Origin of the sequence: Gimesia algae (assembly GCF_007746795.1) — a bacterium.
Taxonomy (GTDB): domain Bacteria; phylum Planctomycetota; class Planctomycetia; order Planctomycetales; family Planctomycetaceae; genus Gimesia; species Gimesia algae.
Window position 1 is genome coordinate 6,032,514 of the sequence record NZ_CP036343.1, and the last position, 57,671, is coordinate 6,090,184.

Genomic DNA, 57,671 nt, shown 5'->3' on the forward strand with positions numbered 1-57,671 from the left:
TTTCGATTTCGACTCCGTTGGCTATCAGGCGGGCTTCCCACTTTTCGAAGTCGTCGCGTTCGATCGCGAAGGCAAAATGTACGGGGCCATCGCCGTCGTGCGGTGGAATCACGCCCCCTTCCAGATGGGCGGCGGTGTGGGTGGCGCCCCGTTTGAAGATCAGAAATACACTACGGTCGCCGGCGTTCATGGCACAAAACCGCTGGTCTTCTGCCATGATTTCAAATTCAAACAGCCGCTGGTAAAAGTCGATGGCGATCTGCAGATCATCAACATAAATGGCTGTTTCCAGCACGCCGTGCACTTTCACGAGTCTCTCTCCTGCTCAGGCTGCCTGGCCTGTTGTTTGTTGTTCTTCTGCTGCTGCGTACTGCAGGAGATCTCCTGGCTGACAATCCAGGTACTCACAAATCTTTTCCAGCGTCGCAAAGCGAATGCCTTTGACCTTTCCCGATTTTAACAGGGACAGGTTCTGTTCGGTGATTCCCACGTGCTTCGCCAGATCGCGGGAAGTCACTTTACGCTTCGCCAGCATTACATCCAGGGTAATATAAATTTGCATGATATCTTGATTAGCTTTCCGAAGCAGTACCGTTCTCTCATTCCACTATAACTGAATGTCACAGATCAGACCAGCGGTTAAACAATCTGGGCATGTTCTTCCGCGATCAGACTGGCTCGCTTTAGCAGATTCGCCAGCAGAAAGATCAGAGCTCCGACTGCGGCCAGGACGATCTGATTCGAACTGATGTTGATCGCCAGCATTTTCTGCCCCGGTGGATTATGCATGGTCAATAAGACGCTCAGAACAGCGCCACCGACAGGAGAGAGAAAAGCGGTGCCCATCAGTCCCAGGGCAAAGCGTTTGAGCAGGCGACTGTTTTGCGATCCCAGGTAATCTTCGGCACAACAGGCTTTGAGAAAACGATGTAAGGCAAACAGCCCCCAGTAGGTAGGCGTGATCAGCAGAGCCGTGACCAGTACCATGCCCAATCTTGAGGAAACCGGCAGCGGAAAGGGAATGGCTTTCACAGGGATCATGCCGTTCTGCGCAGCGATCAGGTCGGCACAAAACCAGACCCAGAGTAAAAATGCAGGCAGCAGCCACAGTGACAGCGCACACAGATAATACAGAATGCGGCAAATGACACTGGTACGATCTTTTCGAGCCATCTCAGGAATCCTTTCCAAATGGTTTTAATGTAAGACGGCGAATTTTTATCGTTTTACGATAAACACTGCAATCCCAGTTTCGTGCGTTTTTTATAGAATTGGTTCCGTTTTTTCATCTGAGTCGAACATGCTGCAATGCGGTAGAATGGAACACACGTCGTACCTGCTGTGATTGAGCACTCTCGGGCAAGCCGACAGATGGCATCCGCATGGGAGAGAGGACCACGGAGGGAGAGTACATTGAGTTTTATTATAGTTGTGGGGTTCAATCTATGATTCGATCTATTGACTGTTGTCAGTGGTTCTGTTGCATGTTGGATTATTTTGTGGAAAGGCATGAGGAGGTCAAGGGAATGAACAATAAATTGTGGCGATCTGTCTTGATATGGGCACGATACTGGTGTGAGCAGTGGTGGTGCCATGGTGAAAGACTCCGATGTGCGGCGACCCGCAGGCATACATCGGGAACAGATGCTTTTTTGCAAACTGATTATCTGGAAAAAAGGGGCTTATTTATGGTGAAGATCAAGAACCAGTGGCCCGTGTTTCAGTGCACTGTAAACTGGTCACGCGCGCGACTCACTTTGGCGCATATCCTCGGCAGCGGCAGGCGGGTGTCAAGTCGAATCTGATCAGTGACTGAGTCGCTGATTGGGGACGGAAGTCAGAGAGACTCACAATATTTTATGGAAAGCGGAGATTTCAATTTCGATTTTAGACTTGAGTTCAAGAAATAATCTCCCATAATTTTATATGCTCACAAAATATAATCTCACATCGCTCCTGATAAAATCCATTAGAAATTAACAGCATGATCCAATTCGACTGTGAAACCTGTTTCCAGGAATATAAAGTACGTGACGACAGAGCGGGACAGACACTGAAATGCAAATCGTGTGGCAGCAGGATGCGGGTCCCAGCCGCTGGAGCGGGAGACTCAGAAGATTTCGAGGAAGAATATGTCGAGCCTGTTCGCCCCCGACGCAAAAAAAACACCGGGTCCTCGAAGCAGAAGAAGTCAAAAGGGGGTTCGAACGCCACCATCTACGCGATCGGCGCGGGAGTCGGGCTACTTGTAGTCATCGGTCTGGGGCTCCTGCTGTTCCGAGGTAAAGATCCCGGGCAGAACAATGTGGCGGGAAACGGAGGTGCTGGAAATGTCGAGGGCGGGAGCGCAGAGACCGGAACTGCAGCATCTGGTGGTTGGGTTTCGCTGGTAGACCCACCCCGCAAATCCACCAACTGGACTGCTGATCCTCAGCTTTCGATTGATCTGAAAGATCTAGATGAGAAATTCATTGTCCCTAACGTTCACACGCCCTTCATTGGATTGAAAGGCACAGGACAAAATAGCCAGATCATATCAGTCTGGAATCTGGCTACCGGAAAAGAGGTAAATGTCGTAAACCTCGAGATACCCGATAAAAAGTATTACTATGACTTGAATACGAAGATCAGTTTTGACGGAAAGTATCTGTTAACTACGGCCAAAGATCCGGAAACGAAAATTTCTAAACTGGCAGTTTTTAATGTGTCTACCGGTAAGCTGGTTTCAGAGTGGGAAGCAGGTACCGCCGGCGCTCACATTAATGGTTATAAATTCAGCGGGCCATCCACTGTATTGGCAAAAACATTAAAAAAAGAAAATAATTCCTTTACATCTATTTTAAAATCATGGGATTTTAAGTCGGGAAAACTGATTAAAGAGGTGCTGCTCAAATCAAACTCCAATGATTTCAATACTTACAACTATCAAATCACCCCCGGTGGCAAATATCTTATCTCAGTCAGTTTTCAAACGGTATCTGTCTATGATCTATCGTCACTGGAACTGGTCAAAAAGATTGAATTATTAGAGCTCCTCAAGGCAGCCGACCCTGGTAATATTGTTTCCAGGTCCCTCAGTGTGACTGAAAAAGCAATTTCAGATGATGGAAAAGAGTTGGCATTACTGATGAAGGATTTGAATGGAACGTCACTCTGGACTCTGAACCTGAAAGACGGGTCAGTCGTCAACGAGTTATATTTTCCAGGTGATCTGTACGATGCCTTCAGTGAACCTGGCTATTTAAACAGTAAGCTTACCTGGAGTCCAGAGGGCAAAGGCTGGTTACTGTATGGAGCCATCTTTGTTGACCGCCAGCGAAAACAGGTCACCTGGGCTCTCAAACCGGTTCCCAATGTCATCAGCCGTGCGAGAATTTTGCTCACCCCGGATTCCCTGGTTACACAGACAGCCAGTGCGATGAGAGACGCAGATGGTAAAACTCTATACAACAGAAAACCATTTCTGGTTACTGTTCCACTTCCCCTGGAAGAGATTCAACAGACGCTGGCTGCCTATGACAAGCGAAGTGAGGCTTATCTCGGTGCTGGTCAGCAGGTCAGCCTGGAAGTAAATGTAGGTAACATCAAATTTGGAAAACCAGATGAAGTTAAATCGATCCTCAGCGACGTCATCACACAGCGGCTGAAAACAGAGGGTTTTCTAGTCGCCAATGATCAACCCACTGTGTTCAAAATTGAATACCAGGAACAGGCGGGGAATACATTACAACTTGCCAAGAGTGTCAAACCCTCTGCAGAGAATCCGCTGGGGCGAGTCGCTACGGGAAAAACACTGGAAACCACTGCAGCCATTTTCGAACTATCGTGGATCGATCAGAAAACACAGAAAACACTCTGGTCGAAAAAAGTCGCCATCAATCCTCAAGTTCTGTATTTAAGAGAAGCCACTGCAGAGGGTGCACGTACTGAGATGTTTGAGAATCTCCAAAGTCGACTACGGGCGGAGTTCATTCCCTATTTTATTCCTAAAGACGACAAGCTGAAGATGCTGCCTTTTGAAATTACACTGCCGGAATAATCAGAAACGTTTAACTCCCCTGTTTCAACCAGCCTCCCGGTTGGGATGTTGCTGTTTTCTGAGTGTCCTGATACCAGTCCTTGAGCTCTTTCAGCATGCGGGAGGTCTGCTGCGGTTGCTGCTTGCTTAGATTATTTTTCTCTCCCGGATCCTGATCGAGTCGATACAGTTCCACTTTTTCATTTTCAAATGTACCCGGCGCCGCGCGGGGATGCAGCACGACCAGTTTCCATAGTCCCTGTCGCATGGCTTCGGAACGACTTCCGTTATTCGACAATGATGCCCAGAACAGCGGGCGTTCGGCAATACGCTTTTGTTGAAACAGAACCGGCGAGAGATCAACGCCATCCAGGGGACGATCCTTGGGCACGTCGACGTGTGCAATTCCCAGTAAGGTCGGCATCACATCCAGGCTGATCGCAGGCATATCAATCTCGGTTCCTGCCTGAATTTTTCCCGGCCACCAGGCGATGGCGGGCACCCGATGTCCGCCTTCATAGACTGAGCCTTTGGCTCCCCGCCATTTCGGACTGCCACTGGGAAAGTCACGCGAAGGACCATTGTCCGAGAAGAACAGTATGAACGTATTTTTATCCAGCCCGGACTCGATTAAAAACTCGCGGATCTGGCCAACACCTGCATCTACGGGCAGTGTCATGCCCCGAAATTTCTCGATGCGTTCGGCTTCATTGGTCGGTTTCCAGCGTTTCCAGCCTTCGGCTTCACTGCGACGGACTGGATCGCCGGGCACCTGCACGGGATTATGAATGGCCTCGTGCGCCAGATACAGACAGAACGGCTGATCTTGATTTTCTTTGATAAACTGCAGCGCATACTGATTGATCAGATGGGTTGAGTAGCCTGTCTCCTGTGTTTCTTTTCTTCCATGCCACCAGTCATGTTTGACGTGATCACCCACATGGCTGATGAAATCGATATTGCCACTGTGATAACCGACGAAGGTATCGAAGCCATGGTTGTCGGGATGGAACTCCGCGGAATTATGGGGGTAGCCCTGGTGCCATTTTCCGATCAAGCCAGTCCGGTACCCGGCCTGCTTTAAGAGTTCGGCGAACGTATTTTCACTCCTGCGCAGACCTTTGCGATGTTCGGGATGATCGCTGACAGGATGGATGACCGCTTCAATCCCCGCACGCTGCTGGTAACGGCCTGTGAGCAGACCAGCACGCGTAGGAGAACAGACGGTGCCCGAAGAATGGAAGTCGGTGAACTTCATACCTTCTGCAGCGAGGCGATCTATCTCGGGCGTTTTGAAATAGGGATTCCCAAAGCAGCTGACGCCGGCGTATCCCATATCATCGACCATGATCACAATCAGATTGGGACGATTGCCCGGCTGCCGATCAGCCGCGTCAACAAGATCTACCTGGCAGATGATGCCGAGAAGAGCCAGGACGAACATACCACTGAGCAGCTTGTCTTTGTGTTTCATCACCAGGTCCTTGAATTTCATAATCGATGATGCGGAAGTCAGGTCTACTTAAGTATGAGTATATTACAAACACGGTACAAACACACGCTGCAATGTTAGCAGACCTGCAGAACAGACTGGTGGCTGAATCCATCCCCTGCTTTATTAAAACAGTATTGAAAGAAAGAGCGTCTTCCCAGTACAATAATGGACTATACGATCCGATTGTACTTATTATTGGCGATTCCCCTCACTTTCAACTGTATTAAAAAGGCCCGAGCTATGCCCAAAACTCTCTGTTATCTGTTTGGTGGATTTTTACTGATGGTCGCAGGAATAGGTTCTGAAGAGATTCGTGTTGCGCACGCATACGCGCCCGATCAGTGTGATCAAGAAGGAGATTCGAAGGAAACAGAGGGCGAAAAACGACTCAGTCAGTTTATGCGCGAGAAGCTCACCAGTTCACAGCAGGTTCTGGAAGGGTTGATGGTGGAAGACTACGAGCTGATGCAGAAAGGTGCCAAACGGATGATCGAGATGAGCAATGCCACTGAGTGGCAGGTGATTGAAGGTCCCATCTTTGCCAGACAGAGTGAAGAATTCCGCTCCACCGCAAAAGAAGTCATCAAATTTGCCAAAGAGAAAAACCTGGATGGCGCTTCGCTCAGTTACCTGCATTTAACAATGACCTGCATCGCCTGTCATAAGAAAGTGAATAAGGTCATCATCTCCCAGCGTTAACTCTCCAGCAATCCATAGCTATAATACAAACAGGGGAGTGCGAAACGAAATCGCATTCCCCTGTTCTTTATACTCAGCCTGACTCGGTTACTTTTCAGTAGCAGTAGTCGAAGCCGTCTTTTCTGCGGGCTTTGCAGGTAAAACACGAATCACGCGCCCGCTCTGGTGCTGGTCGCCATCCATTTCCACCGTTCTAATCCGGATCAGATGTGTTCCCGGTTTTAAGCCGGCAGGCAACTTCGTCCGCCAGAGGTGCGTTGATTTTTTAGCTTTGGGCAGATTACGATATTTCTTACCTTCGACCGCATTTTCTGCTTCAGACAGTTTCTTGAAGCTGGGGTCGATTTCATCAATATGTTCCATCGACTTCCAGCTGCCGGACTCCCCGATCAGCATTTCGACTTTGGAGCGTTCTGAACCATTGAAGATATTGGCAAAGATCTCAGTCGCTGCTGTCTGATCTGCAGTGACCTCTTCGGGAGCCAGAATATTCATCTGATAACTGGCTGCACGACCGGCGGCCCGAAAATCCAGATCGTATTCGGTACCGTCAAACGAGATAATCGAATACCCGTTGGGCGCGCCGTCCGCCATCATCGTATGGGGGATGCCGCGCTCATCCGGCGAACCCGACCACCAACTGCCACTCACTGTAACATTGATAATATGATGATGCGGTTTCGGACCACGCCAGCCATCTTCTTTTGTAATAAAACGATGCTCATGATGATGTGTGTGTCCGGAGATCGACATGCAGAACGGTCGTTTTTCAATTAAACGATACAGGTCCTGGCGATCTTCCACATCCACCAGTGGAATATGCATCATCAATACCACCAGCTGATCTGCGGGAATCTGCTGCAGGTCATTTTTGACAAACTCAATCTGCTGTTTTCCGAGTCCGCCCTGATAATGACCTTTCTTTTTCATCTCTTTGGTTTTATTTTCTTCTGGAACGATCCATTCGATATCGTCCAGCACAATAAAATGAACCTGTCCATAATCGAACGAATAATAAGCGGGACCAAAAGCGCGCTCAAACGTCTCATCACTCAGTTTATCATTCGGTGCATCATAGTTGATGTCATGATTTCCGATCACGTTGTACCAGGGAATCCCCAGTAATGCGATCCCTCGGGCCTGCGATTCAAACAGCGAAAGATCGTCGAATAAAATATCTCCCAAAGTCACACCAAACGAAGCATCTGTGCCCACCAGTTCCTCAACGACATCATGCGCAATATAATCTATTTCCTTCTGGTCGCGTGGTTGGGGATCGCCAAAAAAGATCGCCCGAAACTGTTCCGGCTCTTTTTGGGGGTACAGGGGAAAATCTACTGAAGCTGGCAGAGGTCCTGTCGGTTTGACACCCGGGTAATTGGATTTCGGGGATCCCGCCGGCTTATGAATGTAGTAAAACTCGGGAGTCAGATTTTTGCTGTGAGGCGTTCGCCAGCCTTGAGGTTTGATGACAAATAAAATGGTATCATCATTCACAGGCAGCTCATATTTACCAGACTGATCGGTACAGACGACTTCACGGCCATTAGATACACGCACGCAGGCCAGCCCCTGCTCACCAGGATCTCGTTTCCGGTTATGGTTGTTATCCTGAAAAACATAACCCGTTGCGGTCTGCTCAGTTTTTAATTCAGCCTCGACTGTTCCACTTAAGGAACCAATCAGCAGGCCTCCCAGCACGATTCCTGTTAGAAACGATCGACTCATTGATTTTCCTTTAAAATACAAAATCATAATATTACTTAATCTGGTTTATTAATATGGTACGAACTCATAGCAGCTGACTAAACCCACAATAGAATATTTTCCTGACTTGAATTGAATCACTGTACGGGTGGCAAGAACAATTTTTAACGACAGGTCAGGCAGCGCTGATTTCGTCCGTGAAAGAAAACAACCGGAGAGTGGCGATCAATCCCTTCTCCGGTTGTGGTAGCCAATGGTCACATTCATACTTTTAAGATGGATTAAAAGTTATCAATGACTTCACGCCCCGACCGGGTACCTAAAGCCTGTAATATCGTCTGACTGATATTTTCTGAAATGAAGCGGCAGGAGCCATCCACCAGACAGACCTGAACTCCGCCATCATGCAGACTCCGCAAAGCAGCAATTTGAGTTCCATCGTTGGCCTCAGTACAAGGCATTTCTGTTGTACTGCTGCATTTACTCAGAATATCGGCAGTCCGGCTGTTAGGAGTGCGACCTGTACTGAAGGCAGAGCCTCCCATTCCGGAATAGACCCAGGCGCCACGTGCATCTGAAGTCACATCATTCAGATAGGTTAATTCACCCACCAGAAACGTATTGGTTGTTCCATCTTTGATATCCCGGATATTCACCGAAGAATTAATCGTGAATACTCCCCCGGTGGTATTATTATAAGAAGCCGTCAGGTCGCCTGAACCATAGTTTGCGCCATAGTTTCCACGAGACATGTGCTCAATCGACCGGAAAGCGACATTGCTGCGCCGATCCCAGGGGTGGCTGGGACAACGATAAGCAACCGGAGAAAAATGCCCGAAAATGTTGTTCATATAATCCAGAGGATCTCGCCCATTAAGAATGGGGGCAGCTTTTTCCCACAGAGCGCTTTGTTCCATCTGAGGCAAAATGAAGACCAGCCAGTTTCCACCCAGGCTTTGTCCACTGCCACATTCCTGGAGTCCTGTCAGATTGGTCGGGGGGGAACCGCCACAAGGACCGATTACCCCCCCCGGAGGAAACACGTTGTGCGTATCATGGTAGTTTTGCAGAGCAAGGCCCAGCTGCTTGAGATTGTTTTTACAGCTGCTGCGACGGGCCGCTTCCCGAGCCTGTTGCACAGCCGGTAATAGAAGTGCGATCAAAATAGCTATAATGGCAATGACGACCAGCAGCTCAATTAAGGTAAAGCCACGACGTTTTCTGGTAGTCTGATTCACGGGCTTAACTAACGACAGTAAGCGTTGCATCATTCTCTCCTTCATAAATACAAAAAATGACATAGAACATTAAAATTTCTCAAAACGATTCCGATTATTTAAATCACAAGAGCCTGGCCTGATGACTCAGACACAATGCAGGACTACCTGCTCAGGTAACTGCTCCCGCATAGAGTGGAAAATGAGTTGAGAGATCAGAATCACTGACAGTCTGCTGTACTGCCAGTGAAACGAATTCAATACTTCTTGATAGTAGCATGAGCAAACTGGACCTGGCCCCAAAACACTGGCTTGGGGCTTAGGGATCGGTGTACTCGGGAGTCGGAGTCGAGTCGCCGATCACGCCTTCCTCTGGCTCTCCTGAGCAACCTGAAGTTGCCAGCGCCAGACAGGTCAAGCAAAACATGCATAACAATAATTTCTTCATCACTTATCTCTCCAATCATTAAAAAAAAATACAGATAATAATACAGATATAGTCGAGGAATGAATTTTCAGGTCATTCCTCGACTCAAGCTTGCATGTCTTTCAGGAAAAGTCCTGAGAGATCATTCGGCCTTCCGGTATGCTTCGGTCTCTTGAAAGAGACATTTTTGAATATCACGCCGCGGAAGGCTGATCTTGATAATAGATCGTGTTTAGAAGTTATCGATCACTTCACGACCGGCACGCGTTCCCAGTGCATTCCAGATTGTCTGGCTGATGTTTTCCGAAATGAATCGGCCGGAACCATCAACGAAACAGACCTGCACACCACCATCATGCATACTGCGGGCAGCGGCAATCTGGGTTCCATCATTCCCTTCAGTACAGGGATGCTCTGTCGATGAACTGCAGCTGGCCAGAATGTCAGCAAGCGTACTGTTCGGACCACGGCCGGCACTGAAAGCGGATCCGCCCATACCAGAATAAACCCAGGCACCACGGGCATCGGCGGTCACATCGTTGGCATAGACCAGTTCGCTGACCAGCAGAGTGTTGGTGGTACCATCTTTGATGTCACGAATACTTACGGAAGAGTTGGCTGTGAAAACGCCACCGGTAGTATTGGCATAAGAAGCGGTCAGATCATCTGCACCATAATTGGCACCATAGTTGGCCCGCGACATGTGTTCCAGAGCCCGGAAAGCCACATTGCTGCGACGGTCCCAGGGATGACTGGGGCAACGGTAGGCAGCAGGTGAAAAATGTCCAAAGACGTTATTCATGCTGTCCAGCGGATTATTGGTATTCAAAATGGGAGCCGCCTTTTCCCACAAAGCACTTTGCTCCATTTGAGGCAGAATAAAGACCATCCAGTTCCCGCCGAGACTCTGTCCACTACATTCCTGGCTGCCGGAAAGATTGGTGGGAGGTGTACCGGCACAGGTACCAATGACGCCACCGGGAGGAAAAACACCATGTGTGTCGTGATAATTTTGTAATGCAATCCCCAACTGTTTGAGATTGTTTTTGCAGCTGCTGCGACGGGCGGCTTCACGTGCCTGCTGCACAGCGGGTAACAGTAACGCAATCAGAATTGCGATGATGGCAATCACCACCAGTAGTTCAATCAAAGTAAATCCACGACGTGGTGCTGAATTCACAGCACGCGCACCGGCAAGGCGCGAAAAACGAAGAAGCATCAAGCATCCCCTCAAAAGTGAAGAAAAGAAATATTAAGCGTTTCAGCGTTTCAAGGCACTTTGATGCCGGTGTTGGTCTTGACTGACCAAAGCTCGGGGGAAGGTAGACTTCGTTCTCCGAATTTTTCAGAATCTTACCGGTGGATTATTAAGATTACATGTCCATAAAATGAAATCTTCTTCGTGATCGCTGCCGAACCATTCCGAAACAGAGTTTCAACGACTCTCGAACTTAGAGAATTTTTTAGAAAAGAAACTGCGTTTCTCAACTGAGTTCATTCGATTTGAAACTGTCAATGCAGAGGGAATTCACTGATGTGCAACCTGTCCATCACCCGAAATCCCTGATCAGAATTTCTTTGATACCATTTTTGACGTGATGATTTTTCAGAAATCAACATCTTGTTTTACATGCAGGGAAACTAGGCTGCAGTAATGATAGACGGCGAAGTATTTTTCAAAACTCGAACATTTATCAGAAATAGTCTGTAACGCTTCAGGAATATCTCCCGATTTGCATCAGGTTTGAATGGAATCGATCTCTACCTTGGGAGATCGGCAAATGATGAGCGGGGATTGACGACAGCCGGAGGTTTTCTCATAGTAAAAGAAAGTTACTTACCGCTCCGACTTCTCGGGAGTGAGCCGATGTCCCACTGTATTCCTGGAGGAACCAGCCTGTATGCAGAAAACACCTGAGATTAAGCAAATATTTCTGTCAACCACAGCCTGTTGTATCTCCCTGGTTCTCGGGTTGAATCTGTCAGGATCTGAAACAGCGGCAGCAGAACAGACTGAGACACTGCGGGTTCTGTGCTACAACATCCATTATGGACAGGGAACGGACGGGAACTATGATGTAGCCCGGTTGGCAAAAGTCATCGAACGAATCAAACCCGATTTAGTCGCACTGCAGGAAGTAGACGTAGGCGTCAAACGTTCCGGACGTGTACATGAAGCGCAACGCCTGGCAGAACTCACGGGCCTGGCTGTCCGCTTCGGGCCGACACAGCATTATGAGGGCGGGTTGTTCGGAAATGCTATCCTGACGCGACTGCCGATTCTCGATGTCATGATTCAACCCCTGCCTTACACGGAAAGTACCCCCCAACTGGTGACCTATCCACGCGGTGCCATTATTGTGACTGTCCGTGGCCAGAATGGTAAACCGCTGCGATTCATCAGCACACATTTTCAACATAACCTGCCGGCAGACCGCATCGAAGAAGCCAAAGCGATCAACCAGCAATTCACATTAGATTCCAACATCCCCACCATCCTGGCAGGGGACATGAATGCCACCCCCGACGCGGAACCGATTCAGATTCTCCTGAAACAATGGACCAACGCCATCGATGAAAAAGCCACACCGACGGCTCCCTCCACCAAACCCCGGTCGCGCATCGATTACATTTTTTATCGACCCGCTGCTGATTTTGAAGTGATCGAAACCCGAGTCATTGACGAGTCGCTGGCCTCGGATCATCGACCGGTCTTTGCCATTCTGAAATGGAAACAGAAATAAGTTCCGGGAAAACTTTGATCTTACATAAAACAAGACGAAGGAAGAATTATGCATCGTCTGGTAGATACCTGCTTTCCTCTGATATTTTTCATACCAGCTCTATTGAACGCAGCTGAACCACAGGCAACTCCTGTCAGCTCAATTCGTGTTCAGCCCGGTTTTCAGGTCGAGTTGCTCCGTTCTGCTCAGAAAGATGAAAGTTCCTGGATCAGCATGACCTTTGATGATCGGGGCAGAATCATCCTGGGGCTCGACGATGTGGGCCTGGGTCGGGTCACATTAAATGACGATCCAGCAAAAACCAGCTTCGAAAAAATCAACACCACATTCAAACATCCCCGCGGCGTGCTGTATGCTCACGACAGCCTGTATGTGAGTGAGACAAATGGAGAAGGACTGCATCGTCTGAAAGACACCACGGGTGACGATCAGTTTGATCAGAGGCAGCTCCTGAAAAAACTGGACTACCGCAGTCGCTTCGGGCATGGACATAATCAGATCGTGCTCGGCCCGGATCAGAACATTTATCTGGTCGTCGGCAATGATGTCTCTTTTCCGAAAGGTGTCTCTCCCGATTCACCCTACCGCAATCCCCAGAACGATCATCTGCTGCCCAACCCGCATGATGTCGGTCAGGATCACCGCGTGGGTTACATCCTGAAAACCGATCCGGACGGGAAGACCTGGGAAATTGTCGCGGGCGGTTTTCGCAATCAGGTCGACATAGCATTTAGCCCGGCAGGGGAGATGTTTACCTACGACGCAGATATGGAATGGGATATCGGCCAACCCTGGTACCGCCCAACCCGCATCAACCATATTATTCCCGGCGGAGAATATGGCTGGCGCTGGGGAACCGGCAAATGGCCTGAATACTACGCTGACAGTTTGCCATCCACATTGAATACCGGTCTGGGTTCTCCCACAGGCATGGTCTTCGGAACCGACAGCAGTTTCCCCACGCGCTTCCAACAGGCAATGTACATCGCCGACTGGCAGAACGGGCGGATCCTGCTGGTCGATCTGATTCCCCAGGGAGCCACTTATACCTGCCAGTACGAAGTCTTTCTGGAAGGCGGTCCGCTGAATGTCTGTGATATGCAGTTTGGGCCGGACGGCGCGCTGTACTTCATCACCGGCGGTCGCGGTTCACAATCCGGTCTGTACCGTGTGACGTCGCTGCCAGATCAGAAAACAAAATCAAAGCCACCCGAGATCAGCGAACAGGTAATCAAGCAGGCCGCGCATTCTCGACAGCTCAGAAGAGACCTGGAACCATATCTCACCAAACCGGTCCCCGAGATCGACACGCTCTGGAAACATTTCAGCAGCGAGGATCGCTGGCTCCGTTTTACCGCACGACGTGCTATTGAAAACCAGGATGTGTCCCGCTGGCGAGCCCGGGCCACTTCAGAAACCAATCCCACTGCCGCCATCGCGGGTCTGATCGCCTTAAGCCACCAGGGAACCGCTGAAGACCGGGATGCTGTCCTGGCGGCATTGAATCGAATTCAATTGAGTTCGCTCGACCAGCAACAACTGCTGTCCCTGCTCAGGGCTTACCAGCTCTGCTTCATCAGACTCGGTGCTCCCACAGATGCCCAGTCAGTGGAACTAAAAAAACGACTGAGCCCGCTTTATCCACATGCGAGCAGCAGTGAAAATCACCTGCTGGGTGAGCTGCTGGTTTACTTAAATGAAAGTGACGTCGTCCCGCAAACATTAACGCTACTCACAGACACCTCAACCCAGGAAGAACAGATTCGGGCAGCACGAACATTGACGTTTGCAAAACCGGGTTGGTCCCCAAAACAGCAGCGGCAGTTTCTCAGTTGGCTGGCCCAGGCCCGCACTTTTACCGGCGGTAAACAGCTGACCGAGCGACTGCGCGACATTCGCGAAGATTTCCTGAAAACACTCTCCGATCAGCAGCGCCAGCAGTTCAGTAAAGAGATCGCTGCACTGGATAAACCACTGGCTGAAGAAGAACTGGTTCCCGCCCGTCCGGTCGTTAAGGAATGGACTGTGAGCGAACTGGAACCACATCTGGCTGCTGTTTCAGCAAAGCGGTCCTTCAAAAGCGCACGGCAGGCTCTGCTGGCTGCGAACTGTCTGAAATGCCATCGCATCGGTTCGACCGGCGCGCAAGTTGGTCCTGATCTGACAACGGTCGGCAAACGGTTCGACAGTCGCGCCATACTGGAATCGATTATCACTCCTTCCAAAGTCATGGACGAAAAATATCTCTATACCGTGTATGTGCTCACTAACGGAAAAATTGTGACCGGGCGTCCTGTTGGGGTCAGCAAGACCAGCATCACTGTGGAAACCGATCCGATTCGCCAGACCACGGTCCCTGTTGTCCGAGAAGAAATTGAAGAATCCATCCTTTCCAAAACATCGCCGATGCCTGCGAATCTGATCGATGTGCTCACGCAGGAAGAAATCCTGGATCTGCTGGCTTATCTCAAAGCGGGCGGAGATCCACAGGCAACCGCGTTTCAAAACTAATCCACACAGGATCGGATCTGAACATGCCAGTCAATCAATGGATGAAACTGTTCGTGCTGTTTTTGACGCTGCACAACGTCACCAGTCGACTTTATGCTTCAGAACCGGTCAACATCCATAGCCAGCCCAACGACCTGCAGGTTCCCGGCGTTCTAAAAATAAAACCACTACCCGGTAAACGGGTCTGGCAGCAGAACCCGGGGTTCGAGCAGACCGAAATCGCTCATGCGCTCTATCTCCCTCCCGACTGGAAACCAGAAAATAAATATCCGGTAATCATGGAGTACCCGGGGAACGGCGGATTTTCCAATGCATTGAATGATGTCAGCACAGGCAGAGTCCAGGACTGCAAACTGGGATATGGTCTGTCCGCCGGCAAAGGGATGATCTGGGTCAGCCTGCCTTTCGTCGATCCCAATACTGGCAAGCATGCCCTTAAATGGTGGGGCGATCCTGCTGCGACTGCAGACTACTGTAAACAGACCGTCGCCCGGATCTGCAGGGAGTTCGGAGGCGATCCCGAGAATGTGTTTCTGACCGGTTTCTCCCGCGGCGCGATCGCCTGCAATTATATCGGTTTGCGTGATGACGAAATCGCAGCACTCTGGAAAGGCATGCTGCCTCACAGCCATTATGATGGCGTGCGAAAGTGGAATTACCCTGACAGTGATGCCGCTTCCGCCCGCAAACGTCTGGCACGCCTGGGCAGGCGTCCTCAATTCATTACACAGGAAAAAACGACACGCGCCACAGAAGATTACCTTAAGAATTCCGAATCCCAGGGTCAGTTCACATTCATGGCGATCCCCTACCCCAATCATTCCGATGAATGGGTTCTGAAAGACTTCCCCGAACGAGCCAGGGCCCGCCAATGGCTGGCTGATTGTCTCAAAAACTGATCTCAAGTTACTCTGATTTCGCATCGTGATAGATTAAAATCTGATCTGCAACCAACCCAGAGGAAACAATCCTATGTCAAGTCGACTGCCAAACCCCCTGATCTCTTTGCTGGTCATCATTGTATGGGCACTTTCACCTTTGCCATCTACGCTTGCCCAGGTTGAAAAACGACCGCATATTCAAATCCGTGGCATTTATGGTGGCGCGCCGACACAGTTGCTGAAACAGAATAAACAACTGCCCGAACTGGGTGTGAACGCGATCTTCATGGGTTCGGGAAGTTTAACCGAAGAGCGCATCGCGCAATTGAAAAAACAGGGCGCACAGGTCTTTGCCGAATTCAATACAATGCACGTTGCCAACTATCTCAAAGACCATCCCGATGCTGCCCCGATAGGAGTGGACGGAAATATCTGTCCCGCTCCGCAGGGCTGGCAGGGCATCTGCCCGACCCATCCCGACTATCGTAAATATCGAATGGACGAATTCCGCAGAGTTCTCAAGGAACATAAGATCGACGGTATCTGGCTTGATTATCATCACAGTCACGCCAGTTGGGAACGTGCGATTCCCGACATGCCCGACACCTGTTTTTGTGAACGCTGCCTGAAGCAATTTCAGAAGGATGCCAATGTGTCTCTGCCTCGTGCCCCCACTTCGAAACTTTCACAGCTCCTGTTGGGAAAACAGAAAGCAGCCTGGGTACAGTGGCGCTGCGATGTCTTTACCGACTGGGTCCGCGAATTCCGTTCGATTATTGACGAAACACGTCCCGAGGCGTTACTGGGAACCTTTCACTGCCCCTGGTCCAACACGGATTTCAACGGGGCACTTAAAAACAAACTCGCCATCGACCTCAAAGCACAGGCAAACTATATCGATGTCTTCAGCATTATGCCTTATCACGCCCGCTTCAATCATCCGCAAGACCCTGCCTGGATCTCGCGTCAAACCGCCTGGCTGGGAAATCATCTGGACATCAAAGGCGCACCGGGAGAACGGCTCAAAATCTGGCCGATCGTCCAACTTTCGGACTGGGGCGAAACGGTACCCGTCGAACAGGTGCATTCTGTTCTGGATCACGGCACTCGTCTGCCCGCGACCGGGGTGATGGTCTTTCGCTGGGGTTCACTCCATCCACAAACGGATAAAGTGGCCGCGATGATTGATTACTATCGCAAGATCAAACCGTAAACGCCTGATTTTGTTTTCGTTGACAATCTGGCAGACGCGATCTATAACCGAAGCGAATCCCCCTCACAACGCTTGAAGGATATATCGCGACCATGCTGACTGTTCTCTCCCCTGCCAAATCACTGAATCTGGAACCGCAAAAACAGACATCTAAATTCTCGACCCCGGAATTTCTCGATGAAGCAGAAACACTCATTAAAAAACTGCGACGGATGTCGAAGAAATCGTTGCGGGAACTGATGGGCATCAGTGAGGACCTGGCCGCGCTGAATCACGAACGGTTTAACCAGTGGTCGCGCCCCTTCTCAACAGAAAACGCTAAACAGGCAGCCCTGATGTTTAACGGTGACGTTTACCAGGGTTTACAGGCCGATCAGTTCAAAGCCCGCGATCTCGCTTTCGCCCAGGATCACCTGCGAATACTTTCGGGACTCTATGGCGTACTGCGACCATTGGACTTGATGCAAGCCTATCGTCTGGAAATGGGAACCAGCCTCTCCACCCGTAGCGGGAATTCCCTGTATGACTTCTGGGGCGACAAGATCACACGCTCCCTCAATCGAGAACTGGAAACACACAAACATCAGGAACTGATCAACCTGGCATCGAATGAATATTTCAGGTCGGTGAAACCCCGGCTGCTGGCAGGTTCGGTGATCACACCTGTATTCAAAGAAATCAAAGATGGCAAATCGAGAACGATTGCCTTATTCGCGAAACAGGCCCGCGGTCGGATGGCCGCCTGGATCATTCAAAACCGAATTGACCAGCCCAACCAATTGAGCGATTTCAATCTGGACGGCTATGAATTTCAAGCGGATGACTCGACGTCCGCCAAATTGACTTTCTCCCGCCCACAGCCGCCACCGGTCGGAAAAAAATAACCTCACTTTTTAAAGATAAAACCAATGAAAGAAATTGCACTCCCGCAACAACTCGACCAGATGATTACCGGCTACTGGGTCTCCCAAAGTATTTATGCCGCCGCGAAACTGGGAATTGCCGATCTGCTGGTTGCCGGCCCTCAAACAGCCGAACTACTGGCTCAAGCCACTAATACGAACAGCAGCGCTTTGTATCGTCTGTTACGGGCCCTGGCGAGTGTCGGTATTTTTGCTGAGAACGAACAACGTGAATTCGCATTGACCCCCATGGCTGAATTTCTGCGAAGTGACATTCCCGGTTCTAAACGCGCACTGGCTTTGATGAGTGGTGATGAACAGTTTCGGGCCTGGAGCGAGATCCTGTACAGCATCCAGACCGGAAAAACGTCATTCGATAAAGTTTTTGAAAAACCCATCTTCGAATACCTGGCAGACAATCCGGATAAAGGACAGATTTTTGACCAGGCAATGACGGGCATTCATGGCAGGGAAACCGGCGATATCATGAACGCCTATGATTTTTCCGGAATAAACACCCTGATGGATGTCGGCGGGGGAAACGGCTCTAACATTATCAATCTTCTGCAGAACTACCCGGAGATGAAAGGCATCCTGTTCGACTTACCGCAGGTCGTTGAACGGGCAGAACCATATATCGAACAGGCAGGTTTGACAGACCGCTGCCAGTTAATCGGAGGCAGCTTCTTTGAATCCGTCCCCGCAGGCGCTGATGCCATTTTCCTGCGACACATCATCCATGACTGGGATGATGAGAAATCGCTTACAATCCTGCGACATTGCCATGCCGTGATGTCAGAGAACAGCAGACTGCTGGTTGTGGAAAGCGTGATCCCCCCGGGGAACGATCCTTTTCCCGGCAAGTTCCTGGACCTGGTAATGCTGATGATTCCCGGCGGCAAGGAACGCACGGCTGAAGAATATGAAGCACTTTTCGAACAGGCGGGCTTCAAACTGACACGCATTATCTCCACAGAATCCGAACTCAGTATTATCGAAGGGATTAAACTGACCGGGAGTAACCGGGGCTAATGGCTAATTACGAATTGACTTGCAGTCAACTACAAGGTGTCACAGGGAATTTTGCTGAGAAACGAAGCTGCAGAATCACCAACAAACGCTTAAATCAATACAACTTGCCCCTGAATCACTGAAGTCTTCACTCAGGAAAGGGAACCGACGTGCCCGAGAAAACAACGCATCAGCAAGTAGAGGAATTGATTACCGGCTACTGGAAATCGCAGAGTATTTATGCCGCTGCGAAACTGGGCATTGCCGACCTGCTGGTCGACGGAGACCAGACTCCTGAGCAACTGGCAGCTGCTACAAATACAGACTCCAATGCCCTCTATCGCCTGTTACGCGCCCTGGCCAGTATCGGAATCTTCAAAGAAAATGAAGCGGGAGAGTTCTCATTAACTCCTCTCGCGGAACCATTGCGCAGTAGTGATCCCCAATCAAAACATGCGTTAGCCATCATGAATGGGGAAGATCAGTTTCGCCCCTGGTGTGAAATCATCTATAGTCTCCAGACTGGAAAGCCGGCGTATGACAACATCTGGGGAAAGTCGATTTTTGAATTTCTTTCAGAACATCCCGACAAGGCACGCATCTTTGATCAGGCCATGATCGGCATTCATGGCCGCGGAACCGATGCCGCGATCAAAGCGTATGATTTTTCTGATATCCGGGTACTGGCGGATCTCGGGGGCGGCAATGGTTTGAATCTGATCAGCATCCTCCAGGCCTTTCCGGACCTGAAAGGAATCCTCTTTGATCTGCCTCATGTCGTTGATAATGCCCAGGAGCAATTCGACCGGGCAGGTCTGACTGGTCGCTGTGATCTCGTCGGTGGTGACTTCTTTCAGTCTGTGCCAGCCGGAGCAGACGCGTATCTCCTGCGACATATCATCCACGACTGGAACGATGAAAAATCACTCCAGATTCTCAAGAACTGTCACGCAACCATGCCGGAAAAGGGAAAACTGCTGGTGATGGAAAGTGTGATCGATCCGGGGAACGCCCCGTTCTCAGGTAAGTTTGTCGATCTGGTGATGCTGCTGGTGACAGGTGGTAAGGAACGCACGGCTGAAGAATTTCAGCTACTCTACGATCAGGCGGGCTTCGAACTGACACGCATTCTACCGACCCAATCGGAACTGAGTATCATTGAAGGAATCAAACGCTGAATGCCCTGTCGTCTTTTCAGGGAAAACGAATTGAGCAGCCCGCGCCGACAAAGTATGCATCTGCTGCGTCATTCAAACCTACGCCCGCACTCATGTCGAGCTGCAGGTTGTTGGTGATCAGGTACGTGAGGCCGGCATCAAAATAGTGTTCGGTGCGCGCCGTTCGGGCACCGCTGGGAATCAATACAAACCATTCGGTAAAGGCTCCCAGTTTCTCAGTCAGGGTATAACCCACCGAACAGGATTGTGCGATTTCAAGAAAGGATTCGCCGGAATCATCGATATCGCCATAACCCTGTGTAGAGGCCGCGACGTTCACAAAATCATTGAGGGTCCAGGCATAGACCAGATCAATGCCCGCTTCCACCTGATTCGCAGTAAACGCAGTACTTCCTGTCGGTACGCTCATCGAAGTAATCAAAGCCATTTCAGGCAGAACTCCCTGCTGGGGAGTCAGGGCAAATTGCAGCGCCAGCCCCAGATCCTGACTGCCGAAAGTCGTATTCTGATAGAATCCCGCATCGGTACTCTGTTCCAGAGGAGCAAACGACAACCGAAATTCCATCCAGTCTGCCACAATCCCACGGCGATACAGGAATTCACCGAATGACTGATATTTGACATCCGCCCCCAGTTGCTCGCTGTCCAGATAAGTATAACCAAACTCAAGCTGAGTAACGCCTTTACCGACTGTCACAGATGTCGACGTGAAGTTCGGCCGGTCCGTCTGCAAAGGCTGATCGAGCTGCGGTCCTCCGTTACATCCAGTGCTGCCTCGCCATTGAAACAGGGTGCCACATTCCAGTGAAAAATTGAGAAGCTGATTGCGAGGGGCCTCATACTCCACCTCGGGTGTTTCGACGAATTCTGATGCGAGCAGACTATGATTAAAGAGAGTTTCGCTGGTTTCGGCAAAGGTTCTCCCTGCGCAGCAGAACAACGTGATGTTGACGAGCAGACCAAGCCAGGCTCGCCAACAAAAGTTACGCATGAGATCTACTCTGAAATCGATTCCGGGGCATTTTCAAATTATCGGAATTCCGCTCATTTTCCGTTAATCCAAATAGAAAGTCCGATTGCAAGTATCTCACCAGTAACATCAAGCTAAGACACTGTTATCATAAGAGATACAACGTATAACCTGTACTCGGTCGTACTTCGGCTCCCAACAATCCGGTCATGTCGAAGATAGAAATGATCCAGTCATTCAGGTACGCTTAACTTTTCAAAATGCTTTCAAAATCCCGGGATGCTTAATTATGTACCAACACCAGATCCTGCTGACGATCATCTGTTCCTTGATTCTTCCTACTGCTGATGTTCTCGCAACGGAACCTGGAGCCCCCCTGATCGTCGCACACCGCGGCTTACTCAAAGTGGCGCCGGAAAATACGCTGGCTAATTTCCGAGCCTGCCTGGAACTGCGGTTGGGATTTGAATTCGATGTACAACGCAGTAAAGACGGACACCTGGTCTGTATTCATGACAACACACTCGATCGAACGACCAATGGCTCAGGGAAAGTCGCCGACCTGACACTGGCGGAAATTAAACAGTTGGATGCCGGCGACTGGTTCGCCCCTTGTTTTAAAGGAGAACGGGTTCCCACCGTCGAAGAAGTGTTACAACTTGCTGCTCAATATCGACAGCATGAGATTCTTATTGCTGTCGACTTCAAAGACTCAGACGTCGAACAGGAGGTCGTCGAACTCGCGAAAAAACAGGGAATTCTCAAACGACTTCTTTTTATCGGGCGAACGATTCAGGAACCACAGGTCAGAAAAAATATCAAAGCCGCCTCCCTGACAGCGGAAACGGCGGCGGTCGCTAACAACATGGCTGAATTTTCCGCAGCGCTGTCAGAACCAGATGCAGACTGGGTTTATGTGCGGTACCTGCCCACCCGGTCAGAAATGCAACAGGTACATGCTGCCGGTAAGAAGTCGTTCATCGCCGGTTCCTCCGTGAGTGGAAAGGTTCCGCAAAACTGGCAGCAGGCGACAGCCGCCGGCATTGATGCCATTCTGACTGACTATCCACTCGCTTTACGCGCCCTGCAACAACAGAGTAAATTGAAATCTGACGATTGAATTAACGACTGGTTGAAAAACAATATTATGTATGCATAATATCTCCCAGGGGTCGCCCGCGCTTTGTTTATCCACCTGTTACTTACATCGAGAATCTTATGTCACCTCTCAGTCTTGAGGATCAGGTTATCGTCGCATTGCGACGGATCACACGCGCGATTGATTTACACTCCCGGGGGCTGATGCAGGAAATCGGCCTGACTGCGCCACAACTAGCTTCGCTCCAGACGATTGCGCGAATGCAACCTATTACAGTAGGTGCTCTGGCGAAATCGATTCATCTCAGTCAGGCAACACTTACCGGGATCTTGAGCCGACTGGAATCCCGAAATCTGGTCTCTCGGAGTCGCAGGGGACAGGATAAACGGACCGTCGTCGTCGAATTGACCGAAGAAGGTCAGGCAATGATCATCAATGCCCCCTCGTTGTTACAGGACCGCTTTCACCGCGAACTCCTGATGCTGCAGGAATGGGAACAGACACAAATGCTTTCCACTCTGCAACGCATCGCATCTATGATGGACGCCGAAGATATCGATGCTTCTCCTGTCCTCTCTGCAGGAGAAGTCTCGACCCCTGCAGAACATGATTCTCGTTTCCTGAATGAGTAAAATCGCTTCTTCGCCTGCGCCTCTATCAGAAATTGAGAAAAAAGTGGTAAAATAATCGAAAATACCGCAATACATACGAACAGATTCGATATCTCCTTGAAATCACAACTGGAGTAATGGCATATCAACCTGTATATGTAACCTGATTCCCCTCTGCAGTCTGATGGATAGCCGAATCGCAATCACCGGATCCCCCTCAACCTCACGCTGTATTCATCTGCAATTAAAAATCAGAGGGTTGACACTCAATATTCCATTGTGTACAAAGCATTGCATACTAAATATTATTGAGCTACAAACTCGGTACAGATAGTGAAACGCAATAACAAAAGCTTCTTGTCTGTATCAACATAACACTGCTAAAACAGTTATGTTGCACGAATAACTGCTTTGAGAACGAATCAAATTCTTGGCATCTTCGGAATGCGACTTTATTTTGTAGTCTAATCTTTTTCATACTCTAGAGCTGATTGCTCAGAAGCCCGTAAAACACAGCCAAATGGATAAGGCCACACAACTGATATTTCGCGAGCCCACTCTGGAAGATGGTCTCGCTATTACAAACCTGGTGAAGAACTGCCCTCCCCTGGACGTGAATTCCCATTACGTCTCTTTGCTGCTTTGCCGCGATTTCTACGATACGTGCGTTCTGGCCGAACATGATTCCCGTATTGTAGGTTTTCTCTCGGCTTATTGCCCCCCTCATCGAGAAAACACCATCTTCATCTGGCAGGCAGCCGTCGACAGCAGCATGCGTGGCTGCGGAGTTGCTTCCCGTATGCTGGATGCCCTGCTTTCACGTGAAAGTCTGTCAAACATCAACTACCTGGAAACGACGATTACACCTTCCAACAAATCGTCTCAAAAGCTGTTTCGCTCGCTGGCGAAGCGGCTCAACACTGAGTGCCGAACGTGCTGTGGATTTCCTTCGGATCTGTTTGGTGAAGCTGAAGAACACGAAGCCGAAGAACTGCACCAGCTAGGCCCATTCACACTCACACCTTCTTATGGAGAGAAATCACAAGTATCATGAATATATTCAACCGACTCGAATCTAATGTCCGGGGATACTGCCGCTCGTTCCCGACAACCTTCACAAAAGCCCAGAATGCGACTTTGACTGATGAAGCAGGAAACGAATATATCGACTTCCTTGCCGGCGCCGGTACTTTAAACTACGGCCATAATAATCCGATCTTCAAAGCGAAACTGCTTGAATTCCTCGAACGGGACGGCCTGCTGCATGGTCTCGATATGCACACCGATGCCAAACAACACTTTCTGGAAGTATTTGAAAAACACATCCTTTCTCCACTCGAGTTCGATTACAAAGTCCAGTTTACAGGCCCCACCGGGACCAATGCCGTCGAAGCCGCACTCAAGCTGGCTCGCAAAGTCACCGGACGAACCAACGTCGTTTCCTTCACCAATGGATTTCATGGGGTCAGCCTCGGTTCAGTCGCTGCGACAGGTAACAGTCATTTTCGCGATGCCGCTGGCACTCCTTTAAACAATGTCACTTTTATGCCTTATTATGGGTACCTGGGTGACAACATCGACACGCTGGAATACTTCGAAGCGCTGCTGAAAGACAATAGCAGTGGTCTAGATTTGCCGGCTGCCGTGATTGTGGAAACGGTTCAGGGTGAAGGGGGCGTCAATGTTGCCAGCGCAGAATGGCTGCAACAGCTCGAGACTCTTTGCCAGGAACATGGCATGCTGCTGATCATTGACGATATCCAGGTTGGCTGCGGCCGTACCGGCAGTTTCTTCAGTTTTGAAGAAGCGGGAATCGTCCCTGATATCGTTACGCTCTCAAAATCATTGAGCGGTTATGGCTTACCCATGTCGCTGGTATTGATGCGATCGGAACTCGACCAGTGGGAACCGGGTGAGCACAACGGTACATTCCGCGGAAACAACCTGGCGTTTGTTTCTGCAGCTGCTGCCATCGAAACATACTGGAGCGATTACCGACTGACGCGCGAAGTCAAACGTAAAGGTACCTTGATTGAAAGCCGTCTCCAGGCGATTGCTGATACGACTACCGAACTGGATATGGAAGTACGTGGCCGCGGCATGATGTGGGGTCTTGCCTGTTCGGAATACCCTCAACTGCCAGACATGATCAGTGCCGAAGCATTTAAACGTGGCTTGATTATTGAAACCAGCGGGACGGACAGCCATGTCCTGAAAATCCTGGCACCACTGACAATTGAAGACGACCAGCTGCTGGAAGGCCTGGAGATTGTTGCCGACTGTTTCAAAACCGTTCTTAATGACGAAAAAGTAATTAAAGAACTGGGACTGATCACGAATTAAGGCCCTTTTCAGATTACCGAGTCGATACAAACAGCACCAGTTTATATATTTTTGACAGAAGAATGAGATCATGATTGTAACACAACTGGAGGACATTCTAGGAACAGAACGGGATGTCCATGCAGAAACCTGGAACAGTCGCCGTTTATTACTGGCGGGTCAGAAAATGGGCTTTTCACTGCACGACACTTTGATTCATCCCGAAACAGAAACCGAAATCTGGTATCAGAATCACCTGGAAGCCGTGTACTGCATTGAGGGCGAGGGGGAAATCGAATTGATCCCCGATGGCCCGACCTATCCCATCCAACCCGGAATGATGTACGCCCTGAATGAAAATGACCGACACCTGCTGCGTGCAAAAACACAGTTGCGAATGATCTGTGTTTTTAATCCGCCGGTGACGGGTCAGGAAGTGCATGATGAAAACGGGGTTTATCCGGCTGCCGCTGGTACCGACGCCTGACCTTGATTTTATCATTTTATCAAACTCGTAAAGCGAAAGGCTTCAGATACTACCTGTAGCGGCAACATCCACAGAAAGCGCCTCTGATGACTGCCAACACAACAACTGATTCTACTACCCGCGTAGAGGATCTTTATCCATCCCGCATCACCCAGCAGCCCGAGTTCCTCGAACGCCGTGATCCGGTCGTGTATGGAGATGCTCAAAATGGACCGTTGAACGCGGAACAACTGGAGCAATTTGACCGGGATGGTTTCCTCCTGCTACCTGGATTTTATAACGATCAACAGGTGGCTCTATGCCATCAGGAACTCGACAGGCTGCGTGACTCTGCAGAAACCAGACAGCGTCCTGAAGCAATCGTTGAACCGAACGGCTCCGCGTTACGCTCGCTGTTTGCAGTACATCGACCGGAAATCAGCACTCGATTTTCTCAAGTCGCGTCGGATAAAAGAATTCTGGAAATGGTGATGCAGGTTCTGGGCAGCGAGGTTTATATGCATCAGTCGCGGGTGAACCTGAAACCGGGATTTGCCGGCAAGGAATTTTTCTGGCATTCCGATTTTGAAACCTGGCATGTCGAAGATGGTCTGCCTCGGATGCGCACTGTCAGTTGCTCTCTCCTGCTGGATCATAATTATGAGTTTAATGCCCCGTTAATGTTACTCCCGGGTTCGCATCGTAAATTCGTCACCTGCATCGGACAGGCACCCGAAAAGCATTATCAAACTTCACTGAAACAGCAAAAATATGGGGTACCCGATCCGGAATCACTCACTCAGCTGGTGAAGGAACATGGGATTACACAGGCGACAGGGCCCGCTGGATCGTTACTGTTGTTTGACTGTAACGCCCTGCATGGTTCTAATGGGAATATTACACCGTTTCCGCGGTCTAACCTTTTTTTCGTCTATAACAGTATCTGGAACCAGCTCGCGAAACCTTTCTGCAATCATCAGCCACGACCTGAATTTATCGCCTCACGTGAATTCAGCAACACAATGAAACCCAGAGAATTCATCTGATGTCCTCAAAACAATTCCGCATTCCCAGGCGACCTGCAGGCGACTGCATTGATCGTTTTATGAACCTCAGAAAGAGACGCTGATGAACCGCCTCTTTCAGATGATTCAGAAAATCGAAGCTTTCCTGCTGGCCTGGTCGATCATTGCGATTGCCGCGTTATCCATCGGAAATGTGTTCTGCCGGGCCGTGCTCGGCTTCAGTGTCTCCTTTACCGGGGAACTGTCCCAGTTCCTGATCATCATTGTGACCTTTGTAGGTTTGAGCTACGCTGCCAGCCGCGGACGCCACATTCGCATGACGGCATTCTACGATCAGCTCAACCAGCGCTGGCGTAAGATCCTGATGATTGCCATCAGCGGGTTAACCTCACTTCTCATGTTAATCCTTGCCTGGTACGCGTTCGAATATATTTCCACGGTCCGCTTTTTAGAGACCGTCTCTCCCGTCTTGCAGGTTCCCCTGTATTTGGTCTATCTGTTTGTGCCACTCGGCCTGCTGCTGACAGCCATTCAGTATGGCTTAACGGTTCTGAAGAATCTGACTTCCCCCGATGTGTATATCTCGTATAGCCAGAAGGACGAATATGAAACCACAGTGGTAGGGGAACTCTGAAATGACCAAGTCAGTGGGGAGATAGCCGCGTGGAAGCATTACTCATTCTGGGAATCATGCTGGTGCTGTTGATGCTGGGCTTTCCCATGAAAGTCCCCCTCATCACGGCAGCATTGGCGGTTCTGCTGGTGTTTCATCCGGATGTAACCCCCGCGGTTTTGATTCAGCAGATGATCGGCGGTATTAAACCGGCAGCGCTGATTGCTGTCCCGATGTTTATTTTTGCTGCGGATATCATGACACGCGGGAATTCAGCCAATCGATTACTCGACCTGGTGACCGCGTTTGTAGGGCACCTGCGCGGCGGCCTGCCCATCGCCAGCGCCATCAGCTGTACGCTGTTTGGGGCCATGTCCGGTTCGACACAGGCAACCGTTGTCGCAATAGGCGGTCCCCTGCGTCCGCAATTACTCAGAGCCGGTTATTCCGATTCTTTCACCACCGCTCTGATTATCAATGCCAGTGATATCGCTCTCTTGATTCCACCCAGTATCGGCATGATTGTGTATGGCGTTGTTTCGGGAACTTCCATCGGCGAGATGTTCATCGCCGGTATTGGTCCTGGTCTGCTGGTACTGCTGATGTTCTGCATCTACTGCTGGATTGCTTCTATTCGGATGCAGATTCCCCGACAACCCAAAGCGGATCACGCGACGCGCCGCACCGCAATTCAACGTGCATTGCTGCCTTTGGGCTTTCCACTGATTATCATCGGAGGCATCTATTCCGGTATTTTCAGCCCGACGGAAGCCGCCGCTGTTTCTGTCCTTTATGCTGGCATATTAGAAATCGTCTGTTTTCGGGATCTCTCGCTGAAAGACATTCCTGATATTGCACTGTCGACGGGGCTTGTGACTGCGGTCGTTTTTATCCTCGTAGGTGCTGGTGCGGGATTCAGCTGGGTGATTTCGTTTGCCCAACTTCCCGACGCACTCATCAATAACTGGCTGGGGCTGACTCCCGATTCTGGCTACTGGACCATTATGCTGACGATTGCCATCGCCTATTTTATCGGCTGCATGTTCGTTGATCCGATTGTGGTGATCCTGATCCTGACCCCCATTTTCCATCCCGTCGCAGCGGCAGCCGGCATTGATCCAGTGCTGGTTGGAATCGTCGTGACTCTGCAGGTCGCGATCGGCTCGGCCACGCCGCCGTTCGGTTGTGATATTTTTACGGCGATCGCGGTCTTCCGCCGCCCTTATCTGGAAGTCATTCGAGGCACGCCTCCCTTTATTGCCATCCTGCTGCTCGCAGGTGTCTTACTGATCGCCTTCCCCAGTATTTCCCTTTTCCTACGCGATCTGGCTTTTAACTGATCAGACAGGTGTCGATGATGAACAGCGCATTCTATCTCAAATTGATTCAGTTATCGGGGCTGCTGATCTGCCTCATTCTACCTTCTGCCTGTGAGTCAGAGGGGACCGCTTCGACTGAAGAACCGGTAGTGCAGTGGCGATTTGCCATTGAAGAAACGATCGGCAGTGTGCAGCATCAATACGCGATCAAGTTCAAGGAACTGATTGAAACGCGGTCTGCAGGCAAAATCGAAGTCACGATTTATCCCTATGGCACCCTGGGGACTTCGGACCAGATCACCGAACTCGTCGATATGGAAGTCATCCAGTTTGCGATGGCTTCGCCGGGACATCTGGGAAAACTGATACCGGAGGTCCAGGTCTTCCTGCTCCACTTTCTGTTTTCCGATGACGACGAAATCAATAACAAGGTCCTCAACGAAGACCCTAAACTGCAGGAAACATTCGATGAACTTTATGCCCGCAAAGATCTGAAGCTGCTTTCGATTTTTTCCGAAGGCTGGCAAGTCTGGACGACGAAGAAAGACATCCAGACTCCCGATGATTTCCAGGGAGTGAAAATGCGGGTCATGACGACGCCACTGTTACTGGCCGCGTACGAAGCCTATGGTGCCAGCCCGACCCCCCTACCTTACTCCGAAGTATACTCGGCTCTGCAGCTCAATATGATCGACGGTCAGGAGAACCCGGTCTTCGCGATTCAGGAAATGAATTTCTATGAAGTCACCGACTGGATGATTTTTGCGCGACATGCCCCCTTCATCACAACCGCAGTCACCAATCGTAAGTTTTTTAACTCACTCTCCCCGGAAAGGCAGAAACTGGTACTGGGCGTCGTTTCCGATTTGAACGGTTACATTCTGGACGTACAGAAGCAGTTCAACCGGGAGCGATTGAATCTGATTCGTAAAAACAGACCCAAGCTGAAAATCGTCGACGAACTTACCCCCGAAGCCCGCGCCGCATTTCGCGAAGCCAGTCAGCCCGTCCGCGAGCAGTTCATCGAGATGACGGGTGAGGATGGCCGCAAACTGCTCGAAGAAATCAAAGCGACGATTAAAAATTATGAAGACAGGCAGACTCAATAAATTTGATCTGGCTTTCACTCTTCTGCGTGCCAGCCAGGCATTTCTCAAAGAGCTTGCTGCATCTTTGTATTTACATTGCTGACGATACAGCAACCGTCGACTGTCATTCTTTGAACTACGATCCGGATTCAGAAGATTTCCGCTAGCCCGCAGCAGGGCAGCCCACTTCTCCTGCGTCCGCGCGATCTGATAGTCCAGAAAAAAATAGCGCTGAAATCAATCCCCACATCACTCTGGAAAACCAGTGTTTGACAGTCCCCTCGTAAACGGGAAAAACCAGATGTTTATATCTTCTTAAGATTTACAGCTGAGAATTCAGCCACGAGCTTTCATCAAATAGAAGCTCCTCCCATTATCCGCCTCTTTGTTCAAAAAACATATCATCAATTCAGCAAATATTTTCCAACATTCGTGTAAGAAATATCTGCGATTTACATCAACTATACTTACCTAGTAATATATAATTAACTTCCTTTATATTTACTTGGCTTATTTAGTCATCCTTCCTAAATCCCTACCTGAGGAGCGAATACCATGATTTACCAAGATAAAACCCGCAAGGGATTTACGCTGATTGAGCTATTGGTCGTGATCGCGATTATTGCCATTCTGATCGCATTGCTTTTACCAGCAGTCCAGCAGGCGCGTGAAGCGGCCCGTCGTTCTGACTGCCGTAACAAAATGAAACAGCTGGGATTGGCCTTACACAACTACCTGGAAACACACTCTGTCCTGCCTCCCAGTGCCGTAGCCAAAGGACTCTGTTCGACCGGGGTTGCCGCCAGCAATACCTTGAATGGTAACGGGCTGGTTCTGCTGCTCCCCTATCTGGATCAAAGTGCCCTGTATAATCAGCTCAATTTCAGTCTGGCCTTCGATGATTACGGTGCGGGAAGTGCGCCACTCCCCAGTGGCGGCGCAACTTCGAACGCAGATCTGGTGAACCGGAGAATGACGATCTTTAACTGCCCCTCCGATCCCGGTCCCCAGGGAATCCCGTCCAGCAGCAGTTACATGCTTCCCGGCGGTTCGAATGAACATCGTACTAACTACGATTTCATTGTCTATCGACTAACCTACAACAACTGTCATGGCTGGACCTCCCGGGCAGCGAGCCAGCGCACCATGTTTGAAGATGGCAGCAAATGCCGTCCCCGAGATGTCACTGACGGAATGTCGAATACCGCCATGATGGCAGAGACGCGCCAGGCCTGTTGCGGTAACGGCGCCAACGCCAACTGGGGTGGCAGAGGTTATACACAAATTGGTCTGAGTCTGAGCGGCGTCACGCCGAATCGAACCACGCGTAACAGTTCCAGCTATCCGGGTGGTGTTAAGGATTTTGCTCCCTGGCTGGGTGACTGGAATACAACAGGCAGTCTGCACGTTGGTGGACTTCATGTTCTGCTGGGTGATGGCGCAGTACGATTCATGGGCGACAATACAGACTACTCAATTCGATTGAATCTGGATCGCATTGCAGATGGTAATGTGATTGGAGAATGGTGATCTGAAATCGAATACACCTGTTTGAGCAACAATCCTTCATGAACTCAGATCATTTAACTGAAAGAATCAATATGCGACGCATCCTTCGTATTTCCCTGTTTTGTTTACTGGCGCCTGTCGTATTTAATATTTCGGGATGTGGATCTTCCTCTACAGAACCGGAATTTGTATCCAAACTGGTTCCGGTGACTGGCAAAGTCACCTTAGACGGGAACCCCTTGACTGGTGTGATGATTAATTATCTTCCCGCGGAAGGCCAGCCGGGGGGAGAGATTGCCTTCGGTCTGACCGACGAAACAGGCACATACACTCTGCAGACTCAACTGGCAGGTCAATCACCGGAAGATTCACAGGGAGCCCTTCCCGGTAATTACAGTATCTATATTCATAAGCTGGTTCTGCCGGACGGATCAGCAGTACCGGAAGGACTATCCGATGCAGAAGCTGAAGAAAAAGGGGCAAAACAACTACTGCCCGCACAATATTCCAGCCCCACAGCGAGCAAACTGACCGCCGTTGTTAATTCAGAGGCCACGACGAACGACTTCACCTTGAAGAAATAAGTACTTCAGACTGTGTCCAGTTTTACTGTAGCGTCTCCAGGGCCATTTGAACCGAGTATAATGGATTGAGAGATGCTATGATTAAATGTGATCCGTTCTAGAAGCAACAACTGAATTCAGTATTACCTTAGTCCCTCTGTCCCGGTTTCCGGCAGGGGGATTTTTTCATATAACACTGGAAAGTACTGAACCTTTCCTGTAAAAAGGTCCTCACTAAGGTACAGATAAGGCAGCTCGCTCTCAATATTTTGCGTGAGGTTAATTTGATGACAATATCGGTGCAGTGTGAGGAATGTTTTCAAAGTTATAAGGTCAAAGATGAACGCGCAGGACAGACCCTGAAGTGCAAATCGTGTGGCAGCAAAATTCGCGTTCCCGCTGTGGAAGAAGAATTCGAAGACCTGTCCGCCGATTATGGGGAGCCGATTGCCCAGCCTCGCAAGAAAAAAGCGGTCAAAGCAAAAAAGAAAAAGTCATCCTCCAGAAAATCGCTCAACATCTCGGCAGGAGGCATCGTCAAAAAAACCTTTGGCGTACTGTCGATGGCGTTAGGCGTAGCGATGCTGGGTGGAGCGATCTATATGTTTTTCGCCGGAGATGAACCCAACGGGAAGAGATCCCGACCTGTCGCAGGACTGCTCATGGCATCGGTCTTTATGGGTGTCGGAAAAAAATGGATGTTCGATGAATAAGACAGGCAGTCAACGCTCCCTGGCATCCACTCCAAATTCTTCGACGCGACCATTCACAAAGGCAGCCAGGTTCTCGGCATCATCGGTGCCGATGCGTAAAGTGCCGCGTTTCATCTGAATGGCCACACAGTCGCGGCCCCAGAGATTCCAGACCCAGCCTCCGCGCGGGCTCAGATGAATTCCCCAGCCTTCCATGAAAGTGGTCCGATCCACGTCGGCACGGAGGATCTCCTCATACAATACACTGCGCTGAAACAGGGGGAGCGGGCCGAACGAAATCCGCAGGCGATCGATTTCATCAGCCACCGTCAGATGATGAAAGCCTGTCGCTACAATTAACATCACCAGCCCCACCATCACGAAGATCAGACTCAGAGTTGATTGTGGCGGTATTGTCCGCACAAACCAGGCAATCACAAAAAACGCAATCGCCAGCCCGTACAAAATCAAACAGAGCGGTCCCCGTTGGCGATGATAATACAATGAAAGGCTGGTCATGTCTGATTCTCAATCTCGTGGAATAACTGAATGATAGCATTATATTCATTTCCACTGAATTTCGATATCCCCCACAACATGATCGGAACCACCAGCGTCAGCAAGGGAATCGCCCAATGCCCGCGAACCGTGCTTGAATCTTCTGATTATATAGAAATTATACTTTCAATCTGAGATCAGTTTTAAACCAGCCTCAGGGAAACTCAATATACTCGACGGGTACGCTGTCTGTCAGCCAGACCTGGTTCGGCGTCACAAAAAACTCCCAGCCTGCCTGATGCATTTCCAGTGCCCGGACCTGCAGTAACACCGGTCTGCCGCGTCTGCGACCGACGGCGATGCTGGTCTGCTCGTCCACGTGCAGATGCACATGATGCCGATTCATTTTTTTGAGCCCTTCCTGCGAAATGGGTTCGATGAATTTGTCGGGGGTGCCATGAAACAGGATTTCAGGGGGAACGGCTGTAGTATATCCCAGGTCGACGGAAATCGAATGCCCCTGGTTGGCACGAATGCGAGTTCCTTCTGCGTTGAAGGAAAACCGCTGTTTGTCATTGGACTGCACGACGGTGTCGAGTGTCGCGCGCGACATCCCCTTCCCCTGCTGAGACATCGCTGCCAGTAATACTTCGACATCGACCCAGCCTGAATCGTCCAGTGTGATCCCGACGGTTTCCGGCTGGTGCCTGAGAATCAGACTCAGGAATTTGCTTTTCTTTTTTAATTCTTTTTCGTTCATTTTTTCTTTTTTGTTCTTCGGATTTCAGATCCGATATTTTCATTTGATTTATTCAATAATTTTTACGCCTGCGTGCTGCATTTCCTGGTAAGCGCGATGCACGTCCCCCGGACTGAGATCAACGCCTCGACATCCCCGCTCGATCAAGCGGGTCTGGAATCCCAGTTTCACAGCATCCAGCGCCGTCCATTTCACACAATAATCAGCAGCCAGTCCCAGTACCGTAACGGACTGCACCCCCTGCTCTTGCAGATATTCACCCAGGCCGGTCGACTTCTGATGGCCGTTATCATAGAAGCCACTGTAACTGTCAATCAGCCGGTCTGTTCCCTTGGGAAAGATCCTATCAATCTGGCCCTGTTTCAAATCCGCATGAAATTCCGCGCCCCGCGTATCTTGCACACAATGATCGGGCCAGAGAATCTGTTCCAGGCCCGCCAGGTCAATCTGCTCTCCGATCTCTCGATCGGGATGCTGACTGGCAAAACTCAAATGATCGGCGGGATGCCAGTCCTGGGTCGCTACGACCAGATCGAACTCCGATATCAACTCATTGGCGACCGGAACCACCTGATCCCCCTCGGGAACCGCCAGCGAACCGCCGGGCATAAAGTCATATTGCAGGTCCACCAGAATTAATGCATTCATTGTCTCTCTTTCCTAAATCTCAAAATGAAAGCCCTGTTTTGTCAGGCGTTTGTATTTGCGATGATCGAATTTGTAGAGTCGGGCGGCTCGATGTGCCACATCCGTCTCCACTTCATCCAGTTCGATCAGAATTCCCATGCTGAGAATCTTTTTCCGGAAATTGCGCTTGTCAAGCTGACGATCCAGGATGACTTCATACAGATGTTGTATCTGACGCAGTGTAAACTTGGGTGGCAGCAGTTCGAAACCAATCGGCTGGTAGCGGACTTTGCCCCGCAGGCGTTCGTGCGCCGTTTCTAAAATCATCGGGTGGTCAAAGGCGAGTGTGGGCACATCATCCACGGCGAACCAGGCGGCGTTGCGAGCATCTGTAGCTGCCTGGACGCGGTGATCGGAAAGATTCACCAGCGCATAATAGGCAACCGTAACGACCCGTTCACGCGGATCACGGTCCACATCCCCGATCGTATAAAGCTGCTCTAGAAAAACGTTTTCGATTCCCGTCTCTTCCTGCAGTTCCCGGCGGGCGGCCTCTTCCAGCGATTCTTCCAACCGAACAAAGCCTCCCGGCAAGGCCCAGTCTCCTTCAAAGGGAGGCAGGTCACGCTGAATCAACAGCACCTGCAGATCGTCTTCGTCCAGGCCGAACACGACACAGTCGACGGTTAAAGCGGCCCGGGGATATTCATAACTAAATTTCATTGCCTGTCCTTCAGTTTAAACTTTCTTCGTCAACAAACTCGCGCAGTTCTTCCAGTTCCCGCTGATAGCTGCCTGAGAGAATCGGAAAACGACACCAGGTTTTGGGGTCCAGATTTTCATCGTCCAGATGAAATGAGGGTGCATAGCGTTCGCGCTTCCATTGATTGCGTGACCAGAGTTGAAAGAAGCGAGTGATCCAGGCAGACAGCTGCGCTGGCTGATAGTCCGAAAACTGAGTTCGCGCCAGCCGATACAGATCAACGGGACCATGTTTATCCCTGATGGCGGCCCGTTCGATCCAGTCCAGCAGCTCATAAGGCATGAGATCGGTTTCATCCGTCTGGTGGGATGCTTCAGGACGCAGTTCAGCAGTCGGCTCCTGTTGGTTGACCAGTTTCAGAATTGGCAGATTCTCTGCTCCTGCTGGTCCTGAATTTTCCATCCAGAGCAACCAGTGTCTTAAGAATGCTTTATCAATTCCGGAAATGGGGGAAAGTCCGCCACAGGTATCTCCGTCCATTGTCGTATAGCCGACCGCGGCTTCAGAACGGTTGCTGGTCGCCAGCAGAAGCGCATTCCGTAAATTGGCGATCATCCAGACCCCTGGTGCACGCACCCGCGCCTGTATGTTCTGCAGCGCAATATCGTCTGAATCCCAGTTCAATTCGCGGTCCAGCGCATTGGAGACAAGACCGACATAATCCTGTACGATTGAATCGACATCCAGTTTGAGATAGTCAGCCCCTATGGCTTCGGCAAGTTTTGCTGCCGCCTGTTTAGTGGTTTCAGAACTGTTACGAGTTGACTGATACACGCACGTCAGTAACCGGGACACCAGGTCCTGTACTGCCTTTGCCTGGGTGAGATCAGAAACGTGAGATAACTTCGACTGGAAGGCTTGAAGCCCCAGTTCAGCCACTCCCAGTTTCACCAGCAACCAGACCAGTGTCGCCACGGCAGAAGAATCGGCTCCCCCACTCAGAGAAACCACAAAGCCCTGAGAGCGACTTTTACGTAGATAATCAAACAAGCCCAGGGCGACTGCCCGGGAAAACTCTTCTGCTTTCACCGCTGGAGAAGTTTCCCAGCCTTCTGCTGACTGTGACAAAGGTTTTGGATCAATCTCCGGGAAATGAAACGATGCGACGACCCGGCTTTCGCTCTGCCCGAGTTGATCTGGTTGAAAACTCATCAGGCGGGCACGGTTCATACGGTTCAGATCAATGTCAATCACAGTGGACGTGACGACCACATCTTGAAATGAGAGCCTGGGACCTTCAGCCAGCAAAGCGCCATTACTGGCGATTAAAGCCGCTCCATCATAAATGATGCGTCCGGCTTCGTTGCCCAGTAAATTGGAATAGATGTAGCTGACACCATAGGCACGTGAGCTTTCCAGTACGAGACGACGCCGTATTTCCTGCTTTCCAAAAGCAAAGTGGCTGGCGCTGGGATTCAAAATCAGATCGACGGCCGCCTGTGATAAGGCATGTCCCGGCCGACGGGCGGCCCAGGCATCTTCACAGATTTCAAATCCGATTCGGATTCCGCCACATTCAAAAATCAGATTTCCGATTGGATATAATTGGCCTTCAATTTCAATCTGGCTCACATGCGTTGAATTCCAGGCCTTGAACCAGCGTGGTTCGTAATGGATTCCGTCTCCTGCCAGATGATTCTTAGCCACAAAACCTAATATCTGTTGATTCGCAATCAGGCAGGCACAGTTATAGAGCCCGCCCCCATGCAGCAGCGGAAGTCCCACAGAAACTGCAATTCCTTCCGTAAACGGCAGCAGTTCCTGCAGCGCGCGGATTGCCCTCTGTTGAATATCCGGTGAAAAGAAAGCATCTTCACAACCATAGCCGGTGATACATAATTCCGGCAGACAGATCAGGCTCGCCCCCTGTTCGCGCGCTGTGGAGATGGCCGCCTGAATGTTCTGCATGTTGCCTGCCCACTCCAGCGGCGTCTGGTTAAGTGCAACGGCGGCGACCTGAATCAGTTGCATGACCGTTTACCTCCCTTTATTCTTTTGGCGATTTTTGGTTTACAATTCTGTTACATCGGATGCGGATGCCGGGCTCTGAGTATTTCCGCTGTTTTAAATTCATGCAGTTCCTGTTCAAGTCCCACGGGGTATTCATGTGGAGTCGTATGACGGCGAACACTCGTATGGAACTGTGACAGTTGCTGTTGCACACGCTGCCGAATCTGAGTCAGTGTTTCACATTCCTTCACAATCTGTCCCGCTCTGACAACCGGTATCAGCAGGTCTTTTGCCTCGAGATCCCGACTGAGCAGACGACGCCGCGTCGGATCCAGAGGGTCTACCACAATATCACTGACAGGCTGTGGATTTAACTCATCATAGATCATATCTGCCATCGCACCTTCCGAATTGAAGAAGCGGCGTACCTGCAGGATGCCCGGAGTGGATGTTTTAATGGCCTGTTCAGACAATTTGAGTTTACGTTCCCAATGACCGGTTTCATTCTGAATCGCCCCGAGCTTGTAAACTCCCCCCAGTGCCGGTTGGTCGTAGGCGGTCACCAGTTTTGTTCCCACGCCCCAGACAGCAATGGTTGCTCCCTGTGTTTTGAGACTGGTGATGATCCCTTCATCCAGATCATTGCTGGCGACGATAGCGACGTTTGTTAATCCGGCTTCATCCAGCAACTGCCGCGCTTCTATACTCAGATAGGCCAAATCCCCGGAATCCAGTCGAATTCCTACCATTTCATGTCCCGATTTTCGCAACTGGAGCCCGACTTGAATCGCATTGCGAACGCCATCCAAAGTGTCATAGGTGTCTACCAGAAAGACACAGTTATTCGGCATGGCATCGGCATATTCTTCAAACGCAGCCAGCTCATCGTCGAACGACATGACCCAGCTGTGAGCGTGTGTGCCTTTCACAGGAATCTGAAACAGCTTTCCTGCCAGCACATTTGACGTCGCGGCACAACCTCCCAGATAAGCGGCGCGGCTGGCAGCCAGACCGCCATCGATGCCCTGCGCACGTCTCAGGCCGAACTCCAGTACCGGGTCAGATCCAGCTGCTGCACAGATCCGGGCTGATTTAGTGGCAATCAGGGACTGATAATTGACCAGATTCAGTAGCGCCGTTTCCAGTAACTGACACTGCAGAATGGGCCCTCTCACCCGGACCAGTGGTTCATGGGGAAAGACGACTGTCCCTTCGGGCACGGCATCGAGATCGCAGCGGAGTTCGAGCCGGGTCAGATATGACAAAAATTCAGCAGAAAAGAGGGACGCGCCATCATTCCCCTCCAGGCTGGCAAGATAATCAACATCACAGTCCGTGAATCGAAACTGTTTCAGGTAATCGAGCACATACTCCAGCCCGGCTGCAATCGTGAATCCTCCCTGAAAGGGATTTTTACGAAAGAACAGATGAAACACCGCTTCCTGTTCTGAACGACCCGATTTCCAGTACCCCTGCGCCATTGTCAGCTGATACAGATCGGTCAGCAGGGCCAAAGGCGTCTGATAGATTTGTGATAATTTTGACATAACTCTTCTCCTTGTTAGTGTATTATCGACACTATCTTTCGTAAAGTCAAGCGGCGTTTTATAGTTTCTTCCCTTTTGTTAGACAGTGTCCGGTTTCACTGTAGCGTCTCCAGGGCCATTTGGAGCGAGTATCATAGATTGAGAGACGCTATGGTTAAATGTGATGCGCTCTAGCTAGTGTCTGACCCGAAAGCGTTTTGGTTCGTAAATAATAGCGTGAAATTGTGAGAACGCTCCTCGAAGATGAGGCATTGATCCGTATTACTTGTTGAAAAGACAGTTAAAACGGAATCAACACGTTCAATCTTCGAGGAGCCAATGATGCGAAAATCATACTCGAATCAGCTGCGACTGGACAGCGTTCCGATCGAACAGGTGGAGTTAAATCTGGAATCGCGGGATCGCATCGTTCCCATTCTTCGCGCTCTGCAGTTCCTGTATTCGGACCGCAGGCTTGTCGATGACATTCTGCAGTGGATCGCCGCCGACGTTAACGGTGACAGTCGCACCGACACAGGTCGAACGGGGATGGAATACTGGCATATCTGTGTGCTGGCAGCCGTGCGACTGGGTTGCAACTTCACCTACGATCAATTGCAGGACCTTGCTGAAAATCACCGCAAGCTGCGCGCCGTCATGGGAGTCGGCGACTGCGATGACAGGCCCTTCAAATGGCGAACCATCCGCAACAACATTCGACTCCTGCGACCGGAAACCATCGCACGCATCAACCAGGCCATCGTCAGTGCAGGACACTCGTTTGATCCCACTGCGATCGAAAAGGTCCGCGCCGATTCGTTCGTGATGGAAACGAACATTCATTATCCCACGGAAAGCAGTTTGCTGTACGACGGGCTGCGGAAAATCATTCCTCAGTGCGTGAGGCTGGCCGAAGCACATGGCGTGAACGGATGGCGTGAACGGATGGCGTCAGTATGCTCACCTCTTGAAAAAAATCAAACAACTCAATCGAGACATCAATCGCATCGCGACAAAGAAAGGCCCCCGCTACAAAAAGCGGCTCCAGCCGCTTTACCGCGAACTCCTGCAGAAAGCGGACATCTTGACGCAGCGTGCGCGCGACCTCTGCCTGGTCACGGGCCAGCGATTACCGGAGATCGCCGACCTGTTCGGGCCGAACACGCTGCAGGCGTTGATCCTACGCACAGAACGCGTCGCGGACACGACCCGGCGACGTATCATCCACGGCGAAGCAGTTGCCAACAGCGACAAGCTCTTCAGTATTTTCGAGCCGCACACTCAGCTTTACAAACGTGGCAAAGCCGGTCAGCCGATGCAGTTTGGTCGACAGGTTCTGGTATTCGAAGATGCGGCTGGCTTCATTGTGCGCGCCGTTTTGATGAAACGCGATGAAGGCGACAAACAAGTGGCAGTCCGTGAAACGAAGTCTTTGCAAAATGACTTTCAAAACGGTGTGAAGCGTCTGTCGTTCGACCGTGGATTTCATTCGCCCGACAACCAGAGAGAATTGTCTGAGCTTGTCGATCATCTGTGTCTTCCCAGAACCGGCGTCAAGCAGTCGGCGGTTCAACTGGTCCAGGCCGATGACGAGTTTCGATCGGCTCAGCAGAATCATTCGGGAGTGGAATCAATGATCGGAGCGTTGCAGAGCGGGAACGCGATGAAGCGATGTCGCGACCGTTCGGAGATCGGTTTTGAACGCTACATGCAACTGGGTATTCTGGGGCGAAACCTGCACACGCTCGGTCGGATGCTCATCGCCCGGGAGAACCAAAACGCGGCCGCCGCTCACAGTCGCCGCAAAGCGGCCTGAGACAGTCGCGATCCATACGAGAGAGCAAAGCCAGGGAAGAGCGTACGCGCTGTAGTGCCAGATAAAATCGAAATCCCGGCCAAAATCACCCGAACGCAGCCAGCGGAGACCCGATATCAACAATCTCCACGATCCACTACCATCGCGTTAACACATAAAATTCAGCACGAACCCACTTTCGGGACACCCACTAGCTAACCGTCGACGTTCAGCTAAATTCATTCACTTAAGCCGCAGCGCGCATTCAGAGCAGCGGATAACTGGATTGATGGTACCAAGCCCGAGATATAATGTTGCGTTATTTTCTCTGATTCCGCTATACTCCCTCACCGGCTGTTCTTCACCATGACCTAATGATCCATGGTGGTAATCAACACTATTTCCTTGAGATCAGCACTACTTATTGATTGTGGAGCCTCAGTAGTGATTAAAGGGCCTCTTCAATCATACTGGAGCGAATTGAATGAGCCCGCATACTCAAATCATCTGTCGAAATCTGGAACGATCTATCGCAGCCAAAAAAACGCTGTTGGAGAGCCCTGATATCCAGGCTGCCTTCTCGCAAGCTGTTGATGTCGTGCTGAAAAGTTACCAGGAGGGTGGCCGACTTTACATCGCCGGGAATGGTGGTTCAGCCGCGGATGCACAACATCTGTCTGCAGAATTTGTCAGTCGACTGGCTCGAGATCGGGCACCTCTGCCTGCGGAAGCCCTGACCACCGACTCTTCAATCATTACGGCGATTGGAAATGATTATGGCTACGACCAGATATTTTCTCGACAGATTGCCGGGAAAATGCTGCCGGGGGATATATTCCTGGGAATCACCACCTCCGGAAATTCTCCTAATATCGTCAAGGCGTTACAAATGTGTCGGGAGAAAGGTTTTACGAGCATTGTCTTTACAGGGCATGATGGAGGCGAAGTCAGTCAATGCAGTGATATTTGCGTCATTGCTCCCGGTGAACTGACGAGTCAGATCCAGGAAGTCCACCTGGTACTGGAACACACTTTGTGTGAATGCGTGGAAGCAGCGCTGTTTGGCTTTGAGTTATAAAATCCGACCTTGGCTCCCTCACGACCGTTATTGTGTCAGGGCCGTCGCGCCACTACCGACAAGAGATGGAGAACATCCATGGGATGATCGCTCATAAGCTTGTCGGAATTGATCGAGTCTACTTGAAGACACCCCAATATGCGGTGGTAGCACCACCTGAATTAACAAAGTCAATTTCGGTGTCGACAGACTGTTCAATGTATGCCTTGTCCTGCTCGTTCTCCAGGTCATAATTATCAATATAGGCCAGATTGTATAATCTCCAGAGAAAGCTATCGAAGGCCATAGAATCTGTTTCCTGAAATTCGTTTCTGAAGATTGGCAAGATATCCTGACTTCGGATGCCTTCAAACGTTGCCAGAGAGCAATCATTATTAGGCAAACACTGATCAACACGAGATAACACGCCAGGGTTTCGATTCAGTCTGTACTTCTTAGGAAGGCTCGTAAAATGCGAGTTTGCCACTTCCAATGCGTCTTCATACAGCCGCGTACCATTGCGACCGACATATTCTCCGATACTCCAGAACTCGCCCCCTTCTACTAACGCAGTTTTAATCGAACTGGCAATATGCTCGAGTTCAACGACATGATGCAAGGCGGAAACACATAGTATTACATCGTAGTGATTTTCTTTGAGTTTAATCTGATTGATATTTTGAACTGAAGGAAGAATTGAAATCTTACTATCAAATTTTTCTTTCGCTTCCGCAATCAACTGAGGATTAATATCGACGAGTGTCAGCTCGATTCGACTCATATCCAGACCGGCAATCAGCTGGCGTTCGATGCGAGCAGCTCCACTGGCCAGAGACAGTATCCGGACTGTCCGTTCGGGATCTTTTTCCATAATTGACACCAATCGATCATGAAAATCAATTTCCCTCAGTCCCATTTTTGTTTTTAACCGATCGGTGTAGTAACTATATGCACTCATCTGATGACCTTTTCGAGATTAGCAGTTATGGCGAATTCTAATTTTTGTAAATCAGCATAAATCCAGAATAATAGAACTTTAAAAGCCAGTCAGATGACTTTTCTCACAACGACCATTGTATTATTTAGATGCGAGCTTTCGGCTCAGTTTTCCAATTCCCCTTCTCATTAAAGAGACGAATCTGGCAGGAATCTTATAGAGAGGAGTGGCCCCTTCATCATCCTGGTACATACTATGACTATACACAATGGAAAAATGTGCTAATTCATTCCGCTCACGGATCTGTTGAAAAGATCGCGCCCGATTCAAATTAAATTCTGCAGCAGGGCTGATCACAAATTCGTAAACAGCAAGCCAGTCCGCTGTAGGATCATTTTGTGGACCAGGGGAACAGGAGATTTCAAAGTGGCCTGATTTTCCAGCTAGCGCACTCAGATCATATTTGTGTTCACGCCATTGATCGTTTTGTTCAAATGCTAGAATCCTGTCCTGAAAAACCAGATGCGTTTCCTGTGTCTGGTCTTCTATAAATATCAGACTGAGTATCAAACCATCGGAACTGATCTTCTGAAGCCCCGCCCCATAGGTGATCAAGCCCACGGTGCTCTCCTGAATCGTGATTGGCTCAAAATTCATGGACGCGCCTGCAAGGATCACAAACCCCGGACGTCCCGAAGGTGAAGTATGAGTTGATTCCTGAAAAAACACATATTTCTTTTTTTCTGCAGACTTTAAGCTTTTGTGATGTCCGGTCAGACTGACATCAAATGAAACCGGTTCTCGAAAAGTGAAGGCTTCAGAAGTCATAATCAATTCCAGATAAAGGGTTCAACAGGAAAAACGATGGTTATCGTTGCTGACAAATCAGCACCATCTAAAATACTCCCGTGTAAAAAACACAGTGATCCTAATAACTTTCATCAATCTGTCAATCTGAATCATGGGCAAGGTGATTTTGACATCACCTGACACCCAGACATTCAGTTGAGCGGCATTCGCAAATCGTTAATCCTGGTACTCATCAGACTGATAGAGTTCAAGGATTTCTCCCACCTCTCCCATTGCAAACACAGTTCCATTTTTCAGCAGTAACGCTTTATTGCAAAATTCTTTGATCACATCATCTGAATGCGAAGCAATGACCATGATTTTAGCCTTGTTCATAAACTCATTCAGACGTGCTTCTGCCTTATGGATAAAACGGGCGTCTCCTGTCCCAATCACTTCATCCATCAGTAAAATATCTGATTCCAGTGAAGTCATAATGGCAAAAGCCAGTCGCATGAGCATACCTGAAGAGTAGACTCTGACAGGCAGTTCCAGATATCTTCCCAACTCAGTGAATTCAGCGATCTCATCGATTTTCAGCTTAATCTCAGCTGAACTCAAACCCAGCAATCGTCCACGCAAAATGATATTTTCAAAGCCGGTCGCTTCCATCTCGAAACCCAGAGTAATATTCAGTGTTGATAACACCTTGCCTTGAACCTCAACGTGTCCCTGAGTCGGCGTGTAAATTCCTGCGATGACTTTTAATAACGTCGATTTTCCAGCTCCATTGTGACCGATCAATCCCAGACGATCCCCATCTCGGAGCTGAAAATTCACGTGTTCCAGCCCTGTGACCAGAATCGTTCCACTGCCACCAGATATTTTCCCTCCGGTGGCGATGCTCAGCAGTGTATTTTTTACGGACCGGTCACCTGCTCCGATAATCGGAAAATGTAATGTGACATCGTCTACATCGATACTCGCCATTTCAAATCCAGTATACGATTCGATCGCGCTTGTATGCATAGAGCAGAAGTGAGACAGTAAAACCAACCAGAGCTAATGCCAGTGCGATCAACCATGAACTCGATGCAGGACCATCATTCATAATGGGAGAACGCGTCAGATCCAGAAAATATGTAATCGGATTTAATTTGAGGACCCAGCTGTCGGCCCCCACCAGTTTGGGTAACCAGGTAATAGGCGAAACGAAAAATAAAACCTGGACCAGACTTTGGATGATGGGCTCCAGATCACGAAAACGGGCCCCCAGAATCCCCAGGAGCAGCATAATCCAGAACAAATTCATCAACACAATAATTAAACCCGGTATCAGTGCCAACATCTGCCAATGAGGCCAGATATGATAGTAAAGACACACCCCTACAATAAAAACGGCATTGTGCAGCAGGATGATAAAATTCCTGGTCAGAGCACGTACTACCAGTACCAGGAGATTGACCTTCATATCTTTGATGTAGGAATTGTTTGTAATAAATATTGTCGGTGATTCGCCCAACGTAGTGGCGATCATGGTCCAGAACAGATAGCCAATCGCCAGATTGGGGAGATATTCTCCGGCAGGTACTTTAAACAGCTTGGAGTACACGACCCCGAGTGCAATGATAAAGATGGCCATACTGATCGTAATCCAGAATGGCCCCAGCTTCGACCGGCGATAACGAATGCGAATATCAAACCAGGCCAGAAAGAGACATAGCTGGCTGGATTTGAACACATCGACAATATCATTCAAGGCAAGATTGACTCGGTTTCTCATCAGCAGGTCATTTTATTGAATTTAAAAATTCAACAATCCTTTTACTTGCCAGGCCATCGCCATAGGGATTATGTGCTTGTGACATTGATTGATAATAGGAATCGGAATCAAGCAGTTCAGTCACTTCTGCAACAATTCGTTCATAGTTGGTTCCGACCAGTTTCACCGTTCCCGCCTCAAGTGCTTCCGGTCTTTCCGTTGTGTCACGCATTACCAATACAGGTTTTCCCAGCGAGGGGGCTTCTTCCTGAATCCCACCGGAGTCTGTCACGATCAGATAAGACTGGTTCATCAGATACACAAAGGGTAGATAATCTAAAGGCTTGATGAGAGAAATATTATCGCAATTCTGAAGTAACCGGTTCACAGGCTCCTGCACATTGGGATTTAAATGCACAGGATAGATGATTTGCACATCGGGGTAATCAGATGCTAATTTTGCCAGGGCTCTGCAGATCTGTTCGAAGCCATCACCAAAGTTTTCCCGCCGATGCCCGGTCACCAGTACCAGCCGTTTCGAAGGATCGTATTCCGGAATCAGGCTTCTGATCTGTTCCGCCAGACTGGTATCCGTTTTTAATTTTTCCAGCACATAAAACAGTGCCTCGATCACCGTATTCCCGGTGACATGGATTTTCTCCACCGGTACATTTTCTCTAAGCAGATTTTCTTTGGCTGTTTCTGTCGGCGCAAAATGATAGTCTGTCAGAACGCTTGTCAGTTTTCGATTCGCTTCTTCCGGCCAGGGTGAATAGATATCGTTGGTTCTCAACCCAGCCTCAACGTGCCCTAAGCGGATCTGCTGGTAATAGGCCGCCAGACTGGCCGCAAACGTGGTACTGGTATCCCCGTGCACGAGCAGGGTATCCGGCTGAAACTCTTTCAGAACAGGTTCCAGCCCCGTGAGAATGCGGGAGGTGATGGTAGTCAGCGACTGATTGGGCGACATAATATCCAGATCATAGTCTGGAGTGATCTCAAACAGATCCAGAACCTGATCCAGCATTTCCCGATGCTGCGCTGTGACACACACCCGTGCGTCCAGTTCAGGATGGTCTACCAGTTCCTTCACCAGTGAGGCCATTTTGATCGCCTCTGGTCTAGTCCCAAAAACTACAAGGATTTTCATACTGGTGCGTGTACATCCTGTTAAATGGTTAAGCGTAATACATCAGAATTACGCATTCAATCTGTCTATTTCAGCTGCTCTAAGTTCAATCGTGCCGGAAGTATAGTTGAATCAGAGAAAATGACGCAACCTTAATTCCTGCTGTCGGATCATCATACAATCCCAGGAAAAAGCACTTGAAAACTCATGCAAAATGAATGCTATTAGTGATATTTCCCATGAATATTGTGATTTTGAGGGACAGAGTTTTAAGTAACAGGCTAGTGGAGTGTCATTTTTAAAATTTGGGTTGATAGATATCACGAGAGTGCGACAACGGAGCACGTAAACAACACCTCCCAACCCTCAATTTGTAGCTTGACAAAGCACTAGACTGTGTCCAGTTTTACTGTAGCATCTCCAAGGCCATTTAGGCCGAGTATAATTGATTGAGAGACGCTATGGTTAAATGTGTTGCACTCTAGCCAGTGGATTGGGTTCCTGCTCCTTCGCTGACTGACTTCGAGAATTTTCTCCAGCAAAACAGATATTTTCGTTGTGGAGTTCTCTAAAAAACGCTTATGAGATTTTTCTCCTGAAAGAATTCGATGAAGAGAGCGTCGTTTGTCGCATTTCTAATTTCGTTCGGATCTGGTCTAAACCTGAGGACTTTTACAAGCATTCTCAGATGTCAGGCTGGAACTGGTTCATCTCCCAGGAGCTTGTACAGCATAAATATATTACTGGAAGTATCCTGTATTCAATGATGCAAATGTTCCAACCAAATCATATCATTGAAATCGGCAGTGAGGATTCGACAATGATGGGTCTCGAAGCAATGAATCATTAATAATCACGGTGACTATACCTGCATCGAGCCTGATCGACAGTCCGATTCAATTCTTCGACCTGCACACCGTTGGTAAACTCTCTTCTGGCAACATACTGTTTATTGACTCCACGACCCCGGAAGCGGAGAAATTGTATTGACTGTTGTCATGTAGACTCAATGTGACAACAGTAGAAGAGATTCAGGTCGGGAACCGGAGCCATAAGTGGGTACCAGCTTTCGGTCACGTTTTCAAAATGATGTCGTATAAATACAACCAGATTATTGATTGCATTGACGTGTTCCGCCGCCATGAGGTAATCGTAGTTTAGTCCTCGTTTGAGTGCATTTCGACGCGGGCCCAGATTTCTACCGAAACGCCATAACAACCCTGGATCACAGGGCAGAACAATCGAAATAATTCCACCGGGTCTGACAACCCGATTCCATTCACGTAAAACATCGACAGGGTTAAGGAGGTGTTCCAGAACATGTGTTGCAATTAATCGATCAACACTGTCATCAGGATAATCGATCGCAGTCGCATTTTGTTCTTCAATTTGCACAAGACCAGAATCAATCTCAGCCGCATACTTTTCCCTGGCGGCATCCAACATCACCGTGCTTCCATCGGACATAATGTATTTAGAGAAGCCTTTCTTCACGTGTGGAAAATGATGTCCCGTCCCTGCGCCTACTTCCAGAATGGTGTCAATGCCTTTTAAATCTGGAACATTCTTTTCCAGAACAGCGTGAGACTTCTTAAGGAAATATCCCCCTAAAGTCTTATCCGAATTATTTTTATCATAGGTTTGAATGTAGTCTAATTCTTCTGTTGGAACTTCTCGCATCATAAATCCTTTCGCTGAATTGCAGCTCCGGTGTATATTTTTAATAAAAAACAGGAGACTCGAACTATTATTCAGGAAGTTTTCCCGGAATTTCTTGCTCTGTTTCTGCTTCTGCTTCTCTCAAGTTCAATATTTTTCACATCCAGGATGAGATAAAGAAATCATCACCATCCAGATCGTCTGATAATTCGCTCCTGTTCAATTCTCTTTTTCATCCACGACGAAGTTCCAGCCATTTAACTTTCGGTAAATAACCTGGTTGGGAACCCGTGAGATATCATACCCTAAAAATGCCAGCAGGAACTGTAATCCCATCAGAATTGGTAATGCCGCTAGCATTACAGTACCAGCGGAAGTCGTTACCCCCTGAGCGATATTTTCAATCCATGTATAAGCTCCAAAACAGAGCCCAAAAGTAAAAAGAAGCAACCCAAATATCAATTCAAATGAAGCCAGAGATAAATCTCTCAAATAGTAATTATAGAAAATCCGTTTAATAATATTTCTCAAATGCTTGTAGAAAAACTCCGTGACCACCGTCGATACTTTTAAATTACTGACTTCATCTTCGTAGCGGGCATGCATGGGCACATCGACGACAACAGCGCGCGATGTATTCAACCGAAACAGCATGTCTGTTTCAAAGAAATATCGTTTACTGATTTTCCTGAATGGCAGATACCGGGCCACATCTGCATGTATTGCTGTATAACCATTGGTAGGATCAAAGAGATTCCAGTAACCGGTTGAGACCTTCGACATAAATGATAGAACCGAATTCCCGAACAATCGAATTCGTGGCATCGCTCTGATTTCTTCCAGCAAATAAAACCGATTCCCTTTAGTATAATCCGCTTCCCCTTTTAAAATGGGTTCAACGAAAGAGGGAATGAGACGAGGATCCATTTGTCCGTCGCCATCTACTTTGACGATCACATCTGCCCCATTGGCAATTGCGGCACGATATCCAGAGATAACCGCCCCTCCGACACCCTGATTTTCTGTATGATAAACGACTTTGACACGTTTATCTGTCACGGTCGTCTCTACCAGCTTCCCACTTCCTTCGGGGCAACAGTCATCAACAATATATATTTGTGAACACTCTTCACCAATCCCTGCAATTACACTTAGTATATGTTGATGAACTTTGTAACAAGGAATCACAACCGCGATAACCATATTTTCAGCCCTCATATTTGAGCCTCTTGTATTTTGTCCTGGCATATTCATTCTTTGAAGGAATTCTTTTTGAATTGGATTTTTTTGTTGGAATGACCAGTACAGTACACGATAGCGGAGTACGCATTGGGAGGAGAATTTACTCTCATAGAGTAAGAATTCCAGCTCTCTGAGCACTGAATGGGCCTGAGGTCAGTGTCGATGAATCTGCCCTGAGTATCCAACCAGTTTATTTGCATGCGAGCCTGTCCGTGATGCGCATCAGATCTAGCCGTAATCATATTCTGATAACGCTTATTTGGTTTTACCGGGATCACCTGATACACCGGAGACTGAACATCCACAGAAACCAATCTCTCTGCATCATCAAAATCAGCATTCTCATGCAAAGTCCATCCCTCAATCTTATTGAATTCTGAAGATTGTAATAATTCATGAGTGAATTGATATTTCTCGCTTAATCTACGAACGCTGATTTCATCGATTTCAGCAATGACATCTGTCACTTTTTGAATTTGCTTAATTACCTGTGGATCTTTCCAGGATGAATCCAAAATCATGTAATCGACCCCTTCATTCTTAAGCGCAGTAATGATGGACTCTTCAGTTTGGGCGTTGGTGATTAAGCCTTGAAAGCGCGAATTATACCATGAACAATGCAGGGCATCGGAAGTGAGACCGGCGACATAGGGAGCAGCAAATATTGCTACAGGACTACGACTCATATTAATTTCATTTACGAGTTTTACAGCAGACCGAACCGGACTTCTCTCACTTAAATAGGTCTGTCGATGCGTATGACTTAACAAAGACTTAATCTGAAAATCACCATAAAAAGCTGCCGAATTAAGAAACACCACATTCAAAACCACAGTCATACATCCTGCGGATATAAAATAATTGTGAAGTCTGGTTTTTCTCATCATTGGACTGAATATCAGACAACCAGCCATCGTGGTTAACATCAACCACTCAGGAAATGTGTATCGAATATAACTGACTGATCGAAATGAGAGGTACAATGAAAGTGCTGCAACCATAAAAAGTGCCAGGGCTTTTTTATTTTTTGTGATTACAAGTGCACCCAGAGCCGGGATAAATAATAATAACCACTGAAATCCTGATCCACCGACATAGCTTTCAAGAAACTCCCCTGTATGGAACACGACGCGATAGAGAAAGTCCCAATGCAAGCCCTTCCCAAAAATGGAGGCGTTATCAAAATTTTTAATTGCGAAGTATTCTGATTTGAATATTTGATTGAAAAATGGAAATACCGGATTACCGGTTTTAACAAGAGCTGTCAGGTAGGGGATTGATCCCGGCAGAGCAAATAAGAAGAGCCCTGAACCTACTGTGGTAATCCAAGTCAACTGGCACCAGTATTTCCAGCGATAAAGCAGGATTAAAAATATGCCTGGAATAATCAACAATGTCACCGCTTTTGTCGCAAGCGCGAAACCTAATAGCAAACCTGCCAGTAAGATTCGACTTTTGAGCGGCTCCGGATCTTCCCAGAAACGAAATACTATAATGGCGCCAGCTATAATATAAGCAGTCCAGATAGATTCAATAAATAAACTACTGCCTACAGCAAAGGTCAAAGGCGTCGACAAAAAGATGAGATTCGTCCAGCGGACGGTCGTTTCATCTCCATCAAGCCATAACACAAACTCTTTGATTAACCCTGTCAGTAATAATATAAAGCAAACATTAATCAGACGGACTGCAGTCTCCCCTCCCAGCATATAACAGATTGAATAAATCCAATCCCCCAGCAATGGCATCACAGCCCAGACATAAATAGATGCATCAAAGCCCCATTGATGCTGTGCTGCCATATGCACCGGAATAAATAAATGCATGGCCAATGCATCGTGGCCCACCTCCGGCATTAAAGCTACGACGAAATAAATCAGAGCTAAAGTTGTAAGCAGACAGTCCAACAGATTGAACCGGTACGGGTCTTCGTTATTTCCGAGGATCCAGTTTTTAAACTGAATGAGATAATCCCTGGCCAGTTTTTGATCAAACAGAACAGGCAGCAGCAGCCCGATTCCATAAAATACAGGATAGTTAATCGGCACATGTGCAGACAAAGAGACTAAACTGGCATAAAGTCCGGCCCCTGTTAGAAACTTCATGAGAAATGAACTGTCTTGTTCTGTGATTTTCAGAAAAGCAAGAATACGATGCCCTACTAAAATCGAAGCAAAAACAAACCAGAGTGTGGCAATCACGGGCCACACAGCGCCCGCCAGCAGCGCTAAAACCAGCGCGATCATCAAACCAATTGATCCAGGTGACCTTTGAAAGTATCTGCTACCCCATACAATCCCCGCCAGGCAGAGACTGCTAAATAAGACAAAACTTTTTCTACCCGAATGTGACCAGCCGATGGAGTGCGAAAGGTGAGCCAACCCGAAAAGCGTGAGCCCGAAGCCACATACCAGCAAAACACTGAGAAAAATAAGCTTGTTTCTACTCATACAAAATCATCCCTGAACCTGTTATATTCTATTTCTCTGATCCTTCAGTGAAATCTGTCTGGTCGTAGCAAAAACCTTTTCATCCTGCTGAATGACTGCCGAAGGTTAATAAATAAATCAGTTTTGCTTTAACTGATCAGGTGCAGTACTTTCTGTTCTTCTGTTCCCATTAAGAACGTTTCAGACGAACAATCCAATTACATTTCTCGAAGTGCAATGACACAGAATATTATTTTCTATTCTGGTCTCCCGCAATATCAAACACTGCCGATGCACCCTTTCACAAACAGGGAGGCCTGATTTCACAGAGAAGCATTCAGAGTGAGCCTCTGTGAAATACCATTTCGGTAGTTCGTGTTTCATTAAAGAACAGAATCGCTGCGATCAACGATAAACGTGGGGAGTCCACGTACCCCATTTTTCTTCGAAGATCTGTTTATTCTTATCGAAAAGCTGCTGTCTCTGCTCTGCTTTCAACTTGTTAAATGATGCTGAAAGATGGTGGTGAATAAACACATCCTCGGTAATGGCTATTTTGTATCCGGCATTTCTGGCACGAATACAATAATCATCGTCTTCAAAGAATCCGCAGCCAAATACTTCGTCAAGTACTCCGACTTCATTGATGACCTGCCTGCTGATCATGGCACAGAAAAAGGCGACCGTATTCATATTGAATAAATCACGGGTATGTTCCGAAGTATATTTACGGGCTTTGATCGACATTTCTTCCATTCCCTCGTAAGAAATGTCAATTTTCGCTTCGTTACCAATATTATTGGTAACAGGCCCCAGAAGACCCAGGCGATTATCCTGTAGAAAATAGCGTACCATCCCCCACAGCCAGCCTTTGGTAACATAAGTGTCATTATTCAGCAGAACGACATACTCACCTCGGGACTTTTCAATCCCCACGTTATTTCCTGCAGCGAAGCCGACATTTTCTTCGTTCAGAATCACTTTCACATTCTCATATTTCTCAGAAAAGTCTTGCAAGTAGGTCTGCGTACCATCACTGGATGCATTATCAACGACGATCAGTTCCCAGTCTGGATAGTGCGTCAACTCCATCAGGCTTTCCAGGCATTTGTGGGTTAGCTCCAGATTATTATAGGTGAGTACAATCACGCTCACCGCAGGCGCTGTCGATTGAATTACCTGTTCCAACTGATCCACTCGATTGGACCATTTGTTTTCAAATGCAAAACTTTTTCTGGCTTCAATTTCCTGAATTTCATCTTTTGTTTCGTATGCTTCCCTGATCTTGGTGACAAAGGAGTCTGCATCATGCGCGATCGATACCACATGATCAACAAGTAAAAGTTCCGGCATCGCGGTCGCAACAACAGGTTTTCCCGAGGCAAGATATTCATAAAGTTTCACAGGATTTGTGTGCTGAATAAGCTCGGTCAGTTTGAAGGGAATCAGACAGACATCAAATGCATAAAGATACTCTTTTAAATTGCGATAGGGCACTTCACCTATGAAATGAATATTGCTTACCGTTTCTGCAGTTTTGGTATTACATTGATAAGTATTACCGATTAATACAAAATCATATTCGGGACACTCTCTGGCAGCTTTAATCACAAGTTCGATATCAAACCAGTCACTGATGGCGCCAAAGTATCCCACTACAGGGCGGTTTTTCTGGTAGGCAATTTGATCTGGTGGCTGAGCAAACCACTCTGCATCAGCCGCATTTCGGATGAGAGTATTATTTCGTTCTCGACCGATTTTTTCGGATAACGAAGCCGAGGATGTAACTACCCGATCAGCATTCTGGATCAGATATGTTTCTGCCTGGAGAATCTGTTCGGCGGTATTTTGGAATCCACTGTGGTCATCCATACAATCGTAAACGACCAGTGAATCAGCAACTGCCAATGCGACGGGCGCCCAGAAGGGGTGATCAACAATGGTCACACTGTTTTTGATTCCCGCATCTTTCACAAACTGATCCAAAGCCTTGTTTATGTACGCTCTTTGCTTTTTAGTCATTCCCTGTTCGTAGATGGAGCTATGCTGAAACGCGGGGAATTGGAATTGACAGATAAATACCCGCTCATCCAATTGCTCCGTAATCAATACGTCCGGTTCACCACTCGCAAACGTAGTGCTGAAATAGAAGACACGATGACCTTTGCCTGCCAGACCAGAAGCGATGTGCTGCGGGCGTTGAAACCTGAAATGCCAGTCGATTACAGGAAAGACAAGCACATCATAACTGTCATTGTCACAATTGTTAATTTCATTGAGCATTTTGAGTTTTTTTTGTGCTGCAGCTCTTTTTGATCGCCTTAAAATATCAATAAATTCATTAATGATTGGCTTTAATCGTCGATACACTTTTCTAATCACGGTTTGCATACCCATTGGCAATTTGTGAAAGACTGAAATAGCGCGTCTTCGCAATTTTCGCACAATTGGCTTGATAACGGTCAGTCGTTCAAACTCCAGACTCTGCTTCGCTTCAGAGTACAGGCTCAAGAGTTCATTGATTTTCTGAGAATAATTTTCATTCTGTTCCTCAAGGTTCTTGACCCGGGACTGAAGTGGATTAGTGAGTTGGCCATCCGATTTCATGTCGGTCACTTCTCTATTTTCAAATGAATTTTGAGTTCCCGCTGCTGGCTCAGAATTCTGCAACTGAGCTGCAAGTACTTTCGATTGAACGCAGATTTCCAGTAATTCATTCTGTGCTGCAATCAATTCCTCTCGAAGCATTTCTTCTAATTCAGTTCCAGGATGGAACTGTTTTTGAATCTTTATCAATTCATGTAACAGTTTTTTTTTATGTTCCTGTTGGAACATCAGCTCATCATGTTTCGTCATTAATTGAGTGACAATCGCGCAGGAAACCTCGTCTCTTTGAGTTTCATTCTCAAACTGGACGCGGCAATCTTTAGAAGAACTTATGTAACCATTTTGCTTTAACAGATCTGACTTGTTCTGAACCTGTTCCTGTTCAATTTCCTCTGGAAAAAAATCGTTCACGTAAGTTCCAATCTCTTATTTTGAGGCAGTTGATATTCGATAATAAAATGGTAGATAGAGTTAATTCTCTGCAGTCATTTTTTTGTCAGCAGAGTGGAATTTTCGAATGCTGACATAGATGTTTCCAGCAATTCCTGCATTCAGCAGTCGAATTATTCTTTAGACATGAGCCAGACTGTCTTCTAAAGATCCGGTAATCCCATGAATGATTTGAATCTCACTTTCTGACAATATTCCGACATATCTTCCTACGGAGCTTGTAGAAATTGCCTTACCGGGATCGGTGCCACCAATCGCTTTACCATCGGGGCCAATCTCACTGTGCTTTATCTTATGGTGATTCAAAAGTGAGTCTTCGAATTCAATATTCAGAAATTCGACAATCCGAGTGATCTCAGTGCGGGGAGATGACACCAGTGTCTCATATTTCAGCGAAAGGAGCTTTAAGCCGGCTTGTTGATACTCGAACAATGCATCATTTTTAAATTTCCAGTACAATGCGCCGACAGCAGCTTCATTGTATTCTGTTTCTTCAACCTGCTTTATTTCAGTTTTATACTTATTGCAAAATGATTCGTCGTTCATTTTGAATTTCAGGGTTTCGAGACCGTATTTCTGTAACCAGCTCAATCCGTCATCAAAGGTTAGAGTTTTCATTGAAGAGACGACATCCAGAACGTCTCGCGTAATAAAAATGACTTCATCATCATCCTTATTGAAAAATTGTGGCACATGCGGATAGTCGGTATCGCTGACGACTTCTAACAGTAACTGTTCGGCAAACCTTGGAATTTTGTATCCAATAAGATGATCTTCCAGAATTAACTCTTCCGGTGTTTGCAGCCCCAGAAATGTTTCATACGAGACCGCTTCATCAAAACATGTAATCTGGCTGTGAGAATTCAAGATCAGACGCAATAAAGTTGTTCCAGAACGTTGGCATCCTGCCACATAAAAACTCATTTTTTTCCTCCACAAAAAAGTTGAAACAAGCCTGTATCAATTTCTGAATTGAGAATTTCACATGGTTTCAGGCCTACTCTTACCACATCTGAGGTGATTATGGCTGTCACTTTCGACTAAGCATTTGATTGAGAATTGGTTCCCCAAATCATCAAGGTCGGCGTATCTTAGTTATATCTCAATGTGTGTCTACTTGAATTTGTAAAAACTACAGTCTTCGGGTATCAGGGCAATTTTTGAACGGCATTAGATCTTTCAAAATGAGTGTTTCTTCCCTGCTGACAGTATTTCGAATCCGCTTTTGAACCCGCTAGCTCGGATATGGGAGAAGTACACAACAAGACCCTGAGGCACAGTATACACTTAGCCACTTTCAGGAGAAATCGCGTAAAACTCTGTCTCAAAATTGATGTTCTGGCGGTCCCGTCATTTTGCTAGACTGCTCTCGCTTCATGACTTTCACTGAGCCAGACTCTCATTACGGCTGCTCATGAATATTTTGTGTGGGGTATTAGTATTAAAAATCAAGGTTTGTGCTGTTCACTCCTCGTCGCAATTGCGCACTTGACTATTTTGAATCGAGATATTGACTGATGGATATGGTCTATTTTTCGCCTGTCCTGTGGGACAGTTACACACAACGGCCTCATGAATTTGTCAAATACATGGCAGAATCAACTGCGATCCGTCGAATTCTGTGGGTCAACCCGTTTGCAACACGTCTACCCAAGTGGAATGATATTTTCCATCGCCCCAGTCTGACCAACAGCAGATCCAAAACAGATTTTCCAGCAGTGAGTGTCCTCGATGTTCCCTCTGTCCCCGTCGAACCTTTACCCCTTTTCCGTTATGCCAATGACCTCATTTGGAAAAATGTAAAACAGGAGATCCGGGAATTCTGTTCCTCTCAAGACGATCTGGTTATCGCCTGCGGAAAACCCAGCCGGCTGGCTTTATGGGCTCTGGAAAACCTGCAGGCCAGAACAACCATTTACGACCGCATGGACGACTTTTCTCAGTTCTATACAAGTTTCTCAAAAGCAGCGATGCAGTCCTGGGAAAATCAAATCGTAAAACAGGTCCAACATGTTGTTGTTTCCGCCAAACATCTGGCATCACATATCTCACATCTGAACTCTGATATTACTGTCATCGAAAATGGGTACGACATGTCGTCACTCCCCGTGCCCAAGCAGCCTGTCAAAGACACTTCGCAGGCAGCTCTGGTTCTAGGTTATGTGGGATCAATCGCTGAGTGGTTCGACTGGGATTTAACAATTGCTCTGGCCAGAGCGAATCCGGACTGCCTCATCAGGCTCATCGGGCCCTGCTTTGTCACACCTCCGCCACTTCCTGCCAATATCGAACTCTGCCCGGCCTTACCTCGTGAAGAACTGGTCGAGCAAATTAAACTGTTTTCGGTCGGCATCATCCCCTTTAAGAAAAATGAGCTCTCACAGGGAGTCGACCCCATCAAATTCTATGAATATCGCGGACTGGGCAAACCAGTTTTATCGACTCAGTTTGGTACGATGCCGGAACATGCCAGACAGGGCGGAATCCTTTTCTTTGAGGAAACCGATTTGAATCAATGTGTTGAACAAAGCCTGCAGATGGTTCCCACCACGATAGAAATTGAGTCTTTCCGAAAAACGAGTGACTGGTCTACTCGCTTCAGTACTATTCAATCCTGGGTCGCATAAAACAACTCATGCCTTTAGAACAATGCTCAACGATTATTGTCAATTATAATTCGCACATCCATGTCACGGAATGTGTGCGATCTGTACTGACGAATGCCCCTCAGGCAGAAGTCATTGTGGTTGATAACGCATCCACCGACGACAGTCTCACAATTCTCGAAGTAACATTTCCTGATCATCCGCGGCTGCAGATTGTTCGTAACCCGGTCAATGCAGGTTTTGCAGTCGCCTGTAATCTGGGAACCTGTCAGGCCAGCAAAGATTATTTCTTTTACCTTAACCCGGACTGCATGATTTCTCAGGAAACCATCCCACAGCTTATTTCCAGCCTGAAACAGAATCCCCAAGCGGGAATGGCGGGGGGGCGGTTGCTCAATTCAGATGGTAGCGAGCAGCGAGGAGGACGGCGTAAAATCCCGACCCCGTGGAGCACTTTTGTAAAAGTCTTCAAGCTATCTGCATTATCCCGTTTTTTCCCGAGGATCTTCGCTGATTTCAACCTGCATGAGCAGGGTGTGCCTGACAAACCAATCGAAGTCGAAGCGATTTCGGGTGCCTGCATGATGATTCCCAGGCAGGCGCATGAAGAAGTAGGCGGGTTGGATGAAGATTATTTTCTGCACTGTGAAGATCTGGACTGGTGCCTGCGATTCACACTCCAGGGATGGAAAATAGTTTATGTTCCCGACGCGGTTTTGACACACTTCCAGGGTGCCTGCAGCAAATCGACGCCCATCATCGTTGAGTGGTATAAACACAAAGGCATGGTTCACTTTTATCGGAA

Annotated in this window: 48 protein-coding genes and 1 pseudogene (2 of these 49 cut by a window edge); 25 read left to right on the top strand and 24 right to left on the bottom strand. The window is 48.4% G+C overall.

Going from position 1 to position 57,671, the window contains the following annotated elements:
* From Pan161_RS22465 to Pan161_RS22475, 3 genes are all read right to left on the bottom strand, one after another.
* A protein-coding gene (locus Pan161_RS22465; protein ID WP_145230999.1) for a VOC family protein crosses the window boundary here: on the bottom strand, positions 1 to 310 show its 5' portion. Its footprint begins 101 nt before the window's first position; the window shows 310 of its 411 coding nt (coding positions 1-310); it begins with the start codon at positions 308 to 310; the stop codon falls past the left edge of the window.
* 15 nt (positions 311 to 325) lie between these two features.
* Positions 326 to 562 (bottom strand): helix-turn-helix domain-containing protein, encoded by a 237-nt coding sequence (locus tag Pan161_RS22470; protein ID WP_145231000.1) that lies wholly within the window; start codon positions 560 to 562, stop codon positions 326 to 328.
* 77 nt (positions 563 to 639) lie between these two features.
* A complete protein-coding gene (locus Pan161_RS22475) occupies positions 640 to 1,173 on the bottom strand; it encodes a DUF2975 domain-containing protein (RefSeq protein ID WP_145231001.1) in 534 nt (177 codons plus the stop codon).
* Between the two features lie 811 nt (positions 1,174 to 1,984).
* Here Pan161_RS22475 and Pan161_RS22480 point away from each other — a divergent pair.
* Positions 1,985 to 4,039: a WD40 repeat domain-containing protein gene (locus Pan161_RS22480; RefSeq protein ID WP_145231002.1), complete on the top strand. Its 2,055-nt coding sequence runs from the start codon at positions 1,985 to 1,987 to the stop codon at positions 4,037 to 4,039.
* Positions 4,040 to 4,049: 10 nt separating this feature from the next.
* Here the strand turns inward: Pan161_RS22480 and Pan161_RS22485 are convergent, their stop codons facing one another.
* Positions 4,050 to 5,492 (bottom strand): sulfatase-like hydrolase/transferase, encoded by a 1,443-nt coding sequence (locus Pan161_RS22485; protein WP_232103416.1) that lies wholly within the window; start codon positions 5,490 to 5,492, stop codon positions 4,050 to 4,052.
* Between the two features lie 261 nt (positions 5,493 to 5,753).
* Between Pan161_RS22485 and Pan161_RS22490 the strand changes: the two genes are divergently transcribed.
* Positions 5,754 to 6,212 carry a hypothetical protein gene (locus tag Pan161_RS22490; RefSeq protein WP_145231003.1) on the top strand — a complete coding sequence of 153 codons (459 nt, stop codon included), beginning with the start codon at positions 5,754 to 5,756 and terminating at the stop codon, positions 6,210 to 6,212.
* An 87-nt stretch (positions 6,213 to 6,299) separates the two neighbouring features.
* Here the strand turns inward: Pan161_RS22490 and Pan161_RS22495 are convergent, their stop codons facing one another.
* The 3 genes from Pan161_RS22495 to Pan161_RS22505 form a co-directional block, all read right to left on the bottom strand.
* Positions 6,300 to 7,940 carry a calcineurin-like phosphoesterase C-terminal domain-containing protein gene (locus tag Pan161_RS22495; protein ID WP_145231004.1) on the bottom strand — a complete coding sequence of 547 codons (1,641 nt, stop codon included), beginning with the start codon at positions 7,938 to 7,940 and terminating at the stop codon, positions 6,300 to 6,302.
* A 260-nt stretch (positions 7,941 to 8,200) separates the two neighbouring features.
* Complete coding sequence (locus Pan161_RS22500; RefSeq protein ID WP_145232836.1) at positions 8,201 to 9,187, bottom strand: DUF1559 domain-containing protein; 987 nt, start codon at positions 9,185 to 9,187, stop codon at positions 8,201 to 8,203.
* Positions 9,188 to 9,795: 608 nt separating this feature from the next.
* The gene (locus Pan161_RS22505; RefSeq protein ID WP_145231005.1) at positions 9,796 to 10,782 is read right to left on the bottom strand and encodes a DUF1559 domain-containing protein; all 987 of its coding nucleotides are present in this window, start codon (positions 10,780 to 10,782) and stop codon (positions 9,796 to 9,798) included.
* A gap of 682 nt (positions 10,783 to 11,464) precedes the next feature.
* Here Pan161_RS22505 and Pan161_RS22510 point away from each other — a divergent pair.
* The 7 genes from Pan161_RS22510 to Pan161_RS22540 all read left to right on the top strand — a co-directional run bounded on the left by Pan161_RS22510 (position 11,465) and on the right by Pan161_RS22540 (position 20,003).
* On the top strand, positions 11,465 to 12,307 hold the full coding sequence (locus tag Pan161_RS22510) for an endonuclease/exonuclease/phosphatase family protein (protein WP_145231006.1): 843 nt from the start codon (positions 11,465 to 11,467) through the stop codon (positions 12,305 to 12,307).
* Between the two features lie 48 nt (positions 12,308 to 12,355).
* On the top strand, positions 12,356 to 14,818 hold the full coding sequence (locus Pan161_RS22515; RefSeq protein WP_145231007.1) for a c-type cytochrome: 2,463 nt from the start codon (positions 12,356 to 12,358) through the stop codon (positions 14,816 to 14,818).
* Positions 14,819 to 14,841: 23 nt separating this feature from the next.
* A complete protein-coding gene (locus Pan161_RS22520) occupies positions 14,842 to 15,717 on the top strand; it encodes a hypothetical protein (protein ID WP_145231008.1) in 876 nt (291 codons plus the stop codon).
* A gap of 73 nt (positions 15,718 to 15,790) precedes the next feature.
* Positions 15,791 to 16,912, top strand: coding sequence for a glycoside hydrolase family 10 protein (locus Pan161_RS22525; protein WP_232103420.1), 1,122 nt, complete (start codon positions 15,791 to 15,793; stop codon positions 16,910 to 16,912).
* 92 nt (positions 16,913 to 17,004) lie between these two features.
* On the top strand, positions 17,005 to 17,796 hold the full coding sequence (yaaA, locus tag Pan161_RS22530; protein WP_145231009.1) for a peroxide stress protein YaaA: 792 nt from the start codon (positions 17,005 to 17,007) through the stop codon (positions 17,794 to 17,796).
* A 24-nt stretch (positions 17,797 to 17,820) separates the two neighbouring features.
* Positions 17,821 to 18,846, top strand: a complete 1,026-nt coding sequence (locus Pan161_RS22535; RefSeq protein ID WP_145231010.1) for a methyltransferase — start codon at positions 17,821 to 17,823, stop codon at positions 18,844 to 18,846.
* 149 nt (positions 18,847 to 18,995) lie between these two features.
* On the top strand, positions 18,996 to 20,003 hold the full coding sequence (locus Pan161_RS22540; protein WP_145231011.1) for a methyltransferase: 1,008 nt from the start codon (positions 18,996 to 18,998) through the stop codon (positions 20,001 to 20,003).
* 16 nt (positions 20,004 to 20,019) lie between these two features.
* Here the strand turns inward: Pan161_RS22540 and Pan161_RS22545 are convergent, their stop codons facing one another.
* Positions 20,020 to 20,994, bottom strand: coding sequence for a transporter (locus tag Pan161_RS22545; RefSeq protein WP_145231012.1), 975 nt, complete (start codon positions 20,992 to 20,994; stop codon positions 20,020 to 20,022).
* 268 nt (positions 20,995 to 21,262) lie between these two features.
* Between Pan161_RS22545 and Pan161_RS22550 the strand changes: the two genes are divergently transcribed.
* The 12 genes from Pan161_RS22550 to Pan161_RS22605 all read left to right on the top strand — a co-directional run bounded on the left by Pan161_RS22550 (position 21,263) and on the right by Pan161_RS22605 (position 32,301).
* The gene (locus Pan161_RS22550; protein ID WP_145231013.1) at positions 21,263 to 22,093 is read left to right on the top strand and encodes a glycerophosphodiester phosphodiesterase; all 831 of its coding nucleotides are present in this window, start codon (positions 21,263 to 21,265) and stop codon (positions 22,091 to 22,093) included.
* A gap of 98 nt (positions 22,094 to 22,191) precedes the next feature.
* Positions 22,192 to 22,704 carry a MarR family winged helix-turn-helix transcriptional regulator gene (locus Pan161_RS22555; RefSeq protein WP_145231014.1) on the top strand — a complete coding sequence of 171 codons (513 nt, stop codon included), beginning with the start codon at positions 22,192 to 22,194 and terminating at the stop codon, positions 22,702 to 22,704.
* 499 nt (positions 22,705 to 23,203) lie between these two features.
* Positions 23,204 to 23,737, top strand: coding sequence for a diaminobutyrate acetyltransferase (gene ectA, locus Pan161_RS22560; protein WP_145231015.1), 534 nt, complete (start codon positions 23,204 to 23,206; stop codon positions 23,735 to 23,737).
* Positions 23,734 to 25,026 carry a diaminobutyrate--2-oxoglutarate transaminase gene (ectB, locus tag Pan161_RS22565; RefSeq protein WP_145231016.1) on the top strand — a complete coding sequence of 431 codons (1,293 nt, stop codon included), beginning with the start codon at positions 23,734 to 23,736 and terminating at the stop codon, positions 25,024 to 25,026. The genes ectA and ectB overlap by 4 nt, the downstream gene beginning before the upstream one ends.
* A 70-nt stretch (positions 25,027 to 25,096) precedes the next feature.
* Entirely contained in the window at positions 25,097 to 25,492 is a 396-nt protein-coding gene (locus tag Pan161_RS22570) for an ectoine synthase (protein ID WP_145231017.1), read from the top strand.
* Positions 25,493 to 25,578: 86 nt separating this feature from the next.
* Positions 25,579 to 26,517: an ectoine hydroxylase gene (thpD, locus tag Pan161_RS22575; RefSeq protein WP_145231018.1), complete on the top strand. Its 939-nt coding sequence runs from the start codon at positions 25,579 to 25,581 to the stop codon at positions 26,515 to 26,517.
* An 82-nt stretch (positions 26,518 to 26,599) separates the two neighbouring features.
* Complete coding sequence (locus tag Pan161_RS22580; protein WP_145231019.1) at positions 26,600 to 27,130, top strand: TRAP transporter small permease; 531 nt, start codon at positions 26,600 to 26,602, stop codon at positions 27,128 to 27,130.
* Positions 27,131 to 27,186: 56 nt separating this feature from the next.
* Positions 27,187 to 28,449, top strand: coding sequence for a TRAP transporter large permease (locus tag Pan161_RS22585; RefSeq protein ID WP_145232840.1), 1,263 nt, complete (start codon positions 27,187 to 27,189; stop codon positions 28,447 to 28,449).
* Between the two features lie 14 nt (positions 28,450 to 28,463).
* Positions 28,464 to 29,537, top strand: a complete 1,074-nt coding sequence (locus Pan161_RS22590; protein ID WP_232103422.1) for a TRAP transporter substrate-binding protein — start codon at positions 28,464 to 28,466, stop codon at positions 29,535 to 29,537.
* A gap of 534 nt (positions 29,538 to 30,071) precedes the next feature.
* Positions 30,072 to 31,046, top strand: a complete 975-nt coding sequence (locus Pan161_RS22595; RefSeq protein WP_145231020.1) for a DUF1559 domain-containing protein — start codon at positions 30,072 to 30,074, stop codon at positions 31,044 to 31,046.
* A gap of 71 nt (positions 31,047 to 31,117) precedes the next feature.
* Positions 31,118 to 31,609, top strand: a complete 492-nt coding sequence (locus tag Pan161_RS22600) for a hypothetical protein (RefSeq protein WP_145231021.1) — start codon at positions 31,118 to 31,120, stop codon at positions 31,607 to 31,609.
* A gap of 266 nt (positions 31,610 to 31,875) precedes the next feature.
* Complete coding sequence (locus Pan161_RS22605; RefSeq protein ID WP_145231022.1) at positions 31,876 to 32,301, top strand: hypothetical protein; 426 nt, start codon at positions 31,876 to 31,878, stop codon at positions 32,299 to 32,301.
* Positions 32,302 to 32,310: 9 nt separating this feature from the next.
* Here Pan161_RS22605 and Pan161_RS22610 read toward each other — a convergent pair whose 3' ends face one another.
* The 6 genes from Pan161_RS22610 to Pan161_RS22635 form a co-directional block, all read right to left on the bottom strand.
* Positions 32,311 to 32,799 carry a hypothetical protein gene (locus Pan161_RS22610; protein ID WP_145231023.1) on the bottom strand — a complete coding sequence of 163 codons (489 nt, stop codon included), beginning with the start codon at positions 32,797 to 32,799 and terminating at the stop codon, positions 32,311 to 32,313.
* Between the two features lie 193 nt (positions 32,800 to 32,992).
* Positions 32,993 to 33,538, bottom strand: a complete 546-nt coding sequence (locus Pan161_RS22615) for an RNA 2'-phosphotransferase (protein ID WP_145231024.1) — start codon at positions 33,536 to 33,538, stop codon at positions 32,993 to 32,995.
* A gap of 48 nt (positions 33,539 to 33,586) precedes the next feature.
* On the bottom strand, positions 33,587 to 34,186 hold the full coding sequence (gene pncA, locus Pan161_RS22620) for a bifunctional nicotinamidase/pyrazinamidase (protein ID WP_145231025.1): 600 nt from the start codon (positions 34,184 to 34,186) through the stop codon (positions 33,587 to 33,589).
* Between the two features lie 12 nt (positions 34,187 to 34,198).
* Positions 34,199 to 34,888: an NUDIX hydrolase gene (locus Pan161_RS22625; protein ID WP_145231026.1), complete on the bottom strand. Its 690-nt coding sequence runs from the start codon at positions 34,886 to 34,888 to the stop codon at positions 34,199 to 34,201.
* Between the two features lie 10 nt (positions 34,889 to 34,898).
* Positions 34,899 to 36,899, bottom strand: coding sequence for an NAD(+) synthase (nadE, locus tag Pan161_RS22630; protein WP_145231027.1), 2,001 nt, complete (start codon positions 36,897 to 36,899; stop codon positions 34,899 to 34,901).
* A 50-nt stretch (positions 36,900 to 36,949) separates the two neighbouring features.
* Entirely contained in the window at positions 36,950 to 38,425 is a 1,476-nt protein-coding gene (locus Pan161_RS22635; RefSeq protein WP_145231028.1) for a nicotinate phosphoribosyltransferase, read from the bottom strand.
* A 321-nt stretch (positions 38,426 to 38,746) separates the two neighbouring features.
* Here Pan161_RS22635 and Pan161_RS22640 point away from each other — a divergent pair.
* Positions 38,747 to 40,220, top strand: a pseudogene (locus Pan161_RS22640) (ISNCY family transposase).
* 463 nt (positions 40,221 to 40,683) lie between these two features.
* The gene (locus Pan161_RS22645; protein WP_145231029.1) at positions 40,684 to 41,277 is read left to right on the top strand and encodes a D-sedoheptulose-7-phosphate isomerase; all 594 of its coding nucleotides are present in this window, start codon (positions 40,684 to 40,686) and stop codon (positions 41,275 to 41,277) included.
* A 118-nt stretch (positions 41,278 to 41,395) separates the two neighbouring features.
* On the opposite strand, the gene Pan161_RS22650 is transcribed toward Pan161_RS22645, so the two are convergent.
* The 10 genes from Pan161_RS22650 to Pan161_RS22695 form a co-directional block, all read right to left on the bottom strand.
* A complete protein-coding gene (locus tag Pan161_RS22650; RefSeq protein ID WP_145231030.1) occupies positions 41,396 to 42,214 on the bottom strand; it encodes a class I SAM-dependent methyltransferase in 819 nt (272 codons plus the stop codon).
* 120 nt (positions 42,215 to 42,334) lie between these two features.
* Positions 42,335 to 43,021 carry a hypothetical protein gene (locus Pan161_RS22655; protein WP_145231031.1) on the bottom strand — a complete coding sequence of 229 codons (687 nt, stop codon included), beginning with the start codon at positions 43,019 to 43,021 and terminating at the stop codon, positions 42,335 to 42,337.
* A 198-nt stretch (positions 43,022 to 43,219) separates the two neighbouring features.
* Positions 43,220 to 43,972 (bottom strand): ABC transporter ATP-binding protein, encoded by a 753-nt coding sequence (locus tag Pan161_RS22660; protein WP_145231032.1) that lies wholly within the window; start codon positions 43,970 to 43,972, stop codon positions 43,220 to 43,222.
* Position 43,973: 1 nt separating this feature from the next.
* Entirely contained in the window at positions 43,974 to 44,765 is a 792-nt protein-coding gene (locus tag Pan161_RS22665) for an ABC transporter permease (protein ID WP_145231033.1), read from the bottom strand.
* Positions 44,766 to 44,772: 7 nt separating this feature from the next.
* Complete coding sequence (gene wecB / locus Pan161_RS22670; protein WP_145231034.1) at positions 44,773 to 45,894, bottom strand: non-hydrolyzing UDP-N-acetylglucosamine 2-epimerase; 1,122 nt, start codon at positions 45,892 to 45,894, stop codon at positions 44,773 to 44,775.
* Between the two features lie 975 nt (positions 45,895 to 46,869).
* Complete coding sequence (locus Pan161_RS22675) at positions 46,870 to 47,556, bottom strand: class I SAM-dependent methyltransferase (protein ID WP_145231035.1); 687 nt, start codon at positions 47,554 to 47,556, stop codon at positions 46,870 to 46,872.
* A 195-nt stretch (positions 47,557 to 47,751) separates the two neighbouring features.
* Positions 47,752 to 48,780 carry a glycosyltransferase family 2 protein gene (locus Pan161_RS22680; protein WP_232103424.1) on the bottom strand — a complete coding sequence of 343 codons (1,029 nt, stop codon included), beginning with the start codon at positions 48,778 to 48,780 and terminating at the stop codon, positions 47,752 to 47,754.
* A gap of 2 nt (positions 48,781 to 48,782) precedes the next feature.
* Positions 48,783 to 51,224, bottom strand: coding sequence for a hypothetical protein (locus Pan161_RS22685; RefSeq protein ID WP_145231036.1), 2,442 nt, complete (start codon positions 51,222 to 51,224; stop codon positions 48,783 to 48,785).
* Positions 51,225 to 51,608: 384 nt separating this feature from the next.
* Positions 51,609 to 53,951, bottom strand: a complete 2,343-nt coding sequence (locus tag Pan161_RS30710) for a glycosyltransferase (protein WP_197995474.1) — start codon at positions 53,949 to 53,951, stop codon at positions 51,609 to 51,611.
* A gap of 429 nt (positions 53,952 to 54,380) precedes the next feature.
* Positions 54,381 to 55,184 carry a sulfotransferase family protein gene (locus tag Pan161_RS22695; protein WP_145231037.1) on the bottom strand — a complete coding sequence of 268 codons (804 nt, stop codon included), beginning with the start codon at positions 55,182 to 55,184 and terminating at the stop codon, positions 54,381 to 54,383.
* Positions 55,185 to 55,777: 593 nt separating this feature from the next.
* On the opposite strand from Pan161_RS22695, the gene Pan161_RS22700 reads away from it, so the two are divergent.
* Together Pan161_RS22700 and Pan161_RS22705 are read left to right on the top strand one after the other, a co-directional pair.
* Positions 55,778 to 56,887 carry a glycosyltransferase family protein gene (locus Pan161_RS22700; protein WP_145231038.1) on the top strand — a complete coding sequence of 370 codons (1,110 nt, stop codon included), beginning with the start codon at positions 55,778 to 55,780 and terminating at the stop codon, positions 56,885 to 56,887.
* Positions 56,888 to 56,895: 8 nt separating this feature from the next.
* Positions 56,896 to 57,671, top strand: partial view of a glycosyltransferase family 2 protein gene (locus Pan161_RS22705; protein WP_145231039.1) — the 5' portion only. It continues 187 nt past the right edge of the window; only the first 776 of its 963 coding nucleotides appear in the window; it begins with the start codon at positions 56,896 to 56,898; its stop codon lies beyond the right edge, outside the window.

Excerpts from the sequence above, each read along its gene's own strand:
- Pan161_RS22470 (WP_145231000.1), bottom strand. The coding sequence starts at position 562 with ATGCAAATTTATATTACCCTGGATGTAATGCTGGCGAAGCGTAAAGTG.
- Pan161_RS22475 (WP_145231001.1), bottom strand. The coding sequence starts at position 1,173 with ATGGCTCGAAAAGATCGTACCAGTGTCATTTGCCGCATTCTGTATTAT.
- Pan161_RS22480 (WP_145231002.1), top strand. The coding sequence starts at position 1,985 with ATGATCCAATTCGACTGTGAAACCTGTTTCCAGGAATATAAAGTACGT.
- Pan161_RS22485 (WP_232103416.1), bottom strand. The coding sequence starts at position 5,492 with ATGAAACACAAAGACAAGCTGCTCAGTGGTATGTTCGTCCTGGCTCTT.
- Pan161_RS22490 (WP_145231003.1), top strand. The coding sequence starts at position 5,754 with ATGCCCAAAACTCTCTGTTATCTGTTTGGTGGATTTTTACTGATGGTC.
- Pan161_RS22495 (WP_145231004.1), bottom strand. The coding sequence starts at position 7,940 with ATGAGTCGATCGTTTCTAACAGGAATCGTGCTGGGAGGCCTGCTGATT.
- Pan161_RS22500 (WP_145232836.1), bottom strand. The coding sequence starts at position 9,187 with ATGCAACGCTTACTGTCGTTAGTTAAGCCCGTGAATCAGACTACCAGA.
- Pan161_RS22505 (WP_145231005.1), bottom strand. The coding sequence starts at position 10,782 with ATGCTTCTTCGTTTTTCGCGCCTTGCCGGTGCGCGTGCTGTGAATTCA.
- Pan161_RS22510 (WP_145231006.1), top strand. The coding sequence starts at position 11,465 with ATGCAGAAAACACCTGAGATTAAGCAAATATTTCTGTCAACCACAGCC.
- Pan161_RS22515 (WP_145231007.1), top strand. The coding sequence starts at position 12,356 with ATGCATCGTCTGGTAGATACCTGCTTTCCTCTGATATTTTTCATACCA.
- Pan161_RS22520 (WP_145231008.1), top strand. The coding sequence starts at position 14,842 with ATGCCAGTCAATCAATGGATGAAACTGTTCGTGCTGTTTTTGACGCTG.
- Pan161_RS22525 (WP_232103420.1), top strand. The coding sequence starts at position 15,791 with ATGTCAAGTCGACTGCCAAACCCCCTGATCTCTTTGCTGGTCATCATT.
- yaaA (WP_145231009.1), top strand. The coding sequence starts at position 17,005 with ATGCTGACTGTTCTCTCCCCTGCCAAATCACTGAATCTGGAACCGCAA.
- Pan161_RS22535 (WP_145231010.1), top strand. The coding sequence starts at position 17,821 with ATGAAAGAAATTGCACTCCCGCAACAACTCGACCAGATGATTACCGGC.
- Pan161_RS22545 (WP_145231012.1), bottom strand. The coding sequence starts at position 20,994 with ATGCGTAACTTTTGTTGGCGAGCCTGGCTTGGTCTGCTCGTCAACATC.
- Pan161_RS22550 (WP_145231013.1), top strand. The coding sequence starts at position 21,263 with ATGTACCAACACCAGATCCTGCTGACGATCATCTGTTCCTTGATTCTT.
- Pan161_RS22555 (WP_145231014.1), top strand. The coding sequence starts at position 22,192 with ATGTCACCTCTCAGTCTTGAGGATCAGGTTATCGTCGCATTGCGACGG.
- ectA (WP_145231015.1), top strand. The coding sequence starts at position 23,204 with ATGGATAAGGCCACACAACTGATATTTCGCGAGCCCACTCTGGAAGAT.
- ectB (WP_145231016.1), top strand. The coding sequence starts at position 23,734 with ATGAATATATTCAACCGACTCGAATCTAATGTCCGGGGATACTGCCGC.
- Pan161_RS22570 (WP_145231017.1), top strand. The coding sequence starts at position 25,097 with ATGATTGTAACACAACTGGAGGACATTCTAGGAACAGAACGGGATGTC.
- thpD (WP_145231018.1), top strand. The coding sequence starts at position 25,579 with ATGACTGCCAACACAACAACTGATTCTACTACCCGCGTAGAGGATCTT.
- Pan161_RS22580 (WP_145231019.1), top strand. The coding sequence starts at position 26,600 with ATGAACCGCCTCTTTCAGATGATTCAGAAAATCGAAGCTTTCCTGCTG.
- Pan161_RS22585 (WP_145232840.1), top strand. The coding sequence starts at position 27,187 with ATGCTGGTGCTGTTGATGCTGGGCTTTCCCATGAAAGTCCCCCTCATC.
- Pan161_RS22590 (WP_232103422.1), top strand. The coding sequence starts at position 28,464 with ATGATGAACAGCGCATTCTATCTCAAATTGATTCAGTTATCGGGGCTG.
- Pan161_RS22595 (WP_145231020.1), top strand. The coding sequence starts at position 30,072 with ATGATTTACCAAGATAAAACCCGCAAGGGATTTACGCTGATTGAGCTA.
- Pan161_RS22600 (WP_145231021.1), top strand. The coding sequence starts at position 31,118 with ATGCGACGCATCCTTCGTATTTCCCTGTTTTGTTTACTGGCGCCTGTC.
- Pan161_RS22605 (WP_145231022.1), top strand. The coding sequence starts at position 31,876 with ATGACAATATCGGTGCAGTGTGAGGAATGTTTTCAAAGTTATAAGGTC.
- Pan161_RS22610 (WP_145231023.1), bottom strand. The coding sequence starts at position 32,799 with ATGACCAGCCTTTCATTGTATTATCATCGCCAACGGGGACCGCTCTGT.
- Pan161_RS22615 (WP_145231024.1), bottom strand. The coding sequence starts at position 33,538 with ATGAACGAAAAAGAATTAAAAAAGAAAAGCAAATTCCTGAGTCTGATT.
- pncA (WP_145231025.1), bottom strand. The coding sequence starts at position 34,186 with ATGAATGCATTAATTCTGGTGGACCTGCAATATGACTTTATGCCCGGC.
- Pan161_RS22625 (WP_145231026.1), bottom strand. The coding sequence starts at position 34,888 with ATGAAATTTAGTTATGAATATCCCCGGGCCGCTTTAACCGTCGACTGT.
- nadE (WP_145231027.1), bottom strand. The coding sequence starts at position 36,899 with ATGCAACTGATTCAGGTCGCCGCCGTTGCACTTAACCAGACGCCGCTG.
- Pan161_RS22635 (WP_145231028.1), bottom strand. The coding sequence starts at position 38,425 with ATGTCAAAATTATCACAAATCTATCAGACGCCTTTGGCCCTGCTGACC.
- Pan161_RS22645 (WP_145231029.1), top strand. The coding sequence starts at position 40,684 with ATGAGCCCGCATACTCAAATCATCTGTCGAAATCTGGAACGATCTATC.
- Pan161_RS22650 (WP_145231030.1), bottom strand. The coding sequence starts at position 42,214 with ATGAGTGCATATAGTTACTACACCGATCGGTTAAAAACAAAAATGGGA.
- Pan161_RS22655 (WP_145231031.1), bottom strand. The coding sequence starts at position 43,021 with ATGACTTCTGAAGCCTTCACTTTTCGAGAACCGGTTTCATTTGATGTC.
- Pan161_RS22660 (WP_145231032.1), bottom strand. The coding sequence starts at position 43,972 with ATGGCGAGTATCGATGTAGACGATGTCACATTACATTTTCCGATTATC.
- Pan161_RS22665 (WP_145231033.1), bottom strand. The coding sequence starts at position 44,765 with ATGAGAAACCGAGTCAATCTTGCCTTGAATGATATTGTCGATGTGTTC.
- wecB (WP_145231034.1), bottom strand. The coding sequence starts at position 45,894 with ATGAAAATCCTTGTAGTTTTTGGGACTAGACCAGAGGCGATCAAAATG.
- Pan161_RS22675 (WP_145231035.1), bottom strand. The coding sequence starts at position 47,556 with ATGATGCGAGAAGTTCCAACAGAAGAATTAGACTACATTCAAACCTAT.
- Pan161_RS22680 (WP_232103424.1), bottom strand. The coding sequence starts at position 48,780 with ATGCCAGGACAAAATACAAGAGGCTCAAATATGAGGGCTGAAAATATG.
- Pan161_RS22685 (WP_145231036.1), bottom strand. The coding sequence starts at position 51,224 with ATGAGTAGAAACAAGCTTATTTTTCTCAGTGTTTTGCTGGTATGTGGC.
- Pan161_RS30710 (WP_197995474.1), bottom strand. The coding sequence starts at position 53,951 with ATGCTTCGAGAGGAATTGATTGCAGCACAGAATGAATTACTGGAAATC.
- Pan161_RS22695 (WP_145231037.1), bottom strand. The coding sequence starts at position 55,184 with ATGAGTTTTTATGTGGCAGGATGCCAACGTTCTGGAACAACTTTATTG.
- Pan161_RS22700 (WP_145231038.1), top strand. The coding sequence starts at position 55,778 with ATGGATATGGTCTATTTTTCGCCTGTCCTGTGGGACAGTTACACACAA.